Source organism: Actibacterium ureilyticum, from assembly GCF_002285435.1.
In the GTDB taxonomy this organism is placed as follows: Bacteria; Pseudomonadota; Alphaproteobacteria; order Rhodobacterales; family Rhodobacteraceae; genus Actibacterium_C; species Actibacterium_C ureilyticum.
On the sequence record NZ_NSBT01000018.1, the window covers coordinates 339683 to 381296 of the forward strand.

Sequence of the window (41614 nt, forward strand, 5' to 3'; positions counted from 1 at the left end):
CCCAGCCCGATGGGGCCTTTGCCGATCAGGCAAGGCAGCGGGTGCTGGATCTGGGCGGCGATCCCGATGCGGCCCAGCCCGACCAGAGTTTCCTGTCGGCCCTGACGCGCGGCCTGTCGCTGACCACGCCCGAGGCACGGGCCGAGGCCGCCGAGACGCTGGAGCGGGCCGAGATCACCATTCCCATCGGCGCGGGCAGCAGCGCGATTGAAATGCCCGATGCGGCGGGCGCCTGGGTCTATGTCCCGCAGGAGCCGCGCTTGGGCACGCTGACCGCATCGAATGAAACCGAAAACGACTCGGGCAATGTCTATTGGCTGGGGATCGACCAGACGCTGACCTATACCCCACGTATCGGCACCAATGGCGGCACCGAAAGCGTTCAGGCGCAGGTGCTGCGACAGGGTGGGGCGTCGGACACGGTCGATGTGGATGTCGAGGCGTTCGTGCATGCCTGTGACATGCTGGCGGGCGAGCCGCAGGACAGCCGCCGCGTGACCGCCGGCGCGCGGCAATTCATCCTGAACCGCAATTTCGATGCCGCCATCGTCGCCTGTGAACTGGCGGTCGAGGAATTCCCCGATGTGCCGCGCTTCTGGGCCGAACTCGCGCGGGCCTATCGCGCGGGCGCGCGGTATCAGGACGCCATCGTCTGGCAGCAAAAGGCGGCGGAGGCGGGCTATCAGGCGGCCGTGGTCAACCTGGGCCAGATGTATCTGGACGGGCAGGCGGTCGATCAGGACTATGCCCGCGCCTATCAGCTGTTCACCGATGCCGCTGCGACCGGCGAGCCTGCGGCCTATACCGCGCTGGGCTGGGTTTACCGCGCCGGTGTGGGCGTCCAGCAGGATTACCGCGAGGCGATGTATTGGTACACCCGGGGCGCCGATATCGGCAATGACTGGGCGATGACCAACATCGCCGAGCTGCACCAGACCGGCAAGGGCTTCCCCCGCGATCCGCAGAAGGCGGTCGAATGGTACACCCGCGCGGCCAAAAGCGGCGAGCTGACGGCCCAGACCCGGCTGGCGCGCATGTACCAGAACGGCGACGGCATCCCCGCCGATTTCGATCAGGCGCGGTTCTGGTACGAATCCGCCGCTGGGCGCGGGGTGCCCAACGCGGTGACGCGGCTGGGCATCATGTACGAGGAAGGTCAGGGTCAGCCCGCCAATCCCGAGGCCGCGTTCCGTCTATACACCCGTGCCGCCGCCGATGGCGATGGCGAGGCGATCCTGCGGCTGGGTCTGCTGCATGCGTCCGACAACCCGCTCTTTGCCGATCCCGACAAGGCGGTCGTGCTGTTGCAGGCGGCGGTGGATCGCGATGTCTATGGCGCGCATCGGGCGCTGGGCAACATGTATCGGACCGGTGAACTGGTCCCGCAGGATTACGCGCGCGCCGTGGATCTGTTGCGGGTCGCCGCACAGGACAGCAGTTGGGCTGCACGCGATCTGGCACAGGTGCTGGCCCAGGACGGCACCGGGGTACAGGACCTGCCCGAGGCCGCCCGTTTGATGGAGGTTTCGGCGCGCGGCGGTTCGGCCTGGGCCGCGCGCGATCTGGCCCGCATGTACGAAGCCGGGCGCGGCGTTGCGCCATCGCGCCCAGATGCGCTGATCTGGTACGCCACCGCCATTGGCCTGTCGCCGGATGCGGGCCTGCGCGAGCGGGTGGACAAGGCGCTGGTGAATTTCACCCCGACCGATTTCGTGGCCGCCGCGCAGATGCTTCTGATCGCGGGTGGTGCGGGGCTGGGCGCCCCCGACGGGCAGATGGGTCCGCAGACCCGCGCCGCACTGGCCGAGGCCTTTGCCGCCCGTGGACAGCCCGCGCCGCAGGGCACGCCGACGCTGGACGATCTGGCGGTGCTGACGCGGAACTAATCGGGCAGGATCGTGCCCAAGCGCCGTTTCGGCCGATAGACCGATTTCACGAAGGCCGAGGCGCCGGGCGACAGCTCGGTGATCGCCAGATCCAGCGTGGCATTCACCGCCGCGCGCAGATCGGCCAGCCGTGCCTCTAGCCCGATGCGGTCATTTGCCAGCGGCGCGCCCTCGTCCGTCCAGATGCGCGCCAGCGCGTCGAAATCCGCGACCTGGGCCAGGTCGAATTCCGGCTGCATCGCCCGCAGGCATCCCAGCCGCGCACCCAGGATCGCAAACGCGCCGTTTTCCACGTCGCGCCCCACGGTGCACCAGATGCGCAGACGTTCCAGAACCGACTCCGGCAGATGCTGTTTCAGCCGCTCTGCCGGGGTCAGCTCGGGGTTGGTATCGCGCGCGGCGATCCCGCGTTCCAGCGTCAGGCGCACGCCCTCGCGAAAGCCCGCGCGAAACGCCTGTTGCGGGGTGGCGGTGACGATGCTGGCCGACGGGCAGCCATGCGCCTGGACGTAGGGCACGCGATAGGCGAAATCGATCCCCAACCGGCCGTCGCGGCTGGCCTCGTGCGTGCGCAGCCCGTGCATCAGCGTGCGCGGCCAGATCTTGATCCCGCCATTGCCGTATTGCAGCCCGTTATGCGCCAGCCGGGCCGAGAACGAAATCACCCGCGCCAGATTGCTGGCCGTGAATCGCAGCCGCTGGGCGAAGAAATCCGGCTGGGTGACCATGTTGTCGGCATCAACCGTCAGCACATGGGCGGTGCGCGCGACCTGAGCCGCCTGCCGGTGGGCGGCATCGAACCCGCGCACGCCATGAACCCGGCTGGCCGTGGGCACGATCCGTTTCAGCGCTTCGAAATGGGCATCGGCGTTGGGCTCGTCCAGGCTGATGAACACCACCGACAGTTGCGACAGATCCAGCGTGATGCCCATGGCCGTCACCCGGTGCCCAGGCGTACTTCGCCCGAGGGCTGCCATTTGGCGCGGATCATTTCCACCACCTCGGCCTGGCGGGCGGCCCAGTCGCGCTGCGGGGCCAGCCGCGTGCTGTCGGCGATGGGCGCGACGGCTTCGAAGATGACGCCCGCATCGCGCAGGGGGGCATAGTCCAGCAAATCGGTGACAAAGACCGGGATCAGCCCCTGTTCCGCCAGTTCCGCCAGAACCGTCGGCAACAGCGCCGTCAGCCGCGCCGCATCCAGCCCGATCGCATCCACCAGATAGAACCGCACCCGTTCGCCCGCATCCAATGTGGCCTGTGCATGCGGGCTGTCGGCGTTCAGCGGAAAGGCCCGGTCGAACCGCTCCTCGCCGGTGTCGTTGGTGGGCGCGTCGGTCATACCGGCGTGATCCGGGCATCGGCGGGATCGAAGCGGGTGCGCTCGCGCGCCAAGCTGCAGAAAAGCCCGCCCCAAAGCCGCCCGATCCCGGCCCAGTCGCGCCGCGCGGCAACCTGCGAGGCGGCCTGTCCGAACTGCCGCCATTGCGCCTGGCCCAGCGCGACCGCGTGATCCAGCGCGGCGGCCAATCCCTGCGGCGCCCGGGGGTCGAACAGCAGTCCGGTCTGCCCCGGCCGCACGATATCGCGCAGCCCCGGCGTATCGCTGCCCAGAAGCCCCAGCCCGAACCCCGCCGCCATCACCGCCAGCCCGGAACTCAGCGACGCGGTGTAAGGCAAAAGCGCGGTATCGGCGGCGGCGAAATAGCGCCCCAGATCGGCATCGGCGACAAAGCCGCCATGCAGGCTCAGGCGCGGGTCGTCGGGCAGGGTGGGCAACACGCCCGCGGGGTCGGTGCCCGCGATCAACAGCCGGACATGCGCATCGGGCCGTTGCAGGACATGCGCCACGGTCTGCGGCAATTGCTTGTAACCGGCCAAACGCCCGAACAGCAGAAACACGTGATCCTGCGCGGCGAAACCGAAGCTTTCGCGCGCCTGTTGCCGGGGCCAGCAGGGATAGTACCCGGCATAGTTGCCATGGGCGATCACCACGGTCTTGGCCGGGTCCACCGGGCCGACCTGCGCCAGATGATCCACCGCAGCCCATGAATGGCAATGGACCACATCGGCGCGCTCGGTCAGCGCGGCCACCAGTTCGGCGTGGGTGTCGGCGCAATGGGGGTCATGGGGCCGGGCATTGTGGCGCGTCCAGACAATGCGCCCGCCCGCATCGGCGAACCGGTCCAGCCCGTCAAGCAGCGCCTGCGCCGCGCGGCGTGCGGCTGCTGGCTTTGCGCCCTTCATGTCATGTTCTTCCCAATGAAGGTGATAGATCATCTGCCCCGGCGCGGCGGCCAGTTCCCGCGCGGCGTCGTCCGGCGTGGCCGGGCGCGCGTCCACCGCCCCCATCACCGCGCGATACAGAAGCGTCTGATAGGCGTTCGCGCCACGATAATCGGCCCCGAAACGCAGGGCGATCCGCTGTGACATATCGGTCTGCGCGGGGGGCAGATCCGCCTGCGCCGGTGCCCAGATCCGTGGCTTGGGCGTTTCCGTCATTAAATGCGCTTTCGTTGACAAATTCATTCGGCTGACAGACACTCATCTAATCAGACTCCGTTTATTTGGAGAAGAATTTTTATGAAGAAATTGACCACCAGGCTCTTGGCCGGGTTCAGTGCGTTGGGATTGCTGGGGGCGCAAGCCGCCGATGCGCAATCCTTCGGGACCGAGGCCGAGGCGCGCGCCTATCTCTCGCAGAACCCCACAGGCCCCCGGGCCGAGGAAGCCTTTCGCCGGATCATCCGGGGCACCATCGCCGACCGCTATCCCGAATTCAGCCGCCGCGCGCTGCGCGACGGCTATGCGTCGACGATCCCCGGCGGGTCCGGGGCGGGTGCCGCGCTGTCGCAACCGGCTGCCGCGCCCACGCCCGCGCCGCCACCCGCGCGCCGGCCGCTTGGGCCGGTCGGGTCCAGAGATGACGGGGGGGCATATTGATGACCGGTTTGAATATGCGTTCGGGCGCCACGATCCTGGCCGCCGCGCTGACATTGGCGGGCTGTGCGGATTATGCCGGGGCGCCGAAATCGGAAACCGCCGCTGTCAGCCGGCTGGCGCAACAGGGGTTCAAGATCGTCTCGGACGGGCGCGGCAGCGATGCCGCCACCGCGCTGCGCTATAGCGGGCCCCCGACGGTGGTGATCCAGTGCGGGCGGCCCGGCGGCAAATACGCGACGACCGATCAGGCCCGGACGGTGACGCTGCCCAATGGGCGCACGGCCCGCGAAAGCGGGGTGGTCGATGCCTATGTCATTGTCGAAAACGATGGCAGCCTGCGCGGTCTTTACGTCAACACCCTGACACGGGAGCTGCGCACCGCATCGGGCCGACGGGCCGGGCGCGCGGTCGAGATCGTCGAGTTTCCCCCCAATGGGCGCGCGCAGTTCCGCGACGGTCTGGTCTGTCGTCCCCGGTTCTGACCCAAGGTGACGACGCTGGACCAGCCGGTACATTTCGACGTGGTCGTTCTGGCCGATCCACGGCCCGACACCACGGGCGGGAACCGGGCCTGCCAATTGGCGTCTGCATTGGCGCAGGCGGGGTATCGCACGGCGCTGTTGCCGTGGCTGGGACAGGACGGGGCCGGTGCGGGGCTGGAGCCGACGGGCGTGCGCGTGATCTCGGCCCAGTCATCCTGTCCGGCCCGGCTGCTGATCGCGGCGGATCTGGGGCTGTTTGCCAACCGCGCGGCCGAGCCTCTGCGCCTGCACGCCGGGCTGCGGGTGGTGATCTGTCCCGACCTGCACCCGTGCCGTCCCGACAAGCTGGGCGAATGTATCGATCACGCGGTCGAGGCGTTGGGCGGTCCGGTAAAGCTGGCCCCCGCGGCGCCGCTGATCCGGGACCGGATCGCGCAATACGCCCCGGCCCAACCCATGACCCGCGACGACTGGCCGCCGGTGGTCACCCCGGCGGGCGCATCGATCGCGCGCACGGCGCGGCCTGCCCAGCCACGGCTGGGCCTGCTGGCCACCGCGCGGGACCGCTGGCCCGCCTATATCGACGAGCTGCAGGCGCTGCTGCCCGATCATCCGCTATTGGCGCATCAGGTCCTGGATTGTCCCGCGCGGCTGCGTCACGGGATCGGCTATCGGGCGGCGGCTGTCACCTTTCACGACAGCGTCGATCTTGCCCTGCCCCGGTTCCTGGCCGGTATCGATGCGCTGGCCATTCCCGGCCCGCACGCCTGCGAGCCTTGGCCCGCCGAGGCGCTGACCGCGCTGGAACAGGGCGCGATCCCCGTCCTGGACCCGGTCCTTCGCGACACGTTCCAGATGGCCGCGCTTTACGCCCGGCCCAAACAGGTGGCCGACAATGTGATCGACCTGCATGGCCTGCCCGACCTGGCCGAGGATTTGCGGCTGGCCGGGCGCGCGCTGGTCGACGGAATCCTGGCCCCGCGTCACGCCGTGGCGCGGGTGCGTGCGCTGATCGGGGCGCCGGTGTCGCAGCCGCAACTGGTGACGGCGCGGTCCTGCGATCCGCCGGGCACGGTTCTTTCGGTGTCGACCAACGGGGTCGGCATGGGCCACCTGACCCGTCAGATGGCGATTGCGCGGAATTTGCCGCCCGACCTAACGCCGGTGTTCATCGGGTTTTCCCAATCCATCGCGGTGGTGCGCCAGTTCGGCTGGGTGTCGGAATACCTGCCCTATCATGCGGGTCCGAAGCTGAACAAAGCCTATTGGAACGAGCATCTGAGCCGCGCGCTGATCTCGGCCTGTGCGTTTCACCGGGCGCGCGCGCTGGTGCTGGACGCGAATGTCCCGTTTCACGCGTTCCAGCTGTTGCGCCAGGCGCGGCCCGATCTGCCGATGATCTGGGTGCGCCGGGCGATGTGGGGGCCGGGGCGTGATCTGATCGCGCTGGACCGGGCGGGGCTGTTCGATGCGGTGATCGAACCGGGCGAGATCGCGGGCGCCTATGACACCGGCCCGACCACCGATGCGCGGGATGCGGTAACGCCGGTCGGCCCGATCCGGCTGTTGCAGCAGGACGAGCAGTTGGACCGCCGCGCTGCCTGTGCCCAGATCGGCATCGATCCTGACGGGCTGAACGTGCTGCTTCTGCCCGGCGGGATGAACAATTTCGACGCCAACGCCCTGTGGCGGGCCGTGGCCGATACGCTGGTGCAATGGCCGGGGGCGACGGTGGTGGTGGGCAAATGGGCGATCACGGAAACCGATTTCGACTGGCCGCCGGGGTTCGAGATCCGCAAGGGCTTCCCGTTTTCCCGCTGGTTCAGCGCCTTCGATTTCGCGGTGTCGGCGGCGGGCTACAATTCCTTTACCGAGCTGGTGACATCGGGTCTGCCGACGGTCTTCGTCCCCAACGAAAACCCGCTGATGGACCGCCAGGACCTGCGCGCCCGCTTTGCCGAGCGGCACGGCCTTGCCCGGGTGCTGACGGTGCGCGACCGGCACAATGCGGCGGGGGTCCTGACCCAGATGAAATCGCCCCAGACCCGCGCGCAACTGCGTGCGGCGATGGCGCATTTCGCCGATCAGCCCGATGGCGCGCAACGGGCCGCCCGGATTGTCGCCGCCTGGGCGCGGTCGGGGCGGTCGAACCGCGCCGATGGCTGGATGAACGCCTATTTCGAACCGGCCCCGGCCTAGGGTTGGTGGCGCTTGATCGCCTGTGCCAGCTTCTGCGCGATGACCAGCGCGGCCTTGTGATCGCCCGCATTGGCGCGTTTGGTGGCCTCGGCCCAGGCGTGGTGCAGCCGGGCGCCGGGATCGGCATCCGCCGGGATCTGCGCCAGTCGATCGGTCAGAACCGGCGCGATCTGCTGCCATTTTTCGGCATCCGGGTCGGGATCTGCATCCTCGAAAATCGCCGTCTTGATCCGCGCCGCGGCCGTCAGGGCAGAACGATGATCGCCCCGCGCGGCCACCGCGACGGCGGCGTCCCAAGCCTTGCGCACCGCGCCCGCCTTGGCGGCGCCCGTGGCCACGAAACCAGTCACCGCCCGGTCCAGCCGGGGGTGCAGCTGATCCCATCGGGCCTGCATCGGGTCGATGCCGGTATCGTCGGTCTCAGTCTCTTCCTCTTCCTCGGGCGCGGTGGGGGGTGGATCGGCGCGCGGGGTCCGCTTGGGCTTGTCGCGGGCGGGTTTCGCCGCCCCGCCGGGTTCGATCAGCTCGACCTTATAGGGATAGCCGAGCTTGCGGAAAAACTGGTGCAGCTGCCACGCGCCGCCCTGCGGCACCCGCCCGTCCAGATCCATCACGAACCGATTGCCGCTGATTCGGAACGTGCCGCGCAGGCTGCGCGGCGACTCGCCATCCAGCTTGGCATAGCGTTCCAGCAGCATCGGCGATTTCTGCCTGTCCACATTCATGATCAGGTTCTTCGCCGACGACCGTCCGAAGCAGATCCCGAAATTGATCGCCTTGCTGCGCGCCAGCGAGATGTGGTCGCGCAGATCGGACAATTCTTCGGGCGTCATCAACATGGGCAGCAATGGGGGCTTGCGCCCGCGGGTCTGAAAATGGCTTTCCCGACTATTGCCGGGTGGGGCGGCAAAAGCAATCTTCGCCGGGCCCGGCACCGATCCCGAAAAACGATCGGGCCTGCTTTCAACAAGGGTTGCGTTCCTATCCGAAAGTGTTAGAATTTCGCTGATTTCGTATAAGAACCACAGGCTAGCGTTTTTTTGATCTTGTGGTAGGCTTTTTGTTATTCCCGCATTTTCGCGGGACGTTTTGTGAAAGTTTTTTTGAAAGGAAGGCATGGATCTCGAAGCTCTTCTTCAGGCCCGAAGTGAAGAAGCACCAAGTGGTGAAGATCCCTCTTACGGCCCTGACTTCATGATGTTGGAACTTGCGGCGCAACCGGGCGAGGAACGCCAGGTGGGCGATATGATCATCGCGGCCGAAGATCCCGATTTCAAAGCCGTGATGGAGGCCGCCGATCCCGTGCTGGCCGCCGCCCACGATCTGCGCACCGGTGTGATTGTCGCCTGGGCCCAGCTGCGTCTGCAGGGGTTGCCGGGCTTTGCCGAGGCGACGGGGTACCTGCGCGGCTGCCTTGAGCAATTCTGGGACAGCTGCCATCCGCAACTGGACGCCGATGACGACAACGACCCGACCGAGCGGGTGAACGCGGTTCTGTCGCTGGCGGCCGAGGACACGATCCTCAGGGCGCTGAAGACGACCCCGCTGACCAACAGCAAGACATTCGGGCGGCTTTCCATGCGTGACATCTGGGTGGCCGAGGGCGAGATCACCGCAAATGCCGAGATGGAGAACATCCCCGACACCGCCGCCGTCGCCGCGGCGTTTCAGGAAAGCACGCAAGAGCATCTGAACGCGGTGCGTTCCGGCGCGCAGCAAAGCCTGGAGAATATCGAGGCGATCGGCGCCAAGTTCGATGCCGAAACCCCCGGCCAAGGCCCGACGCTGGACCCGCTGGTCAAGCTGCTGAAGCAGATCGTCAAGAAGCTGGACGGCGTGCTGGGCACGACAACGGCGGCCGATACCGCCGATGAGGTCACCGAGGCCGGTGACGACGCGGCCCCGCCCCGTGCGGGCGGCGCGGTTGGCGGCATCAGCTCGCCCAATGACGTGCAGAACGCGCTGGATCGGATCATCGCCTATTACACGCGATACGAACCCTCCAGCCCGGTGCCGATCCTGCTGACTCGGGCCAAGCGGCTGGTGAACGCGGATTTCCTGACAATTGTGAAGGACATGGCGCCGAACGGCGTCGACAACGTGAATTTGATTGGTGGCATCCAGGAAGATTCTTCCTGGGAGTAAGACGGGACCGGATGCCGGACAGGCGCAGTGGGGCCGGGCCAGGAACATATAGGGAGCAAGTGAGATGGCAGAAAGTTCTCAGAGATTTATCGCACGCAACCGTGCGCCGCGCGTTCAGATCGAATACGAGGTCGAGCTTTACGGCGCCGAAAAGAAGATCCAGCTGCCCTTCGTGATGGGGGTGATGTCGGATCTGGCTGGCAAGTCCGAGGTCGAACAGCCCGCCGTGGCGGACCGCAAGTTCCTGGAGATCGACGTCGACAATTTCGACGAGCGGATGAAATCCATGGCCCCCCGCGCCGCGTTCCAGGTGCCCAACACCCTGACGGGCGAGGGCAATCTGGCCGTCGATATCACCTTTGAGTCGATGGACGATTTCAGCCCCGCCGCCATTGCCGCCAAGGTTGCGCCGCTGAAAAAGCTGTTGGATGCGCGCACGCAGCTGTCGAACCTGATGACCTATATGGACGGCAAGACCGGCGCCGAAGAGCTGTTGGCCAAGGTCATGCAGGACCCCGCGCTGTTGCAGACGCTGGCCGCCCAGGCCGCGCCCGATGACACCCCCGAACAAGAGACGGAGTAAACCATGGCCACGGAAGAAGCCCAATCCGCCGGTGGCGCCGCCCAGTCGATCGAAGCATCGGATTTCGAGGCGCTGCTGAACAAGGAATTCCGTCCCAAGTCGGATCAGGCCAAGACGGCCGTCGAAGAGGCGGTGAAAACCCTGGCGCAGCAGGCGCTGGAAAACACCGCGCTGGTGTCGGATGACGCGCTGCGCACCATCGAAGGCATCATTGCCGAGATCGACCAGAAGCTGACCGAACAGGTCAACGTGATCCTGCACCATTCCGATTTTCAGCAGCTGGAAGGCGCCTGGCGCGGTCTGCATTACCTGGTGAACAACACCGAAACCGACGAGATGCTGAAAATCCGCGTGATGAACATCTCGAAAAAGGACATGCACAAGACCCTGCGCAAGTTCAAAGGCACCGCCTGGGACCAGTCGCCGATCTTCAAGAAGGTCTATGAAGAGGAATTCGGCCAGTTCGGCGGCGAGCCTTATGGCACGCTGGTGGCCGATTATTATTTCGACCATTCGCCCCCCGATGTGGAAATGCTGGGCGAGCTGTCCAAGATCGCCGCTGCCGCGCACGCGCCGCTGATCACCGGGGCGGAACCGTCGCTGTTCCAGATGGACAGCTGGGGCGAGCTGGCCAATCCGCGCGACCTGACCAAGATTTTCCAGACGCCGGAATACGCCGCCTGGCGCAGCCTGCGCGACAGCGAGGATTCGCGCTATCTGGGTCTGGCGATGCCGCGTTTCCTGGGCCGTCTGCCCTATGGCGCCAAGACCGACCCGGTCGAGGCGTTCGCCTTCGAGGAAGACACCGAAGGCGCGGATTCGTCGAAATACAGCTGGGTCAACGCGGCCTATGGCATGGCGGTGAACATCAACCGGTCATTCAAGGAATACGGCTGGTGTTCGCGCATTCGCGGTGTGGAAAGCGGTGGGGCGCTGGAAAACCTGCCCTCGCACACCTTCCCGACCGATGATGGCGGGGTCGATCAGAAATGCCCGACCGAGATCGCCATTTCCGACCGGCGCGAGGCCGAGCTGGCCAAGAACGGGATGATGCCGCTGATCCACCGCAAGAATTCGGATCTGGCGGCGTTCATCGGGGCGCAGTCGCTGCACAAACCCGCCGAATATGACGATCCGGACGCGACATCGAATGCTAATCTGGCGGCGCGGCTGCCCTATCTGTTCGCGACCTGCCGTTTCGCGCATTACCTGAAATGCATCGTCCGCGACAAGATCGGCGCCTATAAAAGCCGCGAGGACATGCAGATCTGGCTGCAGGAATGGATCAACCAATATGTTGATTTCAATGCCGAAACCTCGCCCGAGGCGGTCAAGGCCCGGCAGCCGCTGGCCGCCGCGGAAGTCGTGGTCGATGATGTCGAGGGCAACCCCGGATATTATTCGTCGAAGTTTTTCCTTCGGCCTCACTACCAGCTCGAAGGGTTGTCGGTATCCCTCAGGCTGGTGTCCAAGCTGCCCACGGAAAAGGGCTAAATCCCGCGTGTAATTTCTGACGCACCAATCATTTTGTAAGAAAGGAAACGGCAATGTTTGACGCCTTTATGTACTTCCCCGGGTCCAGCGTGAAGGGCGAGACCCAGGACGAAATCATGAAAAACGAAAGCGCGACCGAAATTCTGAGCTTCGAGATCGGCGCCGAGAACAACATCAATATCGGCTCGATCTCGGGCGGTGGCGGTGCCGGCAAGGCAACGTTCAAGGAACTGACTGTCACCAAGAAGACCGACACCGCATCCTGCGAACTGTTCGCCAAGCTGTGCGAGGGCAAGCATTTCGACGACATGATCATCGAACTGCGCCGGTCGGGCGGCGCGGCGGGCAAATCCGGCGACGGGTTCCTGAAATGGGAATTCAAGCTGGTCATGCTGCAGGACATCACCTGGTCGGGCTCGGACGGGGACGACATCTGCGAAGAGACCGTTGTGATCCAGTATGGCGCGATGAAGGTCAGCTATCGGATGCAGGACCAGCAGGGCAAGATGCAGCAGCCCAAGACGGCCGAGTGGAGCCGGATCAAGAACCAGGCGAACCTGGCGGTCTGAGCCAGACCGCAGGCCGACCGGATGGCGCAGCAGGCAGACGCGCGTTTGCCTGCTGACACCCCCCTTGTGCGGAGTTGACTGATGCAGGCCGAAGATCTGATCCGTTCCGGCGATCTGGATGGCGCCCTTGCCGCGTTGCAGGACGCGGTGCGCGGCGATGCGTCGAACCCGAAACTGCGCGTCTTCCTGTTCCAGCTTCTGTGCGTGCGCGGCGATTGGCAGCGCGCGGTGCAGCAGCTGAAGATTTCGGCCGAGATGGACCCGTCGGCCACCGCCATGGCACAGACCTACCGCGAGGCGATCATCTGCGAGGTGTTCCGCGAAAAGGTCTTTGCGGGCGAACGCGAACCGCTGATTTTCGGCGCGCCGCAGGAATGGGTCGCCCTGATGGTCGAGGCGTTGAAGCTTCAGGCCGACGGCGCCACCGCCGCCGCCAATGCCACGCGCGAAAAGGCCTTTGCCGCCGTTCCGGACGCGCCGGGCCAGGTGAATGGCGAACCCTTCGCCTGGATCGCCGATGCCGACATGCGGCTTGGCCCGCTGCTGGAGGTGATCGTGAATGGCCGCTATTTCTGGATGCCGTTCAGCGCCATCCGCACCGCCACGTTCGACCCCCCCGCCGATCTGCGCGATGCGGTCTGGACACCCGCGAACCTGACGCTGGCCAATGGCGGCGATGTCGTGGCGCTGATCCCCACGCGCTATCCCGGCACCGTGGCGCATGGCAGCGACAGCGACCGGCTGGCGCGCTCCACGAACTGGATCGACCGGGGCGATGACCTGTTCGAGGGGCTGGGCCAGCGCATCCTGACCACCGACCGCGAGGAACTGGCCCTGATGGACCTGCGCACGCTTCAGATGGGGTCCGCCGATGGCTGACAAGACGATCATGGAACGTCTTCAGCCCTCGCTTCTGGATCGGCTGACCGACCCCGACAGCGGCACCCTGTCCGAGGCCCGCGACGCCCGCGTCATCGACCTGCGCCAGCTGCGGCAGATCATCGAACGCGATCTGTCCTGGCTTTTGAACACCAACAATCAGGACTTGATGATCCCGGCCGCGCGCTATCCCAATGCGGCGAAATCCGTGCTGAATTTCGGGCTGCGCGACGTGGCGGGGGATTATTCCACCGTGGAACGGGCCGAGCTGATCCGCAAATCCATCCTGCGTGCGATCGAGATGTTCGAGCCGCGCATCCGCAAGGGCTCGATCCTGGTCGATTTCCGCGAGGGCGAGCGCAACCGTGAAACGGTGATCAGCTTCGACATCCGCGCCGATATGTGGGCCCAGCCCGTGCCGCTGGAGCTGTACCTGCGGACCGAGGTCGACGTGACAACCGGCGAGCTTCAGGTGGAACGGGTGGCCTGACGCATGGATACACGGCTGCTGAAACATTACGAGGAAGAGCTGGCCTTCCTGCGCGACATGGGGGGCGAGTTCGCCGAAGCCTATCCCAAGATCGCGGCGCGTCTGGGCATGGATTCGGTCGAGGTCATGGATCCTTATGTCGAACGCCTGCTCGAGGGGGTGGCGTTCCTGACCGCGCGGGTGCAGCTGGAACTGGACCTGCAATTTCCGGCGCTGACCAGCCACCTGCTGGAAATCGTCTATCCGCATTACCTGGCGCCGACCCCGTCGATGATGGTGGCCGAGCTGCAACCCGATATGCAAAGTGCGGCGCTGAAGGACGGCTATCTGGTGAAACGCGGCACCGTGCTGCGCAGCCGCTTGGCCGAGGGGGACAACACCCCTTGCACCTTCCGCTCGGCCCATGATGTGACCATGTGGCCGATCAAGATCACCGAGGCCGAGTATCTGGACGGCCGGGGCGAGCTGACCGCCGCCGGGGTCCCGCGCGACATCGCCGCGCGCGCCGCGATCCGGCTGCGCCTGTGCCGGCATGGCGACCAGCCGATTGCCGATCTGGCGCTGAACGATCTGACGCTGTTCCTGTCCGCGTCCGAGGGGCGCAACTGGGCGCTGCACGAATTGCTGTGCACTCAGGCCACGGGGCTGATGGGACGCTCGACCGACCGGCGCGCCGACTGGATGGTGGACCTGCCCGGCGGGCGGGTCACCCCGCGCGGCCTGTCGCGGGACGAGGCGCTGCTGCCCACGCCCCGGCAATCCTTCGACGGCTATCGCCTGTTGCAGGAATATTTCGCCATGCCCGAGCGGTTCCATTTCGTCGAACTGCAAAACCTGTCGCTGGCCATTGGCCGGGCCAAGGGGCCGGATGTCGATATCTATATCCTGCTGGCCGAGGGGAACCCCGAGATCGCCCCGGGCGTTACGCCTGACGCGTTCCGCCTGAACGCCACGCCCGCGATCAACCTGTTCGAAAAGCGCTGCGACCGGGTGCTGATCCGTGCCTCGGACGTGGAACAGCATGTGGTGGTGGACCGTACCGCGCCGCTGGATTTCGAGGTTTATTCGGTCAGATCGGTGCAGGGCATCAGCACCGATGGCCGCGACGACGTGACCTTTCGCGCGTTCTATTCGGAAACCGATTTTACCGCGGCCGGCGAACAGCACGCGACCTATTACGCGCAAAGCCGCAAGATGCGGCAACGCTCGGAACGCGAACGGCTCAAGGGCGTGCGCACGTCCTATCTGGGGTCCGAGCTGTACCTGTCGCTGGTCGACCGGGCGCACGCGCCCTATCGCGCGGATCTCAGCCAATTGGCGGTGACGGCGATGGTCACCAACCGCGACCTGCCGTTGTTGCTGCCCACGGGGCGCGCGGATGTGTTCCAACTGCCCGATGGCGGGCCGGTCGCGTCGGTCCGCACCCCGGTCAGCCCCACGCGCCCGCGCCCGACGTTGGCGCAGGGCGATACCGCCTGGCGGCTGATCAGCCACCTGAGCCTGAATTACCTGTCGATCACCGAAACCGGCGACGAACACGCGGGCGCTCAGGCCCTGCGCGAGCTGATCGGGATTTATGCGCCGCTGGGCGACAAGGTGATCGAAAAACAGCTTGAGGGCATCGTCGATGTCACCAGCCGCCCCATCGTGCGCCGCATGGCCGACGAGGTCCTGTCGACCGCCGTGCGCGGGCTGGAGATCCGGCTGGAATTCGACGAGAGCTTTTTCGAAGGCACCAGCGCATACCTGCTGGGCGCCGTTCTGGACACGTTTTTCCAGAAATATGTCTCGATCAACAGTTTTACCGAAACCGTATTAGTCACGCAGCAACGCGGAGAGATTGCCAGATGGCGACCCCAGAAAGGGCTGGGCCGGATCATCTGACGCATCTCGATCAGCTTGTCCAGCAGCCCGAAAAACAACATTTGTTTCATGCACTTCGTATTATCGAAGCGACCTATGCCGACGCGCCGCGCCTGGGGCGCAGCCACCGGCCGCGTCAGGACAAGGTGCGTCTGGGGCAAGAGGCCGAGCTGCAATTCCCGCCCTCGACCATCCGCAGCTTCACCCCGGCCAAGGGCAAGAAGCCGGGGCGGTTGATCAACCGGTTCTTCGGGCTGTTCGGGCCGCACGGGCCGCTGCCGCTGCACCTGACGGAATATGCCCGCAACCGGGCGCGCAATTTCCGCGACACGACCTTCATGGCCTTTGCCGACATGCTGACGCATCGGGTCATGTCGCTGTTTTACCGCGCCTGGGTCTCGGGCCAGCCCGCGCCCAGCTTCGACCGTGACGACGACAACGCGGTGGATCGCAAGGTCGCGGCGATCACCGGCCTTATGGGCGCGCCGTTGCAAACCCGCGACGATTTCCCCGACCGCGCCAAACGGCATTTCGCCGGGCTGCTGGCGCAGGGGGTGAAGAATGCCGAGGGGTTGGAGGCGATCCTGTCGGCCTTTTTCGATGCGCCGGTGAAGATTGAGGAATTCGTGGGCACCTGGCTGGAGCTGGAACCCGACGACCGCTGGGCGCTGGGCGCGCCGGTGGGTCTGGGCGGGGCAACCGCCATCGGCAGCCAGGTCTGGACCCGCAACGCCAAGTTCCGCATTTGCATCGGCCCGCTGGATTACGACGATTATGTGCGGCTGTTGCCCGGCACGCCCTCGCAACAGCGGCTGTCGTCCATCGTGCGGTCCTATGTTGGCCAGGCCCTGGATTGGGAGGTCAACCTGATCCTGCGCGCCGATCAGGTACCGCCCGCGAAAATGGGCGAAAACACCCGGCTGGGCCATGTGGGCTGGATGGGCACGCGGCGCGACACGGGCGACGCCAACGATCTGTATTTGCAGGGATAGGGGGGACGATCCATGACGGAAATCAGCAGAGTGGCGCTTTTCGGCAAGCTGAACCCGCTGGGCTATCAGGCCATCGAAAGCGCGACCGTCTTTTGCAAGATGCGCGGCAACCCCTATGTCGAGATCGTGCATTGGCTGCATCAGATCCTGAACGCGCAAGATAGCGACCTGCATCGGATCATCGCCCATTTCGATCTGGATCCGGGCCGGATCGCCACCCAGATGACCGCGGCGCTGGACGCGCTGCCGCGCGGGGCCAGTGCGATCAGTGATCTGTCGACCCATCTGGAACACGCGATGGAACGCGCCTGGGTCTGGGGATCTTTGCTGTTCTCGTCAAACCAGGTGCGCACCGGGCATCTGCTGCTGGGGATGCTGGAAACGCCCGACCTGCACCGGATGCTTCAGGCGATGTCGCCCGAGCTGGCCAAGGTCAAGGGCGACGCGCTGGCCGAAGGCTTCCACCAGATCACCGATGGCTCGCCCGAGGATGCACAAGGCCCGCGTGATGGCTCGGTCACTGGTGGCGCCGAACCGGGCGCGGCTTCGGGCGCCCGCGCCCCGGCCCAGATGGGCAAGGAAGAGGCGCTGGCGCAATTCTGCATCGACCTGACCGAACAGGCCCGCACCGGCCAGATCGACCCCATCGTCGGGCGCGATGCCGAGATCCGCCAGATCGTCGATATCCTGATGCGGCGGCGGCAGAACAACCCGATCCTGACGGGCGAGGCCGGGGTGGGCAAGACCGCCGTGGTCGAAGGCTTTGCCCTGCGCATCGCGCGTGGCGATGTGCCGCCCGCATTGCAGAACGCGCGGCTTCTGGCGCTGGATGTGGGCCTGTTGCAGGCGGGTGCGTCGATGAAGGGCGAGTTCGAAAATCGCCTGCGTGGCGTCATTGACGAGGTGCAGGCCAGCCCGACACCGATCATCATGTTCGTCGATGAAACCCACACGCTGGTGGGCGCGGGCGGGGCCGCCGGGACGGGCGATGCCGCGAACCTGCTGAAACCCGCTTTGGCGCGCGGCACGCTGCGCACCATCGGCGCGACCACCTGGGCCGAATACAAGAAACATATCGAAAAAGACCCTGCGCTGACCCGCCGGTTCCAGGTCGTGCAGGTCGAGGAACCCGATACCGACCGCGCCATCCGCATGATGCGCGGCATCGCGTCGATGCTGGAAAATCACCACAAGGTTCAGGTGCTGGACAGCGGGATCGAGGCTGCGGTGAAACTGTCCGCGCGGTACATCCCCGCGCGGCAATTGCCCGACAAATCGGTCAGCGTTCTGGACACCGCCTGCGCCCGCGTGGCCGTCAGCCAGCACGCGGTCCCGGCACAGGTGGACGATAGCCGCAAGCGCATCGACGCCTTCAAGATCGAGTTGCAGATCATCGACCGGGACGAGACCGCCGGATACGACGTGGATGACCGGCGCGAAGCGGTGGGTGATGCGCTGGCTGAAGAGGAAAAGCGCCTGGAAACCCTGACCGGCCAGTGGGAGGCCGAGAAGGCGCTGGTGGCCGATATTCTGGACCTGCGCGCGCAGCTGCGCCAAGGCGGCCAGCCGGTCGAACAGACCCCCGATGCCGAAACCCCGCCCGAGGCGCTGCCGCCCGAGGATCGCGCCAAGGTCAAGGACGAGTTGCGCGCGAAGATGGGCGCGCTGGAGGCGTTGCAGGGCGAAGACCCCCTGATCCTGCCCATCGTGGACGATCAGGCCGTGGCCAGTGTCGTGGGCGACTGGACCGGCATTCCGGTAGGTCGCATGGTGCAGGACGAGATCGCAACCGTCCTGAACCTGGAAGACCACCTGGCCAAGCGCGTGATCGGACAGGATCACGCGATGAAGATGATCGCCAAGCGCATTCAGACCAGCCGCGCGGGCCTCGACAACCCCAACAAACCCATCGGGGTGTTCATGCTGGCGGGCACCAGCGGCGTGGGCAAGACCGAAACCGCGCTGGCATTGGCCGAGGTGCTGTATGGCGGCGAACAGAACGTCATCACCATCAATATGTCCGAGTATCAGGAGGCCCACACCGTCAGCAGCCTGAAAGGCGCGCCGCCGGGGTATGTCGGCTATGGCGAGGGCGGCGTGCTGACCGAAGCGGTGCGGCGCAAGCCTTATTCCGTCGTTCTGCTGGACGAGGTCGAAAAGGCCCACCCGGACGTGCACGAGATCTTTTTCCAGGTCTTCGACAAGGGCGTGATGGAGGATGGCGAGGGGCGGCTGATCGACTTCAAGAATACGCTGATCCTGCTGACCTCGAACGCGGGGTCCGACCTGATCATGGATCTGTGCGCCGATCCCGACCTGTTGCCCGAACCCGAAGGCATCGCCAAGGCGCTGCGCGAGCCGCTGCTGAAGATCTTCCCGGCGGCGCTGCTGGGGCGGTTGGTGACGATCCCGTACTATCCGCTCAGCCCCGACATGATCGGCCAGATCACGCAGCTGCAGCTGGGCCGCATCCAGAAACGCGTGCAACAGACCCATGGCGTCCCGCTGAGCTATGACGATGCTGTGGTGGCCGAGATCGTGAACCGCTGCCAGGAGCTGGAAAGCGGCGGGCGCATGATCGACGCCATCGTCACGAACACCATGCTGCCCGCCATCTCAGCCGAGTTCCTGACCCGCATGATGCAGGGCAAACAGATCGCCAAGGTGGGCATCGGCGTCGAAAAAGGCGCGTTTACATATGATTTCGGAGACTGATCCGCCCCGCGCTCGTACAGCGGCAAAATGTGATAGGATCGAAAGTATTAGTTTGGAAAGAAGCGATTATGGCGACCGATACATTTGACGATGCAAGCGATATCTCCTTTCGGGCCAGGCTGCGCCGTTGGCTGGAACGGCCGATGGTCCAGAATTCGATCCTGGGCCTGATCATTTTCAACGCGATCACGCTGGGTCTGGGCACCTCGGACCGGATCAATGACAGCTTCGGCGGGCTTCTGTCGGTGCTGGACCGCACCGTGCTCAGCGTCTTTGTCTGCGAGATCCTGTTGAAGCTTTACGCCTATGGGCTGCGGTTTTTCCGCAGCGCGTGGAACCTGTTTGACATGTTCGTCGTGGGCGTGGGTCTGTTGCCGCAAACCGGCAGCCTGTCGGCGTTGCGGGGGTTGCGGGTCATCCGGGCGATGCGCCTGTTGTCGGTGGTGCCGCAGATGCGTGCGGTGGTGCAGGCGCTTCTGGATGCGCTGCCGGGGATGGGCGCGGTGATCGTGATGCTATCCATCGTCTATTACGTCTTCGCGGTGATGGCGACGATCATGTATGGCGACGCGTTCGACGAATGGTTCGGCACCATCGGGCGCTCGGCCTATTCGCTGTTCCAGATCATGACGCTGGAAAGCTGGTCGATGGGCATCGTGCGACCGGTGATGGAGAAATTTCCGAATGCATGGGCGTTTTTCGTGCCGTTCATCGTGATCACGGCGTTTTCGGTCCTGAACCTGTTCATCGGCCTGCTGGTCAACACCATGCAGGCCGCGGTCGAGGAAGAGGCCGAGGCCGAATTCACCCGCCTGCGCGAGCTGGTGAAGGTCGAGACCGACCAGGTCGACGCGCATGTGACCGAGCTTCAGGAAGAGCTGCGCGAGATGCGGGCAGAGCTGAAGCGGATGCTTGAACAGAAAGGGGGCGGCGCTTGAGCGGATCGCGGTCGCCTTTCGGACAGATCCCGGCCGGTGCGCCGGTTATCGGCCCGGCCGAGCGGGGCCGGTTTCGCATCGCGGTCTTCGGCGATTTCTCGGGGCGTGCGGTCAGTGGCCGGACCGAAGGCAGCGATGCCATCGCCACCCGCCGCGCCGCGCCGCTGGATGTCGACACGCTGGACGCGGTGATCGAAAGCTTTGCCACCACGCTGGTCCTGCCCATCGGGCGCGACGGCGACGGCGTGGCGGTGCCGCTGAACGCGTTCGACGACCTGCACCCCGATGCGCTTTATGCCAATGTCGAGATGTTCCAAAGCCTGTCGACCCTGCGGCAACGGCTGGCGACCGGGTCGCTGGCCGATGGCGCGTTGCAGGATCTGCGCGATTGGGGGGCGCGGTTCGACCGGCCCGTGACGGTGCCCAAACGGTCCGCCGGAACGGCGGTGCGCGCCGATATCCGGATCAGCGATTTTCAGGCGCTGATCGGCGGCGGGCGCCAACGCCATGCCAGCGCGGCCGACGATCTGATCGCACAGGTGGTGGGGCCCTATGTCCTGCAACGCCCCGACACGGGCGTCGACGCGATGCGCGCAACCGTGGACGAGGCGCTGGGCGGCGCGATGCGGCTGGTGCTGCATCACCCCGATTTCCAGGCGCTTGAATCCCATTGGCGGTCGCTGGATTTCCTGGCGCGCAATATCGAAACCGACGCGGCGGTCGAACTGGTGGTGTTCGATCTGTCGGCCAGCGAACTGGCGGCGGATCTGGCGGCGGGCGATGACCTGAGCCAATCGGGCCTGTTCCGGCTGTTGATGCGCGCCTGTGGCACGACCGGCGGGTTTTCGGCCATGTTCGGGCTTTATGAATTCGAAGACACGCCACCCCACGCCGAATTGCTGGGCCGGCTGTCGCGGATCGCCGAACATGCCGGTGCGCCCTTCATCACCGCGCTTGCCAACCGGTCCATCGACGTGGCGCTGAAGGACCGGCATCCGCTGGCCAAACGCAGCTGGGATCAACTGGCGCGGCTGCCGTCGGCGCGGTATCTGGGCCTGGCCGCGCCGCGCTTCATGCTGCGCCAGCCCTATGGCCGCAATTCCGATCCGATCACGGCGTTCCGCTTTGACGAGTTTTCCCGGCGCGAGGGGTTGCGCGGGTTCCTGTGGGCGAACCCGGCGCTTCTGGTGGCGGTGCTGATGGCGCGCAGCTTTGCCGAGGACGGTCAGGCGATGCGGCTGGGCCGGGTGATGACGCTGGGCGATATTCCGTTTTACTGGGTCAATGACCGCTATGGCGATCAGGTCGCGCTGCCCTGTACCGAACGGAACCTGGCCGTGCGCGGGCTGGAGGCCGTGGCAAAGCGGCACATCATGCCGGTCTTGTGGATGAAGGGCCGCGATCAGATCCGTCTGGGCGCGTTCCAGTCGGTGGCCGGTGCGCCGCTGGCGGGCCCCTGGTCCCCCGGCGCCGCGTGGGAGGCGCAGAAGAAAACCCCAGCCCCGGCCCGCACACCGCAGGTCGAGGTTCTGATGCCGGTGGTCACCCCGCTGGACACTCCGGACGACGCCTCCGAACCCGCCCCGGAGCCGCAACAGCCCGACGCCGAAGCCCCCGCGCTGACCCCCGAGGAAGAGGACGTGCTGGATACGCTTCTGGCCAGTTTCGAGGATGAAGACGAGACCGACACCGGCTCCGACGGCGACATAGACCCGGAATTGGCCGCATTGCTGGAGGGCCTGTGATGAATGCATTCGACGGATTGCCGGGCGGGAATGGCGGCCCGCCGATCACCCTGATCTCGATCGAACGAAAGAGCTATTATCTTTATGATGGCGAGGAACACATCGACCAGCTTCTGCTGGCGGACGGCGATTTCCCGACGCCCGTCCGCTGCGTGCATTTCGAAAGCGTGATCGCCCTGAGACTGATGCTGGGCGAGGATATCAACCTGACCAGCTATTGGGGCATCCACCCGCAGATCGTCGACCGGCTGCGGGCGGACGACCAGTTGTTGGAGATCGACTCCCCGCAGGGCTGAGCCCGGCGCGGTGACGATAGAAAGTGATATGTGATGAACGGAGAAGCGCTGAACCTTGAAAACCGCCCCCTGACGATGGAGGGCGACTATACGACCGAAGAACCTCTTTTCGTCAAAGGCGCGAAGGTGGTCGAGGGGATCAATTTCCTGACCCAGACCACCATCGAGATCATCTGCAAGAACCGCAAAGAGGCGCTGGAACCCATCGTCGGGCGCAAGATCACGCTGAACGTCAAGGACGAGGACGAGAACATGCGCACCTTTACCGGGCGCTGCATCTCGGTCGAATATATCGGGCTGTCACAGGGGATGGGCCATTTCATTGCCCAGGTCCGGCCGTTCCTGTGGTTCCTGACCCGCACCACCGATTGCCGGGTGTTCCAGGAAATGACGGTGATCGACATCATCAAGGCGGTGCTCGAGGAATATGGCTTCACCGCCGATCTGGAGGACAAGACACAGAAGACCTATGCCACCCGGACCTTCTGTGTGCAGTACCGCGAATCCGATTTCGACTTCATCGCCCGCCTGATGGAGGAGGAGGGGATCTATTTCTTCTTCATCGAGGATAACAAGCGCGAAAAGCTGGTGCTGGCCGATGGGATCAGCGCCCATGTGACGGTGCCCGGCGGCCCGGAGTTCAAGTTCAAATACCGCGAGATGGAAGGCTATCGCCGCAACGAGGATCACGTGTTCGACTGGAACTCGGTCGAAGGGCAGAGCATCGGCAATGTCACCCTGAACGACTATGACTTCCAGAAACCGAAATCCGATCAGAAAAAGGCCGCGACCATCGAAACCGGCACGCATGGCCACAAAAGCTATCAGGTCTATGATTATCCCGGCCATCTGCGCGACAACGAAGGCGACGAAAGCGCCGATTACGACCAGTTCGCCACCCAACGGGCCAAGGCGCGGATGCAGGGCTTTGCCACCGAATACCAAAGCTGGCGCGGGGCCTGTAACATCCGCAACATGTCCAACGCCCAGGTGTTCGCCCTGACCGAACATCCGCGCGATCAGGAAAACGGCGAATACCTGATCGTTCGGGCCACACACGAGATGCAGGTCGAAAGCGATTACGAGGACCGCGAGACCAGCGACCCGATGCTGGACGACCGGCTGGAGGTCGACGAGGACAATCGCGACGCCTATCGCTGCAAGTTCGAGGTGGTGAAAAAGGACGACAGCTTCACCCCGCCGCGCACCATCGCCTGGCCGCAGATCCCCGGCATGCACACCGCGCTGGTCACCGGCCCGGCGGGCGAAGAGATCTATACCGATCAATATGGCCGGATAAAGGTGCAGTTCCATTGGGACCGGCTGGGGGAAAAGAACGAAAACAGCTCGTGCTGGGTGCGGGTCGTGATGCCCTGGGCGGGGAACAAATGGGGGATGTTTTCCATCCCGCGGATCGGGCAGGAGGTGGCGGTGGTCTTCGAAGAGGGCAACCCGGACCGCCCCATCTGCATCGGCATGATCTATAACGCCGATGTCATGCCGCCCTATGACATGCCCGGCAACATGACCCAGACCGGGATCGTCACCCGCAGCACCAAGAGCGGCAATTCCGACACTTTTCACGAGCTGGTCTTCGAGGACATGAAAGACAGCGAATTCGTGCGGTTCCAGTCGGAAAAAGATTACTTCGGCAAGATCAAGAACAATGCCGAGGTCACCATCGGCATGGAAAAGCAGGACCCCGGCGATTTCATCCAGACGATCTATCACGACAAGGAAGAAACCCTGAAAACCGGCGATCTGCGCTATACGATCGAACAGGGCAGCGAATTCCGCGACATCGCCACCGATCAGGAGGAAACGATCGGTCAGAATCGCAGCCAGGATATCGGCAACAACAGCAGCCAGAGCATCGGCAACGACATGGAGGTCGATATCGGCAGCAACAAGACCGAACACGCCGGCCAGACCATCGCCGTTTCGGCAGGCCAGGAAATCACCCTGACCGTGGGCGGCTCGTCGATCACCATCGACAATTCCGGCATCACCATCGAAGCGCCGCAAATCAATGTGAACGGACAGGCCATGGTGACCGTCACGGCCCCGAAATCCACGGTAAAAGCAGAGGCCCTTCTGACGTTGAAGGGTGGACTGACCTTGATCAACTAGGGCCAGAAGAATGACGGAACGATTTGCGGATCTGAAGAAAATCCCGCCCGAACCCGCTGCGCGCGTGATGTCGGGGGTCAACTACAAGCTTAAAACGCGGCTGGACCTGCCCGCCAGCGCGACGGTTCCCGAAGTGCTGACCGCCCTGGCCGAGAAAGAGGCCTGGATCGACGTGCTGAAGCTGTTATCCGCCGCCCTGCCGCCGCGCGAATGCGTCTGGTGGGCCTGTCTGGCGGCGCGAGACATCGTGGGCGAGGGGCCGGAAAACGCCACGCCCTGCCTGAAGGCGGCCGAGGCTTGGGTCTTCAAGCCCGACGACAAGAACCGGCAGGCGGTACGCGCCTCGCTCGATAATGTCTATGTGGATGACGACACCTCGCTTTGTGCCACGGCGGCAATGTATGCGCCGGGCGACATGGGGCCGGGCGACCTGGCTGATTTCCCCGCCCCCCAGGGCGCGGTCGAGGCCTGTGTCTTTGGCATGGTGATCGAAGCGGTGGGCGCGGCGGACGATTTCGACGGCCATATGCAGGTCGTGATCGACCGGGCGCTGGACATCGCGCGGGGTGGCAACGGGCAGGTCGAGGCGCTAGCATCAAGCCCGACCGACAAGCAAGAGGAGGGCGTCTGACATGGGCACACCACAGGCCCGCATGACGGATCTGCACACCTGTACGGTGCCGCCGTCTTTCCCCTCGCCGATCCTGCCGCCCTGTGCGGTGACGGTTCTGGTGGGCTCGCTTCCGGCGGCGCGCGCGACGGTGGATATGGCGATGACCGGCTCACCCCCGGTGCCGCCGACCCCGCACATGTTTCCGCTAGGATCGAAAACCGTGTTTATTAACAACATGATGGCTTTGCGGGTCGCGGATACCTGTATGTATGGCGGCCCGATCGTCAAGGGCGAGTTCACGGTGCTGACGGGTGGCTGAGAAGGACTGAGATGGCAGTAACCCTCAAGTTCCAGTCGACGGGCGCGATCCCGGGCAAGGGCGATCCGTTCCGGATGAACGGCCCCTCGGTCACCATTGGCCGGGGCGACGAGAATGATATGGTGCTGCCCGATCCCGACCGGGTGCTGTCCAAGCGTCATTGCGTGGTCGAGGATCACAACGGCAATGTCGTGGTGGTCGATATCTCGACCAACGGCACCTTTCTGAACTATGGCAAGATCCCCCTGGGCGCGACGCCCACACCGCTGAACGATGGCGATATCCTGTGCCTGGGCCCTTACGAGATCATGGTCAGCATCAGCGCCGATTTCGCCAATGACCCGCTGGCCAGTCTGGCCGCCCCGTTGGACGATGGCCCGGTGTCGCACGGCAATGCCGGGGCCGCGCCGCATATCGGCGATCTGCTGGACAATCCGCAGGATGGCAGCGATTTTCTGGACGATCTGCTGGGCGGGCCGGACCAGCCCACCGGGCACAAGGGCGTCGAGCGGCCCGAGCTGGGCGATGACGGGCTGTTGCCGCCGCTGGGCGAGGATGACGTCCCGCCGCCCGCCGACGATCCCGTGCCGGGCGGTTCGGTGCCGTCGCATTCGCCCGCCTATCGCGATCACTTTCAGCCGCGTTCGGTCGCGGGACAGCCGCAGATCCCCGACGATTGGGACGACGACCTGTTGTCGCCGGGCGGCGACCAGACCGGCAGCGCCGCTGATCCCTTTGCCGTGCCGCAGCCCCCCGCGGGCGGATCGGGCGGGGCCGCCTTCATCCCCGAGGATGACGCGTTCGGCGAACCGGCCGCCGAAGTCCCGCCGCCCATGCCCCAGACCACCGTGCCGCCCAAGGCACCGCCCGCCACCGCCGCGCCGCCATCGGATGCCGCGCGTGCGTTTCTGGATGCGCTGGGCGCGGATGCGGACCTGAACATCGCGGACGATGAACTGCCTGATGTGATGGGCCGGCTGGGCCGCGTGACCCGCGCGGTGATCGAAGGGCTGCGCGAGATCCTGATGACCCGCGCCTCGATCAAATCCGAATTCCGCATCGAACAGACCCAGATCGCGGCGGGCGGGAACAACCCGCTGAAATTCTCGATCAGCCCCGAACAGGCGATCCAGGCAATGGTGAAGCCCACGACCAAGGGCTATCTGGATGCCGAAGAGGCTGCGGCTCAGGCCCTGTCGGACATCAAGGCGCACGAGGTCGCGATGCTGACCGGGATGGACGCCGCGCTGAAGGGTGTTCTGGCCCGGCTGGACCCGGCGATGCTGGAAAGCAAGATCCAGTCCAAGGGCGGGTTCGCGAATATGCTGAAATCCAAAAAAGCCCGCTATTGGGAAATCTACGAAGAGATGTATTCTGAGATCTCTGAGCAGGCGGAAGAAGATTTTCACGAGTTGTTTTCGAAAGAGTTTGCACGGGCCTATCGCGCGCAGCTCGATAGGCTGAAGAAATGAAGGGTATTTGATGTCCTGGGACAGCAAAGTGCTTTGGAGCGAGGGGCTTTTTCTGCAGCCTCATCATTTCCAGCAATCCGACCGCTATACCGAGGCGCTGGTGGGCGGGCTGGCGCGGCGCGTGCGCCCCTATGCCTGGGGCGTCAATACGCTGGAGATCGACACCGATGTGTTGAAGGTCGGTCAATTCGCGCTGAAATCCTGCGCCGGGCTGACCCATGACGGCGCCGTGTTCCGCGTGCCCGAGACCGAGGATCACCCCCCCGCGTTGGAGGTGCCCGAGACGATCAAGGATTGCATCGTCTATCTGACCGTCCCGCAGCGCCGCCAGGGCGCGCTGGAGGTCGACATGACCGGCGCCGAGCTGTCCGCCGCACGCTTCCGCCCGGCCGAGCTGGAGGTGACCGATGTGACCTCCAGCGGGAAAAAGGCCGTGACGCTGGGCGTGGGCAAGCTGCGGCTGCAATTCGCGTTGCAGGTTGACGATCTGTCCGACCGGCTGGCGATCCCGATTGCGCGGATCATCGAGGTGCGGCCGGATAAGGAAATCATCCTCGATGGCGCCTTCATGGCCAGTTGCATCGACATCCGCGCGGCGCAGCCGTTGCACGGGTTCCTGCGCGAACTGGATGGGCTGCTGCGCCACCGTGTGACCGCGCTTTCGGGGCGGTTGTCCGAGGGGGGCGGCGCCAAGGGCGTGGCCGAGATCTCGGACTTTCTGCTGCTGATGGGTCTGAACCGGGCGATGCCGCTGTTCCAGCATTACACGCGGGTCGAAAACCTGCACCCTGAACGGCTCTTTGCCGATCTGGTGGCGCTGGCGGGGGAACTGGCGACCTTCATGACCACCGAAAAGCGCCCGCCGGAATTTCCCGAATACCGCCATGACGATCTGACCGCGACCTTCAACCCGGTGATCAAGCTGCTCAGGCAATACCTGTCGTCGGTGTTGGAACAGACGGCGATTTCGATCCCGCTGGACCCGCGCAAATACGGCATCAGCGTTGGCATCATCGCCGACAAGAAGCTGATCTCGACCGCCGGGTTCGTGCTGGCGGTGCATGCCGATGTGCCGCCCGAAAACATCCGCCGCCATTTCGCGGGCCAGTCCAAGATCGGCCCGGTCGAGGAGATCCGGCAACTGGTCAATTCCGCCCTGCCGGGGATCACGCTGCGCCCGCTGCCCGTGGCGCCGCGGCAGATCCCCTATCACGCGGGGGTGGTCTATTTCGAGCTGGACGGCGACAGCCCCTATTGGGGCAAGATGACGACCTCGGGCGGGATCGCGGTGCATGTGTCGGGGGATTATCCCGGCCTGAAGATGGAGTTGTGGGCCATCCGCCAGGGTTAGGCGGATCAAGTTCTGTATTAGCAGGAAGTATTTTTTAAATGTCTGATAACGATCCCTTTGCGGAGCCAGACGATTCAGAAAAGACCGTGATCCGGCCCAATCCCGGCGGCCGGCGCATCGCCGCTGCGGCCAGTCCTGCACCCACCGAACCCCCGGCGGATGCGGGCTTCGGCGTGCCCAGCGGCCAGTCGGCACCAGCGCGATCCGGCAACCCCGATGTCGAACAGGGCATGACGGGGATGAACCCGCTGAACGCTTGTGCCGCGACGCTGTTCGCGCTGGTCAGCCGCATCCGCAACCGCGCCCAGCATATGGACCCGGACAAGCTGCGCCGGTCGGTCGTGTCGGAAATCCGCGGGTTCGAAAACCGCGCGCTTCAGGCCGGGCTGGATGCCCAGGACGTCAAGGTCGCCCGCTATGCCATCTGTGCCACGCTGGACGATGTGGTGCTGAACACGCCCTGGGGCGGGCAATCGGTCTGGACGCAGCAATCCATGGTCGGCACCTTTCACCGCGAGACCGTGGGCGGCGACCGCTTCTATGATCTACTCGCGCGGCTGGAAAAGGACCCGGTGCGCAATATCAACCTGCTGGAATTCCTCTATGTCTGCCTGTCGCTGGGGTTCGAGGGGCGGTTGCGCGTCGAACAGGGCGGCCCCGACCGCCACATGCAGATCCGCGCTGGTCTGGCGCGCATCATCGCCGATCAGCGTGGCCAGACCGACCGCGAATTATCAGCGCATTGGAAGGGGCAGGATGAACCTTATCGCCCACGCTCGCTCTGGCGGCCGGTCTGGATCACCACGGGCGTTGTGGCGATGATCCTGACGGCGCTGTTCCTGACGCTGACCTTCCTGTTGAACGGCACGACCAACGCCACGATCGGGCGTATGGCGGCGCTGGACAATGGCTTGGTGGCCGAGCTGTTGCGCCGCGCGCCGCCACCGCCGCCCCCGCCGCCCGTGAATGACGAACAGATCGAAGAGGTGCGCGAGTTCCTGCGGGCCGAGATCGACGAGGGCGTGGTGACCGTGTTCCAGGACGCCAACACCATCACCATGCGGATCATCGGGCGCGGCATGTTCAAATCGGGTTCGGACCAACTGGACCCGACCTATCTGAAGCCGCTGGAGCGGGTGGCAAGCGCCCTGAAGGAGGAACCCGGCCCGGTGATCGTTGTGGGCCATTCCGACAATATCCCGATCAAGTCCGGGCGCTTTCCGTCGAACATGCACCTGTCGCTCGCGCGGGCCACATCGGTGATGAAACAGCTTGCCGGAACGCTGGGCGATCCCGCGCGCCTGTCGGCCGAGGGGCGCGCCGACCGCAACCCCATCGCGCCGAATGATACGGCCGAGGGGCGGGCCAAGAACCGGCGGATTGAAATCGTACTGGTGCGGAGGGAACGGCTGTGATCCTCAGATTCCTGCGCAAGCTCAAATCCGGCATCGCGGTCATGATTTTCGTGGCCCTCGCGCTGTCGCTGTTCCTGTGGTTCCTGGGGCCGTTCATCGGCTTTGGCGAGATGCGGCCCTTCGACGGCGTTCTGGGCCGGGTCATCGCCATCGCGGTGGTCTGGCTTCTGTCGCTGGTGTTGATCCTGATCATCCTGATCCGTCGCGGCAAACGCGACAAGGAACTGACCGACGATATCGTCGAAGCCGCCGAGGTCGAGACCGACACCGATGACGAGGTGGTGAAGGCCGAGCTGGGCGAGATGCGCGACAAGCTGAAATCCGCGCTCACGAAGCTGCGCAAGACCAAGGGCGGGCGCAAACAGCTGTACGAACTGCCCTGGTACGTGATCATCGGCCCGCCCGGCGCGGGCAAGACCACGGCCATCGTCAATTCCGGCCTGACCTTTCCGCTGGCCGATGAGATGGGCAAAGCCGCCATCGGCGGGGTGGGCGGCACGCGCAACTGCGACTGGTGGTTCACCAACAACGCGGTGCTGATCGACACCGCGGGCCGCTATACCACCCATGAAAGCGATGCCGAGGCCGACAATGCCGCCTGGCTGGGCTTCCTTCGGCTGCTGAAAAAGCACCGCAAGCGCCAGCCGATCAACGGCGCGCTGATCGCGATCTCGCTGTCGGACCTGTCCAATCAGGACGAGATGACCCAGAAAAGCCACGCCGCCGCGATCCGGCGTCGCCTGCACGAGTTGCGCCAGCAGTTGGGCGTGCGCTTTCCGGTCTATGTGCTGTTCACAAAGGCCGACCTGATCGCGGGCTTTGCCGAATATTTCGATACCCTGTCCAAGGACGAGCGCGAACAGGTCTGGGGCTTTACCTTTGGCCTGCCGAAAAAGCGCAAGGCCGAGGAATCGCCGATTGCGCATTTCGACGAGGAATTCGCGCTGCTGCTGCAACGCGCCAATGCGCAGTCGCTGGACAAGATGCAGGTGGAAACCAACCACCAGCGCCGCAGCCTGATCGCCAGTTTCCCGTCACAGCTGGCCTCGGTCCGGCAGGTCGCGCGGGATTTCCTGGCCGAGGTGTTTCAGGATAACCGCTATGAACACCGCCACCTGCTGCGCGGGGTCTATTTCACCTCCGGCACGCAAGAGGGCACGCCGATTGACCGGCTGATGATGGGCATGGCCCAGACATTCGGTATCGGGCGACAGGCCATCGGTTCGGGCCGCGGGGTGGGACGATCTTTCTTTCTGACGCGGCTCTTCGATGCGGTGATCTTCCCCGAGGCCGGGCTGGTCAGCGCCGATGACAAGGTCGAGCGCCGCTATCGCTGGACCAAGCGAGGGGCGATTGCGGCGGCGATTCTGGCGTCCATCGGGGTCGGCTCGCTGTGGATGCGCAGCTATCTGGGCAACACCGCGCTGCTGGCCGAGGCCGCGCAGCAGATCGACGATTACCAGGCGCTTGCCGCGCAAATCCCCGCCAGCCCCATTGGCGACAGCGATCTGCCATCGGTCGTGCCCGCGCTGAACACGCTGCGTGGCCTGCCCGCCAATCCCACTGTCGGTGACGAGGGACCCGAGGCGCGGCTGACCTATGGCCTTTATCAGGGGCGCGTTCTGGGCTCGCAGGCGCAACAGACCTATCGCGCGGCGCTGAACCAGCATCTGCTGCCGCGCCTGTTGCTGCGGCTCGAAGAGCAGATGCAGGCCAATATGGACAATCCCGACCTGCTGTACGAGGCGCTGAAGATCTATCTGATGCTGGGGCTTCAGGGGCCGATGGCCGAGGATCTGGTCAAGGAATGGCTGCAGCTGGACTGGTCCATCGCCTATCCCGGATCGGGGCGCGAACGGCTGCGCAACGACCTGTCGGCGCATGTCGATGCCTTGCTGGCCCAGCCCATGGACGAAATCGCCCTGAACGGCCCGCTGGTTCAACAGGTACAGGGGCTGTTGTCGGAAATGCCGCTGGCGCAGCGGGTCTATAACGGGATCATCAATTCGGCGGCGGCCAAGGCCGTGCCCGATTGGCGCATCACCGATATTGGCGGTCCGGCGGTCAGCCGGGTGCTGGTGCGGTCATCGGGCAAACCCCTGACCGAAGGGATCGAGGGGATCTATACCTATAAGGGCTTCAACGATGTCTTCCTGGCCGAGGCGCTGGGCGTCGCCCGCCGGATCCAGAACGAAAGCTGGGTGCTGGGCGAACGCGGCGAGGTGCAGCAGAACGAACAGGTGCTGGCCACGATCAGCCGCGATGTGCTGGATCTGTATTACAACGACTATATCTCGCGCTATGACCAGATCCTGGGCGATATCGACATCATCCCGATGGAAAGCCTGAGCCACGCGGTCGAGGTGACGAATGTGCTTTCCGGGCCGACCTCGCCCATCGTGAACGTGCTGACCGGGATCGCGAACGAGACCAAGCTGACCGAAAAGCGCGCGCTGGTGGATACAAGCGGCCTGGCCGAGGGCGCCACCACGATTGCCCAGCTCGAGGTGGAATCGGCCCTGTCGTCGCGCACGCAGTTGTTCATCGAGGTGCTGCGCAATTCGGCCCGGCAGGCCGGCTCGGCCGAGGAACCGCAGCAGCCCGGCGAATATGTCGAGGATCGCTTTGCCTGGCTGCACACGCTGGTCGCCGGGGCCGAAGGGCAGCCATCGCAGCTGGATCTTCTGATGGGCAACCTGACCGAGGTCTATCAGGAACTGAACAAGCTGTCCTTTGCCGGTGGGATCGGCGGCGGCCAGGCCGAAGGCGTGGCGATCCAGCGGTTCCAGGAGGCCGCCAACCGCCTGGATGGCCCGATGCAGCGCTGGGCGGCGCAGATCGCCACCGGCTCGTCCGGGATCACCGCCGATGGCACGCGCTCGTCCATCAACGCGCGCTGGCAAAGCCAGGTGCTGCCCTTCTGCGAACAGGCGCTGACGAACCGCTACCCGTTCACGCGCAATTCCAAGGCCGATGTGGCGATGCAGGATTTCACCAAGCTGTTCGCGCCCGGTGGCCTGATCGACGCGTTCTTTAACGAGACGCTGTTGCAGCATGTCGATACCCGCGCGCGCCCATGGAAGTTCAAACAGCTCAACAATACCGATCTGGGGATCTCGGATTCCGTCCTGCAACAGATGCAGCACGCGGCCGAGATCCGCGATGCGTTCTTCAACGGCAATCCCACACCGTCGATCAGCTTCCAGCTGACGCCCGAGGCGCTGGACCCCAAGGCGCAGAAAGTCACGCTGGATATCGACGGCCAGGCGGTCGAGTTCCAGCATGGCAGCGGCGCGCCGCGCCCGGTGGCGATCAAGTGGCCGGGGTCGGTGGGCAGCGCCCGGGTGGTGTTCCAGCCGCCCACGCCCAACGCGGGCAACGCGGTCACGCGCGACGGCCCCTGGGGCTGGTTCCGGCTGCTGAACGCGGCGGAACTGCGCAAGACCAACGTATCGGACCGCAGCCGCGTGATTTTCAACGTGGGCGGGCGGATCGCCATTTTTCAGATGCAATCGGGATCGGTGCTGAACCCGTTCAACCTGCCGGCGCTGTCGAAATTCAGCTGCCCGAAATCGTTCTGATGGCGGCGGGGTTCGGGGCCTTTGGCAAGATGCCGGCCTTGGGCGATTTCTTTCGCCTGAACCTGCCGCGCGATTTCGTTGACGCCTGGGATGGCTGGCTGCAGGCCGGGATCGCCACGCTGCGCGACCGGATGGGCGGGGCCTGGGACGGTTGTTACCTGTCGGCGCCGATCTGGCGGTTTTCGCTGCCCGCGGGGCAGGCGGGCGATGCGGCGATTGTGGGTGTGATGATGCCGTCGGTCGACCGTGTGGGGCGGCAGTTTCCGCTGACGCTGGCCTGTCCGGTCGATCTGGCCACGCCCGCCGAAACCCATTTCCTGAACGCGCCGCTTTTCGACCGGCTGGAGCATCTGGCGCTGGAATCGCTGGACGATGGCATGACGCGCGACCGGTTGCAGGCGCGGCTGGCCGATCTGCCCGCGCCGGTCACCGCATCGCCCGCGCCGCTGGTACAGGACCATCCGGGCGGTCTGACCCTGTCGGCGCGGGCGCCGCTACAGGCGCTGCTGGCGCGGCAATCGCTGCCCGATGCTGCCCTGTCCGGCGCGGTGTGGAGCATGATCCTGGACGGCGATCATCGCCTGATCTGCTGCGACGGGCTGCCCAACACGCCACAGATGCAGGCGCTGTTCGACCTGCACGCGCCGCTTTGGACCCCGCTGCCGCAAGAGGCGCGGGCATGAGCAACCTGCACCCGTTCCGCTTTTCCGCCGCCACCAATACCGGCAAGGTCCGCAAGGTGAACGAGGACAGTATCCTGACCCTGCCCGATCATGGGGTCTTCGTGGTGTCGGACGGGATGGGCGGGCACGAGGCGGGGGATTTCGCCTCGCAAACCATTGTCGACAGCATCGCGATGATCCCGCCGGGGCTGGAGCCGGGCCAAATGCTGCGCGCGGTGCGTGATGCGATCCAGCGCGCCCATGCCGCGATCTGCGCCGAAGCCGCGCAAAGGGGCGGCGGCGCCATCGGGGCCACGGTGGTGGCGCTGGTGCTGATCGACGGGCATTTCGCCGCGCTTTGGGCGGGGGACAGTCGCCTCTACCGGCTGCGCGATGGGATGATCGAGATGCTGACCGCCGATCATTCCGTGGTGGCCGCGTTGGTCGAGGGTGGCCAGCTGACCTGGGACGAGGCAGAGCTGCACCCGCAATCAAACGCCATCACCCGCGCCGTGGGGGTGGGTGACACGCTGGAGCTGGACAAGATCCGCGGCGATGTGCGCCCCGGCGACCGGTTCCTGATCTGCTCGGACGGGCTCAGCAAATACGCGACCTTCGCGCTGTTGCAGCGCACGCTGGCCGGGCATCCGATCGAGACCATCGCCGACCGGCTGATGCAGATCGCTTTGGATGGCGGCGGGGCCGACAATATCTCGATCATCGTGATCGACGCGCTTTAGGCGTCACTTCTGCGCCGTGGTCAGGATCGCGCTGTCCAGCGACCGCACCTGCGCGCCCGACGACTGCGCGGCGATCAGCGCCTCGGTATAGCTGGCGATGGATTCGGTGGTGGGGCGGATGCCGCCGAACAGATCCTGATCGCTGGCCAGCACCAGGATCTTGCTTTTGCCCAGCGTGGTGTCATCGACCAGAAAGGCCAGCCGCGCGGGGCTGTCGCCCTCGGCCACGGAATAGGCCACCCGCACCGGCACCGGACCGGCCACGCCGTCGCGCAACACGGCAATGTCGTTTTCCGGGCGGTTCACATTGGGCAACAGGTGAAACACGTTGCCCGACACATCCAGCACCGACACCCACAGGAACCCGTCGGTCACACCGGCGGGCAGCACGATGTCGATCACCGGGTTTTCACCGACGAAATAGCGGCCCGTGGGGTTGATATCGGGCCGGTCGCCAAAGCCGAACTGGGTCGTGATCCCGCCGCTGGGCGCGTCGGGCAGGGCGGTTTCGACCTGGCAAAGGGCAGGGTTCAACAGCTCGGCATCAATGGAAATCGACCGGTCCCCGGCCATTTCGGCAATCGCGTCGCGCAGCTGCGCGCGGGCACCGACATCGGCCAGCTTGCCCGCGATATTGATCGTGTCGGTCTGGCCATAACCCAGAAGCGGCGGATCGACCAGCGCAAGCGCCCCGCAATCGGCAAAGCGTTCCAGCAGTGGCGCGATCCGGTCGGGTGGAAACAGGCGCGGGCCAAGCTCGATCTGGACCGTGCCGGTCAGCGCGCCGGGCAGGGCCGCGCTTTCCAGCGCATCGCGCAGCGCCCGATCCTCGGTCAGGCCGGTGATCCGGACGGTGTTGCCCGATGCGTCGATGCGATATTCCGGCAGGCGGCTGATGCTGTCGGTCAGCGCCACGATGTCGTCGCCCCAGCTTTCGGCGATCTCGCCCTGCGCCAGTTCCAGATCCGCGCGCCCGCCCTGATCGCCCATCAGCCCGGCCAGCGCGGCCAGAGCCGTATCGCTGGGCACATGGCCGGTGGCGCTGGGGGCGGCGTCCTGGGGTTTATCGATCACCAGGGTATAGGGCGCGGCCACGGGCAGCGACGGGGTGAATACCCCGTCTAGCAGGCCGGAAAACCACGCCCCCGCACCGGCGCCGCCCAGGGCCAGAACCACCACCAGCGGTACCCACAGCCGCCCGCCGCCGCCGGTTTCGGCGGGTTTGGGCGGCAGGGTCACCACCGTGGCATCGTCACCCGCGGGCGCATCCGCGATCTGACCGGTCATCAGCGCGCTCAGCAAGGCGCGGGCGCTTTGGAACCGGTCGGCGGGGTCCGGGGCGCTCATCTTCGCGATCAGGCCCGCCATGGGTTCGGGGATGCCCGACACGTCCAGCGGTTCGGCCTTTTTCTGGACGACCTCCATCGGGTTGCGGCCCATATCGGGCTTGGCCCCGCGTAGCGCCGCCAGCAAAAGCGCGCCCAGCGAATAGAGGTCCGAGCGCGCATCGGTCCCGCCGCTGAGCTGTTCCGGCGCGGCATAGGCGTATTTGCCCGCGAATTCATTGCCCACGATGGTTTCGGCGCCCGGATTGGTATCCTTGGCGATGCCGAAATCGATGATCACCGCATCGCTTGGGTCGCCCCCGCGCAGGATGATGTTGTCGGGCGACAGGTCGCGGTGGACGATCCCGCGCTCATGCGCCGCGACCAGCCCGCCGGCCACGCATTTGGCCACGCGCAGCACGTCGTCGGGCGGTATCGGACCGGATGTCATCACCTGGTCCAGCCCCGGCCCGTCGACGTAATCCATCACCAGATAGACCTGCCCGTCGGCCATGCGCTGATTGTCGAAATAGCGCACGATCGCGTCGTGGCGCACCTCGCGCATGTCTTCCTCGCGCGTCATCAGCGCGAGGTAGTCGTCATTCATCGAAAATTCGGATTTCAAAGCCTTCAGCGCCACGACCCGGCCCGAGATCTCGGACCGCGCCTTGTACACTTCCGACGTGCCGCCCCGGCCCAGAATGGCCTCGACACGATAGGTGTTGTTCAGCAGATCACCGGGCTGAAAGATATCCCCGGGGCGTGACGTGGCCATCCGCGATCAGCTGAGCGCCTGGAACTCGACCCGGCGGTTTTCATCGGCCCGCGGGTTCTGTTCGTTGAACGGGAATTGCTCGCCCACGCCGACGGCTTCCAGCCGGGTCGCGGCGATGCCGCAATCGCTGACCAGGTGGCGCTTGACCTCTTCGGCGCGCAGCAGCGACAGGCGCTGGTTGTAATCGGCCGATCCGGCCGCGTCGGTATGGCCGACGATGCGGAACAGCTGTACATCGATGCCCTGCATCACCTGGCACAGCGTTTCAAGCTTCGGCTTCTGATCCGCGCGCAGGGCGGCGGAATCGAAATCAAACGAGATCTGGATATTCACCTGCTCGTCCTTGGGCAGCTGGATATGCGTCGTCGACGCCGCGCCGGTCTGGACCGTTGGCGCCGTTGCCTCGGGCGTGTTGGCGGTTTCAGCGGGGGCGCTTGGGGTGGCAATCACCAGCCCGCGCGTCTTTTGTGTCTTGAACAGCGCCTCCATCTCTTCGGCGCTCAATTCCTGCGCCGCGCCAAGATGCGGAAGCATCGACCCAATCAGGGCAACCACGGTAAAAAAACGAGGTTTCATCGAAAGTACCTCTTAAAAAATTCAATGCAGCCCGACGATACACCAGCCTGTGCGCCGCCACAACGTTCCTGGCGGCAATTGCGCGCGCGGTGGCCTGTAAAGATTGACTAAATCCGACCGCTCGCGCAGTCTGTTGGGTATTTCAAGTATTGCGGATTTTCATGAAGGCCATTCCCGTCATAATCGGAGCCATTGCGGTTCTGGCGCTCGCCCTGATCGGGGTGCTGGTCTATTTCTTTGTCCTGCCCGCCAAAACCCCCGATACCCAGATCGTGTTCGAAGAGGTCGATGGCGGCGCCGTCGACAGCGCCGCCCGGATCGAGATCGAGCGCCTGCGCCAGCAGATCGAACAATTGCAGGTCACCATCGGCGAGCTGGAAACGCGGCTGCAGGCGCTGGATGCGAAAACCGACTCGCTGTCCGCGCTGCCGGGCGATCCCGGCCTGCAAGAGGCGCCCGATTTCGAACGCGACGGGCCGAACCAGATCATCGACGCCTATGCCCAAGTGGTGCTGATCGCCAACCGGCGGCGGGTGAACAAGGACCTGAAAATCGCCTCGCCCAGCTATCTGGAAAGCGTCTTTGGCCGCCCGCGCGGGCAGATGAGCAGCCGGTGCGAGTCGATGACCAACGAACGGCTGCGGTCCAAGCTGATACTCGAGGACGTGGGCCCCATCCGGGTGCAGTTGCAGGAACCCGCGGTCGAATCTCTGAAACGCGTGTTCGAAAAGGTCCGCAGCACCGATCCCGACCTGTACGAGCGTATCAACACCGCCGGTTCGCTGTGCGTGCGCCATATCCGGGGCGCGCCGGGGCGGACATCGACCCACGCGTTCGGGTTGTCGCTGGATCTGAACATCGACGGGCATCTGGACACGCTGGGCGATGGCAAGACCCAGCTTGGCCTGACCATCCTGGCGGATTTCTTCATCAACGAGGGCTGGTACTGGGGCGCGGCCTTTACACGCGAGGACAGCATGCATTTCGAGGTCAGCCGCCAATTGGTGGAACAATGGATTGAAGAGGGGCGGATCTGATGCGGATGACGGGGGCCTTTGCGATCCTGACGCTGTGGCTGTGGGCCGGTGCGGCGATGGCGGCAGAGCGTATCGCGCTGGTCATGGGCATTGCCGATTACCAAAGCATCGGGCCGCTGAAGAACACGATCAACGATGCGCGCCGGATATCCCAGACGCTGGAACAGATCGGCTTCGAAGTGACGACCGCCTATGACACCACATCGCAACAGATGCACGACCTGCTCAAGGAATTCGCCTTCCGGTCGGAAACCGCCGATCTGGCGCTGATCTATTTCGCCGGGCACGGGGTCGAGGTGCAGGGCGAGAACTTTCTGATCCCCGCCGATGCGCAGGTCGCCTCGAACGCGGATATCCAGCGTCAGGCGGTGTCGCTGAAGGATATGCTGGTCGCGGTCGACCGGGCGCGCAAGATGCGGATCGTGATCCTGGACAGTTGCCGCAACAACCCGTTTGGCGATCTGATCGACACGCGCGAAACCGCCGCCGAGGGCAGCGCGGACGGGACGCGCGGCGGGGGCGGGCTGGCGCAGCCCACGCCCGACCGGGGCACGCTGGTGTCCTTTGCCGCCAAGGACGGCAATGTCGCGCTGGATGGCAGCGGCACCAACAGCCCCTTCGCCATCGCCCTGTCCGACCGGTTGAAACAGCCGAACCTGGAAATCTCGCTGATGTTTCGGCAGGTACGCGATCAGGTGCTGCAATCCACCGCCAACCAGCAGGAACCGCATACCTATGGCGCGCTGTCCGGCGTACCGTTCTATCTGGCCGGCACCGACGGGACCGAGGCCGCCGTGGACGACCGCCGCATCGCCTGGTCCGACCTGCGCCCCGAGCAGGAGGCGCAGCTGACCCGCCTGGCCGATGGCGGCGATACGCGGTCGATGCTGGGGCTGGGCTATATGCGGCTGAACCCCGACACCGAACGGTTCGACCCCGCCGCCGCCGCCGATCTGTTCACCCGGGCCGCCGATGCGGGCGCGCCCGAGGCGCAGTTCGAACTGGCCAAGCTTTATGAACAGGGGCTGGGCGTCGCGCCCGATCCCGCCCGTGCGCTGTCCCTGTACCAGGCATCCGCCGCGCAGGATTTCGCGGATGCGATCAACGATCTTGGGTTCTTCTATTACCAGGGGGGGCTGGGCCTGCCGCGCGATCCGCAAAAGGCGCTGGCGCTGTTCGAGCGCGCCGCCGACCTGCGCCACCCGCAGGCGATGTTCAATTTCGCCGCGCTGATTGACGACGGGCTGATCGCGGGCAAGGGCCCCGAGGCCTCGGCCGCGTATCTCTATGATGCGCTGCGTAGCGGTAGCGACGATGTGCTGAAGATCATGACCGAACAGCCGCAGATGTTTTCCATCGACACCCGCAAGGCGCTGCAGCGCAAATTGCAGGAGGTCGCGTTCTATGACGGGGTGATCGATGGCGATTTCGGCCCGGGGACGCAACGCGGCATCCGCCGGGCCTATGGGCTTGGCGACTAGGACCGCAGCAGCACCTTGTTGGAATCCACCGCCGCCGCGATCTGGCGATAGCTCAGCGCGCGTTCCGCGGATTGGTCGGCCGACCGCAGCAGGATCGTTTCGGTCTCTTCCAGGATGCTCAGCGCCTCGGCCTGGGCGACGGCCAGATCGGGGGCGCGCACCGGGGCCAGGGGCCGGGCGGTGGCCACCGGGTTGGCGCCGCCGCGCCGCGCCCGGACCGGCGGCTTGGCGCTATCGCGATAGGTGCTGACCGTGCGTTCCAGTCGCGTTGCGGCCTGTTGCAACGCCTGCCGGGCGGGGGCCATCGCGGCATCCGCCGGAAGCGCTGCCGCCGCCGCGCGCATCCGTTCGGCCAGACAGTCGATCTGATAGGTCCGGTCCTTCAACGCGCCACAGAACCGGCGGGCATCGGACAGGATCGCCGCCGCCGGGTTGGCCACCGCGTCGGGCGTTGGCACGAAAACCGGCCCGACCGAGTCGATCCCGCCCAGATCCGTCGGCCCCGGCAGGGGCGGGGGTGGCGGCGGAAGCGGCACTTCGCTGCCGGTTTCCTGGGCCATCGTGCCCGCGGCAAAGATCAGGACCAAAGCGGTCAGCCCGAGAATGTATTTGGGTGTCATGATCACCGCCCCCGTTTCAGATTGAAGATCCAGCTGGCCGACAGCGCCAGGCGGCCCTTGTCCTGTTGGTCGAATATATCCTCGGCTGCCAGGCTCAGCGACAGTTCGGGCCGTGACGGCGCCCGCAGGGCCAGCCCCAGGGTGAAGCTTTCGCCGGTCCAGGCCAGGCTGGTCCCCAGCGCCGGTGTCAGCCCGACCCCCGCGCCCAGGAACAGGCCGGGATCGGTGCCGTCATTGCGCAGATCGTTGCCCGCCCCGATGCTGAACATCACCGGATAGATCTGACCGTTCGGCGCGTTCAGGGCGCGGAACCCGGTCAGGATCAGCTTGGCGCGTGGATCGGTCTCGTCCGCGTCGCCCCAGGACAGCAGATAGTCGGTCTGCGCGGCCAGAAACAGCGGCATGCGCCCCTGTCCGATCTGGCGCGACAGTTTGACCGAGATCTGACCGGATTCCCCGGTATCGCCGCCAAAGGCGATCGTCTGGGCGGTGATCTGCGCGCCCAGATTGCGCTGCGCGTTGCCCAGCCCGAACCCGAAGGCAAGCGAGCCATAGCGATCCAGCCGCTGATCCTCGTCACCCGCGACGGACAGCCCCACGAAACCGATGCCCGCCGGGGCGGTCGTGGCCGATGGGATGCCCAGCAGCGTCAGGTTCTTGTTGCGTTGGGGTGGGTCGGATTGCGCGAAAAGCGGTCCCGCGCACAGGCACAGAACCAGACAAAGCATTTTGGTCATTGGGAACCTTCCCGAAATAACTTGATAACAATGCGCTCATTATACAGCGAAAGTGGCAAAAGGCATAGTTGAGAAGATAATCCCCGGGTTCCGTAGAAAGCCCGCACATCGACCCCCGCACATATGCACAGACATTTCAAACATCTCACGCTTCTGTGCATTGTAGTGAGCGATTTGCGCCCCCAGATCGGTGTCATCGGCAGCAGGCCCGCTGCCAACAAACTGAAAAGACACCGACCCTGAAAGGAACTTGAAAATGAAAACCCTCGCACTGACCACCGCCCTGATCGCTGGCCTGACCGCTCCGGCCTTTGCCAACAACTTCAGCATCGTCGACGCCGACCGCGACGGTCAGGACCGTCTGGTCTATGACCTGCCGGAAAACAATGTTGCGCTGTCGACGGCGAACTCGCTGAACCCCGTTGCCAGTGCCATCGCCGCTGACATCGTGGCCAATGGCGACGAGTTCGAACGCTCGACCGGCCGCGGCGTGACGCCGACCGTTTACGTGACGGATGGCGAGTACAACCCCGAAGACTTCCGCTCGGGCTCGAACTCGTAAGC

Annotated in this window: 36 protein-coding genes (1 of these 36 only partly in view); 28 read left to right on the forward strand and 8 right to left on the reverse strand. The window is 65.1% G+C overall.

All coding sequences use genetic code 11. The annotated features are described in order from the left end of the window. Positions 1-1886: the 3' portion of a caspase family protein gene (locus CLM60_RS04510; RefSeq protein ID WP_095587960.1), read on the forward strand. The gene continues 1024 nt to the left of window position 1, outside the view; the window shows 1886 of its 2910 coding nt (coding positions 1025-2910); the start codon falls outside the window, past its left edge; it ends in the stop codon at positions 1884-1886. Here the strand turns inward: CLM60_RS04510 and CLM60_RS04515 are convergent. The 3 genes from CLM60_RS04515 to CLM60_RS04525 are packed head-to-tail and all read right to left on the reverse strand — an operon-like array spanning position 1883 to position 4385. Beyond that, positions 1883-2818 (reverse strand): hypothetical protein, encoded by a 936-nt coding sequence (locus CLM60_RS04515; RefSeq protein WP_095587961.1) that lies wholly within the window; start codon positions 2816-2818, stop codon positions 1883-1885. The two genes, CLM60_RS04510 and CLM60_RS04515, sit on opposite strands and share 4 nt — an antisense overlap. A gap of 5 nt (positions 2819-2823) precedes the next feature. Further along, on the reverse strand, positions 2824-3225 hold the full coding sequence (locus CLM60_RS04520; protein WP_095587962.1) for a hypothetical protein: 402 nt from the start codon (positions 3223-3225) through the stop codon (positions 2824-2826). Further along, positions 3222-4385, reverse strand: coding sequence for a glycosyltransferase family 4 protein (locus CLM60_RS04525; protein ID WP_176473788.1), 1164 nt, complete (start codon positions 4383-4385; stop codon positions 3222-3224). The genes CLM60_RS04520 and CLM60_RS04525 overlap by 4 nt, the downstream gene beginning before the upstream one ends. 81 nt (positions 4386-4466) lie before the next feature. Here CLM60_RS04525 and CLM60_RS04530 point away from each other — a divergent pair, with 81 nt between their 5' ends. From CLM60_RS04530 to CLM60_RS04540, 3 genes are read left to right on the forward strand one after another with little or no spacing between them, the layout of a single operon-like run. Beyond that, entirely contained in the window at positions 4467-4826 is a 360-nt protein-coding gene (locus CLM60_RS04530) for a hypothetical protein (protein WP_095587964.1), read from the forward strand. Beyond that, the gene (locus tag CLM60_RS04535; protein ID WP_095587965.1) at positions 4826-5308 is read left to right on the forward strand and encodes a hypothetical protein; all 483 of its coding nucleotides are present in this window, start codon (positions 4826-4828) and stop codon (positions 5306-5308) included. The genes CLM60_RS04530 and CLM60_RS04535 overlap by 1 nt, the downstream gene beginning before the upstream one ends. 6 nt (positions 5309-5314) lie before the next feature. Continuing rightward, the gene (locus tag CLM60_RS04540; RefSeq protein ID WP_095587966.1) at positions 5315-7507 is read left to right on the forward strand and encodes a glycosyltransferase; all 2193 of its coding nucleotides are present in this window, start codon (positions 5315-5317) and stop codon (positions 7505-7507) included. On the opposite strand, the gene CLM60_RS04545 is transcribed toward CLM60_RS04540, so the two are convergent. Continuing rightward, positions 7504-8355, reverse strand: a complete 852-nt coding sequence (locus CLM60_RS04545) for a hypothetical protein (RefSeq protein WP_095587967.1) — start codon at positions 8353-8355, stop codon at positions 7504-7506. The two genes, CLM60_RS04540 and CLM60_RS04545, sit on opposite strands and share 4 nt — an antisense overlap. A gap of 268 nt (positions 8356-8623) precedes the next feature. On the opposite strand from CLM60_RS04545, the gene tssA reads away from it, so the two are divergent. From tssA to CLM60_RS04650, 21 genes are all read left to right on the forward strand, one after another. Further along, positions 8624-9652 (forward strand): type VI secretion system protein TssA, encoded by a 1029-nt coding sequence (gene tssA, locus CLM60_RS04550; RefSeq protein WP_095587968.1) that lies wholly within the window; start codon positions 8624-8626, stop codon positions 9650-9652. Positions 9653-9716: 64 nt separating this feature from the next. Then, positions 9717-10235, forward strand: a complete 519-nt coding sequence (tssB, locus tag CLM60_RS04555; protein ID WP_095587969.1) for a type VI secretion system contractile sheath small subunit — start codon at positions 9717-9719, stop codon at positions 10233-10235. A gap of 3 nt (positions 10236-10238) precedes the next feature. Next, entirely contained in the window at positions 10239-11729 is a 1491-nt protein-coding gene (gene tssC, locus CLM60_RS04560) for a type VI secretion system contractile sheath large subunit (protein ID WP_095587970.1), read from the forward strand. 53 nt (positions 11730-11782) lie between these two features. Beyond that, entirely contained in the window at positions 11783-12298 is a 516-nt protein-coding gene (locus CLM60_RS04565; RefSeq protein WP_095587971.1) for an Hcp family type VI secretion system effector, read from the forward strand. 81 nt (positions 12299-12379) lie between these two features. Then, the gene (locus tag CLM60_RS04570) at positions 12380-13177 is read left to right on the forward strand and encodes a type VI secretion system accessory protein TagJ (protein WP_095587972.1); all 798 of its coding nucleotides are present in this window, start codon (positions 12380-12382) and stop codon (positions 13175-13177) included. Further along, positions 13170-13667: a type VI secretion system baseplate subunit TssE gene (gene tssE / locus CLM60_RS04575; RefSeq protein WP_095587973.1), complete on the forward strand. Its 498-nt coding sequence runs from the start codon at positions 13170-13172 to the stop codon at positions 13665-13667. The genes CLM60_RS04570 and tssE overlap by 8 nt, the downstream gene beginning before the upstream one ends. 3 nt (positions 13668-13670) lie before the next feature. Next, complete coding sequence (gene tssF, locus CLM60_RS04580; RefSeq protein ID WP_095587974.1) at positions 13671-15551, forward strand: type VI secretion system baseplate subunit TssF; 1881 nt, start codon at positions 13671-13673, stop codon at positions 15549-15551. Continuing rightward, entirely contained in the window at positions 15515-16522 is a 1008-nt protein-coding gene (tssG, locus tag CLM60_RS04585; protein WP_095587975.1) for a type VI secretion system baseplate subunit TssG, read from the forward strand. Before tssF ends, tssG begins: the two co-directional genes overlap by 37 nt. Before the next feature lie 12 nt (positions 16523-16534). Continuing rightward, positions 16535-19237: a type VI secretion system ATPase TssH gene (tssH, locus tag CLM60_RS04590; RefSeq protein WP_095587976.1), complete on the forward strand. Its 2703-nt coding sequence runs from the start codon at positions 16535-16537 to the stop codon at positions 19235-19237. Between the two features lie 68 nt (positions 19238-19305). Next, positions 19306-20175, forward strand: coding sequence for an ion transporter (locus CLM60_RS04595; protein WP_095587977.1), 870 nt, complete (start codon positions 19306-19308; stop codon positions 20173-20175). After that, positions 20172-21920, forward strand: coding sequence for a type VI secretion system contractile sheath domain-containing protein (locus CLM60_RS04600; RefSeq protein WP_095587978.1), 1749 nt, complete (start codon positions 20172-20174; stop codon positions 21918-21920). Before CLM60_RS04595 ends, CLM60_RS04600 begins: the two co-directional genes overlap by 4 nt. After that, positions 21920-22216, forward strand: a complete 297-nt coding sequence (locus CLM60_RS04605) for a hypothetical protein (protein ID WP_095587979.1) — start codon at positions 21920-21922, stop codon at positions 22214-22216. Before CLM60_RS04600 ends, CLM60_RS04605 begins: the two co-directional genes overlap by 1 nt. Positions 22217-22249: 33 nt before the next feature. After that, on the forward strand, positions 22250-24346 hold the full coding sequence (locus CLM60_RS04610; RefSeq protein ID WP_095587980.1) for a type VI secretion system Vgr family protein: 2097 nt from the start codon (positions 22250-22252) through the stop codon (positions 24344-24346). 10 nt (positions 24347-24356) lie between these two features. Further along, on the forward strand, positions 24357-24977 hold the full coding sequence (locus CLM60_RS04615; protein ID WP_095587981.1) for a DUF6931 family protein: 621 nt from the start codon (positions 24357-24359) through the stop codon (positions 24975-24977). Between the two features lies 1 nt (position 24978). Continuing rightward, a complete protein-coding gene (locus tag CLM60_RS04620; RefSeq protein ID WP_095587982.1) occupies positions 24979-25278 on the forward strand; it encodes a PAAR domain-containing protein in 300 nt (99 codons plus the stop codon). A gap of 11 nt (positions 25279-25289) precedes the next feature. After that, positions 25290-26750, forward strand: coding sequence for a type VI secretion system-associated FHA domain protein TagH (gene tagH / locus CLM60_RS04625; protein WP_095587983.1), 1461 nt, complete (start codon positions 25290-25292; stop codon positions 26748-26750). A gap of 10 nt (positions 26751-26760) precedes the next feature. Then, positions 26761-28101, forward strand: coding sequence for a type VI secretion system baseplate subunit TssK (gene tssK / locus CLM60_RS04630; RefSeq protein ID WP_095587984.1), 1341 nt, complete (start codon positions 26761-26763; stop codon positions 28099-28101). Positions 28102-28139: 38 nt separating this feature from the next. Continuing rightward, positions 28140-29516: a type IVB secretion system protein IcmH/DotU gene (gene icmH / locus CLM60_RS04635; protein WP_095587985.1), complete on the forward strand. Its 1377-nt coding sequence runs from the start codon at positions 28140-28142 to the stop codon at positions 29514-29516. After that, positions 29513-33097 carry a type VI secretion system membrane subunit TssM gene (gene tssM, locus CLM60_RS04640; RefSeq protein ID WP_095587986.1) on the forward strand — a complete coding sequence of 1195 codons (3585 nt, stop codon included), beginning with the start codon at positions 29513-29515 and terminating at the stop codon, positions 33095-33097. Before icmH ends, tssM begins: the two co-directional genes overlap by 4 nt. Continuing rightward, a complete protein-coding gene (tagF, locus tag CLM60_RS04645) occupies positions 33097-33780 on the forward strand; it encodes a type VI secretion system-associated protein TagF (RefSeq protein ID WP_095587987.1) in 684 nt (227 codons plus the stop codon). The genes tssM and tagF overlap by 1 nt, the downstream gene beginning before the upstream one ends. Further along, entirely contained in the window at positions 33777-34499 is a 723-nt protein-coding gene (locus CLM60_RS04650) for a PP2C family protein-serine/threonine phosphatase (protein ID WP_095587988.1), read from the forward strand. The genes tagF and CLM60_RS04650 overlap by 4 nt, the downstream gene beginning before the upstream one ends. A gap of 3 nt (positions 34500-34502) precedes the next feature. On the opposite strand, the gene CLM60_RS04655 is transcribed toward CLM60_RS04650, so the two are convergent. After that, positions 34503-36599 carry a serine/threonine protein kinase gene (locus CLM60_RS04655; RefSeq protein WP_095587989.1) on the reverse strand — a complete coding sequence of 699 codons (2097 nt, stop codon included), beginning with the start codon at positions 36597-36599 and terminating at the stop codon, positions 34503-34505. Between the two features lie 6 nt (positions 36600-36605). Next, the gene (locus tag CLM60_RS04660; RefSeq protein ID WP_095587990.1) at positions 36606-37175 is read right to left on the reverse strand and encodes an OmpA family protein; all 570 of its coding nucleotides are present in this window, start codon (positions 37173-37175) and stop codon (positions 36606-36608) included. Between the two features lie 161 nt (positions 37176-37336). Between CLM60_RS04660 and CLM60_RS04665 the strand changes: the two genes are divergently transcribed. Then, positions 37337-38212, forward strand: a complete 876-nt coding sequence (locus CLM60_RS04665) for a M15 family metallopeptidase (RefSeq protein WP_095587991.1) — start codon at positions 37337-37339, stop codon at positions 38210-38212. Further along, complete coding sequence (locus CLM60_RS04670; protein WP_095587992.1) at positions 38212-39693, forward strand: caspase family protein; 1482 nt, start codon at positions 38212-38214, stop codon at positions 39691-39693. Before CLM60_RS04665 ends, CLM60_RS04670 begins: the two co-directional genes overlap by 1 nt. Here CLM60_RS04670 and CLM60_RS04675 read toward each other — a convergent pair. Both CLM60_RS04675 and CLM60_RS04680 read right to left on the reverse strand, forming a co-directional pair. Then, entirely contained in the window at positions 39690-40313 is a 624-nt protein-coding gene (locus CLM60_RS04675) for a hypothetical protein (protein ID WP_095587993.1), read from the reverse strand. The genes CLM60_RS04670 and CLM60_RS04675 overlap by 4 nt on opposite strands. Positions 40314-40315: 2 nt before the next feature. Then, the gene (locus CLM60_RS04680) at positions 40316-41050 is read right to left on the reverse strand and encodes a hypothetical protein (protein ID WP_095587994.1); all 735 of its coding nucleotides are present in this window, start codon (positions 41048-41050) and stop codon (positions 40316-40318) included. Between the two features lie 256 nt (positions 41051-41306). On the opposite strand from CLM60_RS04680, the gene CLM60_RS04685 reads away from it, so the two are divergent. Further along, entirely contained in the window at positions 41307-41612 is a 306-nt protein-coding gene (locus CLM60_RS04685; protein ID WP_095587995.1) for a hypothetical protein, read from the forward strand. Positions 41613-41614 lie beyond the last annotated feature (2 nt).

Bases quoted from the DNA above. Each gene is read 5' to 3' on its own strand.
- CLM60_RS04515 (WP_095587961.1), bottom strand. From the start codon at position 2,818: ATGGGCATCACGCTGGATCTGTCGCAACTGTCGGTGGTGTTCATCAGC.
- CLM60_RS04520 (WP_095587962.1), bottom strand. From the start codon at position 3,225: ATGACCGACGCGCCCACCAACGACACCGGCGAGGAGCGGTTCGACCGG.
- CLM60_RS04525 (WP_176473788.1), bottom strand. From the start codon at position 4,385: ATGACGGAAACGCCCAAGCCACGGATCTGGGCACCGGCGCAGGCGGAT.
- CLM60_RS04530 (WP_095587964.1), top strand. From the start codon at position 4,467: ATGAAGAAATTGACCACCAGGCTCTTGGCCGGGTTCAGTGCGTTGGGA.
- CLM60_RS04535 (WP_095587965.1), top strand. From the start codon at position 4,826: ATGACCGGTTTGAATATGCGTTCGGGCGCCACGATCCTGGCCGCCGCG.
- tssA (WP_095587968.1), top strand. From the start codon at position 8,624: ATGGATCTCGAAGCTCTTCTTCAGGCCCGAAGTGAAGAAGCACCAAGT.
- tssB (WP_095587969.1), top strand. From the start codon at position 9,717: ATGGCAGAAAGTTCTCAGAGATTTATCGCACGCAACCGTGCGCCGCGC.
- tssC (WP_095587970.1), top strand. From the start codon at position 10,239: ATGGCCACGGAAGAAGCCCAATCCGCCGGTGGCGCCGCCCAGTCGATC.
- CLM60_RS04565 (WP_095587971.1), top strand. From the start codon at position 11,783: ATGTTTGACGCCTTTATGTACTTCCCCGGGTCCAGCGTGAAGGGCGAG.
- CLM60_RS04570 (WP_095587972.1), top strand. From the start codon at position 12,380: ATGCAGGCCGAAGATCTGATCCGTTCCGGCGATCTGGATGGCGCCCTT.
- tssE (WP_095587973.1), top strand. From the start codon at position 13,170: ATGGCTGACAAGACGATCATGGAACGTCTTCAGCCCTCGCTTCTGGAT.
- tssF (WP_095587974.1), top strand. From the start codon at position 13,671: ATGGATACACGGCTGCTGAAACATTACGAGGAAGAGCTGGCCTTCCTG.
- tssG (WP_095587975.1), top strand. From the start codon at position 15,515: ATGGCGACCCCAGAAAGGGCTGGGCCGGATCATCTGACGCATCTCGAT.
- tssH (WP_095587976.1), top strand. From the start codon at position 16,535: ATGACGGAAATCAGCAGAGTGGCGCTTTTCGGCAAGCTGAACCCGCTG.
- CLM60_RS04595 (WP_095587977.1), top strand. From the start codon at position 19,306: ATGGCGACCGATACATTTGACGATGCAAGCGATATCTCCTTTCGGGCC.
- CLM60_RS04605 (WP_095587979.1), top strand. From the start codon at position 21,920: ATGAATGCATTCGACGGATTGCCGGGCGGGAATGGCGGCCCGCCGATC.
- CLM60_RS04610 (WP_095587980.1), top strand. From the start codon at position 22,250: ATGAACGGAGAAGCGCTGAACCTTGAAAACCGCCCCCTGACGATGGAG.
- CLM60_RS04615 (WP_095587981.1), top strand. From the start codon at position 24,357: ATGACGGAACGATTTGCGGATCTGAAGAAAATCCCGCCCGAACCCGCT.
- CLM60_RS04620 (WP_095587982.1), top strand. From the start codon at position 24,979: ATGGGCACACCACAGGCCCGCATGACGGATCTGCACACCTGTACGGTG.
- tagH (WP_095587983.1), top strand. From the start codon at position 25,290: ATGGCAGTAACCCTCAAGTTCCAGTCGACGGGCGCGATCCCGGGCAAG.
- tssK (WP_095587984.1), top strand. From the start codon at position 26,761: ATGTCCTGGGACAGCAAAGTGCTTTGGAGCGAGGGGCTTTTTCTGCAG.
- icmH (WP_095587985.1), top strand. From the start codon at position 28,140: ATGTCTGATAACGATCCCTTTGCGGAGCCAGACGATTCAGAAAAGACC.
- tagF (WP_095587987.1), top strand. From the start codon at position 33,097: ATGGCGGCGGGGTTCGGGGCCTTTGGCAAGATGCCGGCCTTGGGCGAT.
- CLM60_RS04650 (WP_095587988.1), top strand. From the start codon at position 33,777: ATGAGCAACCTGCACCCGTTCCGCTTTTCCGCCGCCACCAATACCGGC.
- CLM60_RS04655 (WP_095587989.1), bottom strand. From the start codon at position 36,599: ATGGCCACGTCACGCCCCGGGGATATCTTTCAGCCCGGTGATCTGCTG.
- CLM60_RS04660 (WP_095587990.1), bottom strand. From the start codon at position 37,175: ATGAAACCTCGTTTTTTTACCGTGGTTGCCCTGATTGGGTCGATGCTT.
- CLM60_RS04665 (WP_095587991.1), top strand. From the start codon at position 37,337: ATGAAGGCCATTCCCGTCATAATCGGAGCCATTGCGGTTCTGGCGCTC.
- CLM60_RS04670 (WP_095587992.1), top strand. From the start codon at position 38,212: ATGCGGATGACGGGGGCCTTTGCGATCCTGACGCTGTGGCTGTGGGCC.
- CLM60_RS04675 (WP_095587993.1), bottom strand. From the start codon at position 40,313: ATGACACCCAAATACATTCTCGGGCTGACCGCTTTGGTCCTGATCTTT.
- CLM60_RS04680 (WP_095587994.1), bottom strand. From the start codon at position 41,050: ATGACCAAAATGCTTTGTCTGGTTCTGTGCCTGTGCGCGGGACCGCTT.
- CLM60_RS04685 (WP_095587995.1), top strand. From the start codon at position 41,307: ATGAAAACCCTCGCACTGACCACCGCCCTGATCGCTGGCCTGACCGCT.